The sequence below is a fragment of the Thioprofundum lithotrophicum genome, assembly GCF_055387065.1.
Map to the genome: position 1 here is coordinate 2543067 of NZ_AP042379.1, position 57671 is coordinate 2600737.

Here is a 57671-nt window from a genome sequence, read left to right on the forward strand (position 1 = left end):
GGAAGGGGCCGCCGCGGCCCTGCTGCGTTCGGGGCAGGTGCAGTGGGTGATCGTCGGCAGCGACCGGATCGCCGCCAACGGCGACGTGGCCAACAAGATCGGCACCTATTCGCTGGCCGTCCTCGCCCGTCACCATGGCGCGAAGTTCATGGTGGTCGCTCCCGGCAGCACGGTGGACATGCATACGCCCGACGGGGCCGCGATCCCCATCGAGACCCGGGCCCCGGACGAGGTGCTCGGCTGCGCCGGTCACCCCGTGGCCGCCGCCGGCGCGGGGGCCTGGAACCCGGTGTTCGACGTCACGCCGGCGGAACTGGTGGATGCCATCGTCACCGAACGGGGCGTGGTGGCGCAGCCCGATGCGGCAAAGATGCGGGCGCTGATGGAGGGCGCCGCCTGATCCCGCAACGGGGGCGATGCGGTTTTCCCGTGCAGATCGATATTTCCATGGCCAGAGACGAAAAACCGCCTCTGAGTCGCCCAATTTCGGGCCAAACGCCCTGAAACGCGCTCTCGCACGGCTTTTGCGGGCTGCAGTGGGAGGGGCCGATATGGTAGAATAGCCCTTTCAGGAAAGCTGACAGCCCAAAGAGCCCCGAACCTCCCTTCATGAGCGAATTCGCCCGAGAAATCCTCCCGATCAACATCGAGGAGGAAATGCGCCAGTCCTACCTGGACTACGCCATGAGCGTCATCGTCGGCCGCGCCCTGCCGGACGTGCGTGACGGTCTCAAGCCTGTTCACCGCCGCGTGCTCTACGCCATGCGTGAGCTGGGCAACGACTGGAACAAGCCCTACAAGAAGTCGGCCCGCGTGGTCGGCGACGTGATCGGCAAATACCATCCCCACGGCGACACCGCCGTCTACGACACCATCGTGCGCATGGCCCAGCCCTTCTCCCTGCGCTACATGCTGGTGGACGGGCAGGGCAACTTCGGTTCGGTGGACGGCGACGCGCCGGCGGCCATGCGCTACACCGAAGTGCGCATGGCGAAGATCGCCCATGAACTGCTGGCCGACATCGATCGCGAGACGGTCGACTTCGTGCCCAACTACGACGAGTCGGAACAGGAGCCGGAGGTGCTGCCGGCGCGGCTGCCCAACCTGCTGGTCAACGGTTCGGCGGGCATCGCCGTGGGCATGGCCACCAACATCCCGCCCCACAACCTCACCGAAATCGTCAACGCCTGCCTGGCCCTCATCGACAACCCTGCCATCACCATCCAGGAACTGATGGAGATCGTGCCGGGTCCCGATTTCCCCACCGCCGGCATCATCAACGGCGCCCGCGGTATCGCCGAGGCCTATGCCACCGGCCGGGGCCGGATCTACGTGCGCGCTCGCACCCACGTCGAGGAGGCCGACAACGGCAAGCAGGCCATCATCGTCACCGAACTGCCCTACCAGGTGAACAAGGCCCGCCTGCTCGAGCGCATCGCCGAGCTGGTCAAGGAAAAGAAGATCGAAGGTATTAGCGCCCTGCGCGACGAGTCCGACAAGGAAGGCATGCGCGTGGTCATCGAACTGCGCCGGGGCGAGAATCCGGACGTGCTGCTCAACAATCTCTACCAGCACACCCAGATGCAGAACGTGTTCGGCATCAACATGGTGGCGCTGGTGGAAGGCCAGCCACGCCTGCTCAATCTCAAGCAGATCCTCGAGGCCTTCATCCGCCACCGCCAGGAAGTGGTCACCCGCCGCACGGTCTTCGATCTGCGCAAGGCGCGGGAGAAGGCCCACGTGCGCGAGGGCCTGGCCATCGCCCTGGCCAACATCGATCCCATCATCGCCCTGATCAAGTCGGCCCGCAGCCCCGCCGAGGCCAAGGAGCAACTGGTAAACACCCCCTGGGAGCCGGGCGTGGTGATCCAGATGCTGGAGCGCACCGGCGCCGGGGCCTCGCGTCCCGAGGGCCTGCCTCCGCACGTGGGGCTGCACGACGGCAAGTACCACCTCTCCGAGACCCAGGCCCAGGCCATCCTCGACATGCGCCTGCACCGCCTCACCGGGCTGGAGCAGGACAAGATCCTCGCCGAGTACGAGGAGCTGCTCAAGCGCATCGAGGAACTGCTGGCCATCCTTGGCAGCCACGCGCGGCTGATGGAAGTGATCCGCGAGGAACTGACCGAACTGCGCGACCAGTACGGCGACGCGCGCCGCACCGAGATCGTCGCCAGCCACGAGGATCTCACCATCGAGGATCTGATCGACGAGGAAGACGTGGTGGTGACCCTCTCCCACGAGGGCTACGTCAAGGCCCAGCCGCTGGACACCTACCGGGCCCAGCGCCGCGGCGGCAAGGGCAAGTCGGCCACCTCGGTCAAGGAAGAGGACTTCATCGACAAGCTGTTCGTGGCCAACACCCACGACACCATTCTCTGCTTCTCCAGCCGCGGCAAGGTCTACTGGCTGAAGGTCTACCAGTTGCCCCAGGCCGGACGCAATGCGCGCGGGCGGCCCATCGTCAATCTCCTGCCGCTGGAGGAGGGCGAACGGATCAACGCCGTGCTGCCGATCCGCGAATACGCCGAGGACCGCTTCGTGTTCTTCGCCACCGCCAGCGGCACCGTCAAGAAGACCCCGCTCAAGGACTTCTCGCGCCCGCGCCTGTCCGGCATCATCGCCATCGAACTGCGCGAGGGCGATCAGCTCGTGGGCGTGGAGCTGACCGGCGGCGATCAGGACGTGCTGCTGTTCACCTCCGCGGGCAAGGCCATCCGCTTCAATGAAACCGACGTGCGTCCCATGGGCCGCACCGCCGTGGGCGTGCGCGGCGTGAAACTGGGCAAGGGCCAGAAGGTGATCTCGCTGATCATCGCAAGCCAGGGCGACGTACTCACCGCCACCGAGAACGGCTACGGCAAGCGTACCCCCATCGACGAATACCCGCGCCATGGCCGTGGCGGCCAGGGGGTCATCTCCATCCAGACCACCGAACGCAACGGCCCGGTGGTCGGCGCCGAACTGGTCCAGCCCGGCGACGAGGTGATGCTCATCACCACCTCCGGCACCCTGGTCCGCACCCCCGTCGACGACATCTCCGTCATGGGCCGCAACACCCAGGGCGTGCGCCTGATCAGCCTCGGCCAAGGCGAAAAACTCTCCGGCATCGAACGCATCGTCAACATGCAGGACGAGGATGCCGAGGGCGAATGAGACAGAAGTGTAATGAACGCAGAGCGCGCAGAGACGCAGAGGCCGCAGAGGAATTTGGTTTTGGTTAAAGCGAGTGGGAAGCAAATCGATTGTTATCCCGTATCGGAACAGGGTAACCCGTCTTCCCAACAATAGACTCCGCGCCCTCTGCGTCTCTGCGTACTCTGCGTTATTTGCAGCAGACTCGACCTGGGAGAAAAACAAGATGTCCCGTGTATACAATTTCAGTGCTGGCCCCGCCATGCTGCCGCAGGCAGTGCTCGAGCGGGCCCGGGAGGAAATGCTCGACTGGCGTGGCAGCGGCATGTCGGTGATGGAAATGAGCCATCGCGGCAAGCAGTTCATGTCCATTGCCGAGCAGGCCGAGGCGGATCTGCGCGAGCTGATGGGGATTGGTGAGGATTACGCGGTGCTGTTCCTGCAGGGCGGGGCCAGCACCCAGTTCGCGGCCGTGCCCCTGAACCTGGCCGGGGAGGGCGGCCAGGCCGACTACCTCAACACCGGCGCCTGGTCGAAGAAGGCCATCGCCGAGGGCAAGCGGTATGTCGCGGTCAACGTGGCCGGCAGCAGCGAGGCGGAAAACTTCACCACCGTGCCCCGCCAGGCCGATCTGCAGCTCGATCCGCAGGCGGCTTACGTCCACTACACGCCCAACGAGACCATCGGCGGCGTGGAGTTCCCCTACGTGCCCGAGACCGGCGGCGTGCCGCTGGTGGCCGACATGTCCTCCACCATCCTCTCCCGGCCCATCGACGTGGCGAAGTTCGGCGTCATCTACGCCGGGGCCCAGAAGAACGTCGGCCCCGCCGGCCTGACCCTGGTCATCGTGCGCAAGGACCTGCTCGGCCGGGCCCGCGAGGTCACGCCCACCCTGCTCAACTGGCAGGTGCAGGCCGACAACGGCTCCATGTACAACACCCCGCCCACCTACAGCTGGTACCTGGCGGGCCTGGTCTTCGACTGGCTCAAGCAGCAGGGTGGGCTCGAGGCCATGGCCGAAATCAACAAGCGCAAGGCCGGCAAGCTCTACGCCGCCATCGACAGCTCCGACTTCTACCACAACCCCGTCGATCCTGACTGCCGTTCCTGGATGAATGTCCCCTTCACCCTGGCCAACCCGGCACTCGACAGCCTCTTCCTCGAGGAAGCCGCCGCCCGGGGCCTCACCACCCTCAAGGGCCACCGCTCCGTCGGCGGCATGCGCGCCAGCATCTACAACGCCATGCCCGAGGAAGGGGTGGACGCCCTGATCGAATTCATGGCCGATTTCGAAAAGCGGCATGGTTGAGACGGGAGTGTAATGAACACGGAGGGCACGGAGAGCACGACGTTTTGGATGTTGGTGGTGTGAGGATAATTGCCAATAATCTTCACCAACCTCGAGCAAACCAATGGATCGTCAATACATCAAGCCCTTCTCCGTGTCCTCCGTGCCTCCGTGCTCTCCGTGTTATTTCCAGTCACCCTGAAGGACTGAACGATGTACAAGATTCTGACCCTCAACAACATCTCCGTCGCCGGCCTTGAGCGTCTGCCGCGGGATCACTACGAGATCGCCTCCGAGATCCAGCATCCGGACGCGATTCTCCTGCGTTCGTACAACATGCATGACATGGCCATCCCGCCCACCCTGAAGGCGGTGGGGCGGGCCGGGGCCGGGGTGAACAATATCCCGGTCGAGAAGATGTCGCAGCACGGCATCGCCGTCTTCAACGCGCCGGGGGCCAATGCCAATGCGGTGAAGGAGCTGGTGATCGCCGGCATGCTGATCGGCTGCCGGAACCTGTGCCCGGCCTGGGACTTTGCCCGCAATCTCCAGGGTACCGACGAGGAGATCCACAAGGCGGTGGAAGCCGGCAAGAAGAATTTCGCCGGCTTCGAGCTGCCGGGCCGCACGCTCGGCGTCATCGGGCTCGGGGCCATCGGCCGCTACGTGGCCAATGCGGCGCTGGACCTGGGCATGAAGGTCATCGGCTACGATCCGGGCATCACCGTGGAAGGCGCCTGGAAACTGTCCTCGGAAGTGGAGCAGGCCGACAACGTGGAGAGTCTGCTGTCCCGGGCCGACTTCGTCACCTTCCACGTGCCGCTGGTGGACGAGACCCGGAACATGATCAATGCCGAGCGGCTGAAGCACATGAAGGACGACGTGATCATCCTCAACTTCGCTCGCAACGGCATCGTGGACGACGCCGCGGTCAGCGAAGCCATCAAGGCCGGCAAGGTCTATGCCTATGTCTGCGATTTTCCCAGCAACCTGCTGAAGAACCACGAGCGGGTAGTGACCCTGCCACACCTGGGGGCATCGACGAAGGAAGCCGAGGAAAACTGCGCCATCATGGTGGCCGAAGAAGTGCGCGACTACCTGGAAAACGGCAACGTGCGCAACTCGGTCAACTTCCCCGAGGTGCGCATGGCCCGCAACGGCGGCCATCGCCTGGCCATCGTCAACCGCAACGTGCCCAACATGGTGGGCCAGATCTCCGCCGCCCTGGCCGAGGAGAACCTGAACATCCTCGACATGCTCAACAAGTCCCGCGGCGAGCTGGCCTACACGCTGATCGACATCAACGCGGCGCCCTCCGATGCCCTGGTGAACAAGCTGCAGGCCATCGACGGTGTCCTCGCCGTCCGGGCCCTGTAGAATCGCTGTAGGAGCGGCGCAAGCCGCGATACCATACGCGCAAACCCACGGACAATCGGTGTCCTCGATTCCATGACAGACGACCTCGACAGCCTGCGCCAGCAAATCGACCGCATCGACGAGCAGATCCAGGAACTGATCAGCGCGCGTGCGCGGGTGGCCGAGGCCGTGGCCCGGGCCAAGCAGGAAAGCGGCGATGCCGTCTACTACCGCGCCGAGCGCGAGGCCCAGGTCCTGCGCAAGGTCATGGAACGCAACCGGGGTCCGCTCAGCGACGAGGAGATGGCCCGGCTGTTTCGCGAGATCATGTCCGCCTGCCTGGCCCTCGAGCAGGTGATGACCATCGCCTTCCTCGGCCCCGAAGGCACCTTCACCCAGGCTGCGGCGCTCAAGCACTTCGGCCACTCGGTGCAGACCACCCCCCTGGCCACCATCGGCGAGGTCTTCCGCGAGGTGGAATCGGGCGCGGCCTCCTATGGGGTGGTGCCGGTGGAGAACTCCACCGAAGGCGTGGTCAACCACACCCTGGACGAGTTCATGCACTCCTCGCTGCGGATCTGCGGCGAGGTGACCCTGCGCATCCATCATCACCTGCTCGGCCATGGCCAAGAACTGGAAGGCATCCGCCGGGTCTATGCCCACCAGCAGGCCCTGGCCCAGTGCCGCAAGTGGCTCGACACCCACCTGCCGCGGGTGGAACTGGTGGACGTGAGCAGCAATGCCGAGGCGGCCCGGCGGGCGGCGGGCGAGGACGGCGTGGCGGCCATCGCCAGCGAGACGGCGGCGGAAATCTACGGCCTCGACATCCTGCAGCGCAACATCGAGGACGAGCCCGACAACACCACCCGCTTCCTGGTCATCGGCAAGCGCGAGACCCCGCCCTCGGGCGTGGACAAGACCTCCCTGCTCATCTACACCGACAACCGGCCCGGCGCGCTCTACGCCATCCTCGAACCCATCGCCCGCAACGGCCTGTCCATGAGCCGCATCGAGTCCCGCCCCTCCCGCCAGGGCATGTGGAACTACGTGTTCTTCATCGACATCGAAGGCCACGCCCAGGACGAGAACGTGGCCCGGGCCCTCGAGGAACTGCGCGCCACGGCCAGCATCGTCAAGCTGCTGGGTTCCTATCCCTGCGCGGTTCTGTAATCATTCGGCTTTCGTTCCCAATCAACCGGTAAGGATCGATCTCTCATGTCCCGGAAGCTGGTTCCCGTGATTCTCTCCGGCGGCAGCGGTTCGCGCCTGTGGCCCATGTCCCGCGCCCATTACCCCAAGCAGCTCCTGCCCCTGGTCACCGAGCAGACCCTGTTGCAGGACACCGTCTCGCGCCTCGACGGCCTAACGACGGCCGCGCCGGATCTGGCGGTCGCCGATCCGGTGGTGGTCTGCAACGAGGAGCACCGGTTCTTCGTGGCCGAGCAGCTCCAGGAACTGGGCCGCAGCCGCCGCCGGATCCTGCTCGAGCCGGTGGGCCGCAACACTGCCCCCGCCCTGACCCTGGCCGCCCTCACCGTCGCCGCCGAAGATCCAGACGCGGTGCTGCTGGTCATGCCGGCGGATCACGTGATCCGGGACATCGCCGCCTTCCACGCCGCGATCGCCGAGGGCGTGAACCTGGCCGCGCGGAATCAGCTCGTCACCTTCGGCATCACGCCGAATCGCCCCGAGACCGGCTACGGTTACATCCGCAAGGGCGAGCCCCTGAGCGATGCGGCGGCACGGCTTGTCGCCTTCGTGGAGAAACCCGATGCCGCCACCGCCGAGGGCTATCTCGCCGCCGGCGACTACCTCTGGAACAGCGGCATGTTCATGATGACCGCCGGCAACTGGCTTTCGGCCATTTCCGCCCTGCAGCCGGAAATGGCCGAATGCGTGCGGGCGGCCTGGCAGGCAGGTGAGGCCGATCGGGATTTCTACCGCATTCCCCGCGACGCCTTTGCCGCCTGTCCTGCCGATTCCATCGACTATGCGGTGATGGAGAAACTGGCCGGTCATCCCGTGGATGATCTCGGTGCAGCGGTCATTCCCCTGGCCGCCGGCTGGTCCGACGTCGGCGCCTGGTCTTCCCTGTGGGAAGTGGGTGAGAAGGATGCACAGGGCAACGTCACGCGCGGCGATGTCTTCACCCATGATTCGCGCAACTGCCTCATCTACAGCGAATCCGGGCACGTGGCCGCCATCGGCCTCGAAGGCGTGGTGGTGGTGGAAACCGCCGACGCCGTGCTGGTGGCCCACCAGGATCGTGCCCAGGAGGTGAAGCAGGCCGTGGAATGGCTGCAGGGCCAGGAACGGGACGAACACCTCTATCACCGCAAGGTCTACCGTCCCTGGGGCAATTACGAATGCATCGACGCCGGCGAGCGCTATCAGGTCAAGCGCATCACCGTGAAGCCGGGCGCGGCGCTCTCCCTGCAGATGCATCATCATCGCGCCGAACACTGGATCGTGGTGCGCGGCACGGCCCATGTGACCCGCGATGACGAAACCTTCCTGGTGACCGAGAACCAGTCCACCTACATCCCCATCGGCGTGAAACACCGGCTCGAGAACCGGGGCAGTATTCCCCTGGAGATCATCGAGGTCCAGTCCGGCAGCTATCTCGGCGAGGACGACATCGTGCGTTTCGAGGATGTCTACGGCCGCGAGGAGAATACCCCGTGACCACCTGCGATTTCCTCTCCCTGGCCACGCCCGGTGTCCAGCGTCTGCAGCCCTATCAGCCGGGCAAGCCGCTGGAGGAACTGGCCCGCGAGTACGGCATCACCGAGGCGGTGAAGCTGGCCTCCAACGAAAATCCCCTTGGTCCCCCGCCGAAGGCGCTGGCGGCCGTTGCCGCGCAGATGGCGGATCTGGGCCGCTATCCGGACGGCAACGGTTTCGCGCTGCGCCAGGCGCTGGCGGCGCGGCATGCGCTGCCCGCCGATCGGATCACCCTCGGCAACGGCTCCAACGACGTGCTGGAACTGATCGCCCGGGCCTTCGCCGGCCCGGCGCAGGAGATCGTCTTCTCCGAACACGCCTTCGCCGTCTATCCCATCGTCACCCGGGCCGTGGGTGCCAAAGCCGTCGTGGTGCCGGCCAGGGAGCATGGTCACGACCTTGCCGCCATGGCGGAGGCCATTGGCGAGGACACCCGGATCGTCTTCATCGCCAATCCCAACAACCCCACCGGCACCTGGCTGGGCGAAGCGGAACTGGCGGCATTCCTCGCCCGGGTGCCGCCCTCGGTGCTGGTGGTGCTCGACGAGGCCTATTTCGAATACGCCAGCGATCCGGCCATGGGCCTGGAAGACTATCCCGACGGCAGCCGCTGGCTGGATCGCCACCCCAATCTCATCGTCACCCGCACCTTCTCCAAGGCCCATGGCCTGGCCGGCTTGCGGGTAGGATATGCCCTGTCCCACCCCCAGGTGGCGGATCTGCTCAACCGCGTGCGCCAGCCCTTCAACGTCAACAGCCTGGCGCTGGCCGCCGCCGAGGCCGCCCTGGGCGATGCGCAGCACCTGCAGCGCAGCATCATGCTCAACGTGGCGGGTCTGGCGCAGTTGCAGGAAGGCTTCGAGCGGCTGGGCTTGGCCGCGCTGCCCACCGCCGGCAACTTCGTCTGCGTGAAGGTGGGGCAGGGGATGGCCGTCTACGAGGCCCTGCTGCGCGAGGGCGTGATCGTGCGCCCCGTGGACAACTACGGCCTGCCCGAATACCTCCGGGTGAGCGTGGGCACCGAGGAAGAGAACGCCCGCTTTCTCGCGGCGCTGGAGAAGGTGCTGGCGCGGTGAGCGGGACACGGATCGAACGCCTGGCCATCGTCGGCGTCGGCCTCATCGGCGGCTCCCTGGCCCTGGCCCTGCGCGAGGCCGGCGCGGTGGGCGAAATCGTCGGCTGCGGCCGCAATCCGGCGCATCTGGAAACGGCGCAACGCCTCGGCGTCATCGACCGGGGCGAGACCGATCCGGCCGCGGCGGTGCAGGGCGCCGACATGGTGGTGCTGGCCGTGCCGCTGGGCGCCATGCGCGAGGTGATGGAAGCCATCCGATCGGCCCTGGCCCCTGACGCGGTGGTCACCGACGTGGGCAGCGCCAAGACCTCGGTGATCCGCGCCGCCCGGGCCGTGTTCGACACGCTGCCTTCCGGCTTCGTCCCCGGCCACCCCATCGCCGGCACCGAGAAGAGCGGCGTGGAAGCGGCCTTCCCCGACCTGTTCCGCCAGCGGCGGGTGATTCTCACGCCGGTGCCCGAAAGCAGTGAGCCGGCCGTGGCCCGGGTGCGGGCCCTGTGGGAAGCCTGCGGCGCGCAGGTGGTGAGCATGGCGCCCGAACATCACGACGAGGTGCTGGCCGCCACCTCCCATCTGCCGCACATGCTGGCCTACGCCCTGGTGGACACCCTCGCGCGCCGCGACGACAGCCAGGAGATCTTCGACTTCGCCGCCGGCGGCTTCCGTGACTTCACCCGCATCGCCTCCAGCGACCCGCGCATGTGGCATGACATCTGCCTTGCCAACCACGACGCCCTGGTGACCATGCTCGAAGCCTTCAGCGACGACCTGCGCCTGCTCGCCGACGCCGTGCGCCGCGCCGACAGCCGCTTCCTCCTGGACACCTTCACCCGCGCCAAGGCCGCCCGCGACGCCTTTTGCGACGGGGTCGGCGACAGGGAATCGTGACGGGGGCTACCAGCATGAAAAATCCAACGCAAAGGCGCAAAGGTGCAAAGACCGCAAAGCTTGCGAATGAAAATCCGGGTTGGTTCAAGCATAACGGACTCGGCCGAACTGTTGCGCGAAATCCTAAACCCGGCAATCCGGCTGTAGGAGCGGCGCAAGCCGCGACAAAAACAGGGCCGAGGGACGAGTGGCGAGGGACGAGGTTTTCGAAGCCAGGCATAAGCGTTTTTCCTCGTCCCTCGTCCCTCGCCACTCGTCCCTGCATGATTCGCGGCTTGCGCCGCTCCTACGCGGTTGATCCGGCCTTTGTGTTAGCCCTCTTCCGTTCAGAATCAGGATTTCCACCATGCCCCAAAACCTGAAGTTCATCGTCAATCCCGGCGGCCGCCTGCACGGCGAACTCCGCGTGCCCGGTGACAAGTCCATCTCCCACCGCAGCATCATGCTCGGCGCCATCGCGGAGGGGGTGACGGAGGTCAGCGGTTTCCTCGAGGGCGAGGACAACCTGGCCACCCTCAATGCCTTCCGCGCCATGGGCGTTGGGATCGAAGGGCCGAAGAAGGGCCGGGTGACCATCCACGGCGTGGGCCTGCACGGCCTGAAGGCGCCCGCCGAATCCCTGTACCTGGGCAACTCCGGCACCTCCATGCGCCTGCTGGCCGGCCTGCTGGCGCCCCAGCCCTTCGACTGCGAACTCACCGGCGATGCCTCCCTCAGCCGCCGGCCCATGCGCCGGGTGACCGAACCGCTGGCGCAGATGGGTGCGCGCATCGAGACCACCGCCGAGGGCACACCGCCCCTGCGGATCCACGGCAATCCCGAACTGCACGGCATCGACTACGTGATGCCGGTGGCCAGCGCCCAGGTGAAGTCCTGCCTGCTCCTGGCCGGCCTCTACGCCCGCGGCAAGACCTGCGTGACCGAGCCGGCGCCGACCCGCGATCACACCGAACGCATGCTGGAAGGCTTCGGCTACCCGGTGCGGCGCGAGGGCAACCGGATCTGCGTGCAAAGCGGCGGCCGCCTGACGGCCGCGCCCATCGACGTGCCGGCCGACATCTCCTCGGCGGCCTTCTTCCTGGTCGGCGCCAGCATCGCGCCCGGATCCGATGTCCTGCTCGAACACGTGGGCATCAACCCGACCCGGATCGGGGTGATCAACATCCTGCGCCAGATGGGCGCGCTTCTTTCCATCGAGAACGAGCGCCGGGTGGGCGGCGAGCCGGTGGCCGATATCCGGGTACGGGGGGGCGACCTGCGGGGCATTCGCATCCCGGAAGCGCAGGTGCCCCTGGCCATCGACGAGTTCCCGGCCCTGTTCGTGGCCGCCGCCTGCGCCGAGGGCGAGACGGTGCTCACCGGCGCCCGCGAGCTGCGGGTCAAGGAGAGCGACCGCATCCAAGTGATGGCCGACGGCCTTCGGATCCTGGGCATCGACGCCCAACCCACCGACGACGGGATGATCATCCAGGGCGGGCAACTGGGCAGCGGCACGGTGGACAGCCACGGCGATCACCGCATCGCCATGAGTTTCGCCATGGCCGCCCTGCGGGCCAGCGGGCCCATCACCATCCGCGACTGCGCCAACGTCAACACCTCCTTTCCGGGTTTCGTGGCCCTGGCGCGCGGCGCCGGGCTCGACATCAGCGAGGTGTCGGAATGAGCGCCGCGGCCCCCGTGCTGGCCATCGACGGCCCCAGCGGCTCCGGCAAGGGCACCATTGCGGCCCTGGTGGCCGGCGAACTGGGATGGCATCTGCTCGATTCCGGTGCCCTGTACCGCCTGGTGGGCCTCGGCGCCCTCAACCATGGCATCGATTTCGACGATGCGGCGGCGCTGGCCGCCTATGCCCGTGATCTGGATGTGCGTTTTGACCTTGAGCCCGGCGCCACCGAGGCCCGGGTGCTGCTCGAAGGCGAGGAGGTGGGCAGCCGGATCCGCACCGAGGCGGTGGGCATGGCCGCTTCGAAGGTGGCCGCCATTCCCGCCGTGCGCGAGGCCCTCCTGCAGCGCCAGCGCGACTTCCGCCGCCCGCCGGGGCTGGTGGCCGACGGCCGCGACATGGGCACGGTGGTCTTCCCCGACGCCGAACTGAAGATTTTCCTCACCGCCAGCGTTGAAAAACGCGCCGAGAGACGCTATAAACAGTTGATACAAAAGGGAATCGATGCTAATCTCGCCGACCTCCTGACGGAGATCGCCGAGCGCGACGCCCGCGACACCTCCCGCGCCGTGGCCCCGCTGAAACCTGCCGAGGATGCGGTCATCCTGGATACCTCCGAGATGACCATCGAGCAGGTGCGCGACCGGGTGCTGGCCCTGTGCCGCGAGCGTTGCCGTCTGTCCCCGTGAAGGAGACTCTGAACAATTCATCCCTGAATTGTCAGAGATTCGGAAACCGAAAATGCGATTTTCGGTTTCCTCACAAACGCCATCACCTGCGGTGATGGCGTTTGGCGGCACATCCCTGTGCCGCAGGAAGCGCTGAATCATCAGCACTTCCTCATGAGAAACGGGCGGCCGCCTGCGTGCGGCCATTGTCATCAACCAACCTGCGGCGCAAGCCGCTAAACAACGTGGGTCGCAAGACCCAAGGCGAAAATCAACATGAGCGAAAGCTTTGCAGAGCTGTTTGAAGAGAGCATTGCCAAGACCCAGATGCGTCCTGGCGCCATCATTACCGGCACCGTGGTCAAGGTGGACGACGACTTCGTCACCGTCAATGCCGGTCTGAAATCCGAGGGGATCATCCCCATCTCCCAGTTTACCGACGAGAACGGCGAGATCAACGTCAAGGTTGGCGACGCCGTGGAAGTCGCCCTCGATACCGTCGAGGACGGTTTCGGGGAAACCCGCCTGTCCCGCGAGAAGGCCAAGCGGGCCGAGACCTGGAAGAAACTGGAAGCGGCCTTCGAAGCCGGCGAGAACGTCAAGGGCGTGATCACCGACAAGGTCAAGGGCGGCTTCACCGTGGAGCTGGGCGACATCCGCGCCTTCCTGCCCGGTTCCCTGGTCGACATCCGGCCGGTGCGCGACACCGCCTACCTGGAAGGCAAGGAACTCGAATTCAAGGTCATCAAGCTGGATCGCCGCCGCAACAACGTGGTCGTCTCCCGCCGTGCCGTGGTGGAAGAAGAGGGCGGTGCCGAGCGCGAAGCCATGCTGGCCAACATGCAGGAAGGCACCGTGCTCAAGGGTGTGGTCAAGAACCTCACCGATTACGGCGCCTTCGTGGATCTGGGCGGCATCGACGGCCTGCTGCACATCACCGACATGGCCTGGAAGCGGGTCAAGCACCCGAGCGAAATCGTCGAAGTCGGTGACGAAATCGAAGTCAAGGTGCTCAAGTTCGACCGTGAGCGCATGCGCGTCTCTCTCGGCCTCAAGCAGATGGGCGAGGATCCCTGGGTCGACATCTCCCGCCGCTATCCGGTCGGCACCCGTCTGTTCGGCAAGGTCACCAACATCGCCGACTACGGCTGCTTCGTGGAGCTGGAAGAGGGCGTGGAAGGCCTGGTGCACGTCTCCGAGATGGACTGGACCAACAAGAACATCCACCCGAGCAAGGTCGTGCAGCTCGGCGAGGAAGTGGAAGTCATGGTCCTCGATATCGACGAGGAGCGCCGCCGCATCTCCCTGGGCATGAAGCAGTGCAAGGCCAACCCCTGGGAGCACTTCGCCGCCACTCACAACAAGGGCGACAAGGTCACCGGCACCATCAAGTCGATCACCGACTTCGGCATCTTCATCGGCCTGGAAGGCGGCATCGACGGTCTGGTGCACCTGTCCGACATCTCCTGGAACGTGCCCGGCGAGGAAGCCGTGCGCAACTACCAGAAGGGCGAGGAGATCGAAGCCGTGGTCCTGTCCGTGGATCCCGAGCGCGAGCGCATCTCCCTGGGCATCAAGCAGCTGGAGAAGGATCCGGTCTCCAACTTCATCGCCGAACATGCCAAGGGCAGCATCGTCAAGGGCACCGTGCGGGAAGTGGATGCCAAGGGCGCCGTGATCGATCTGGGCGAAGGCGTGGAAGGCTACCTGCGCGCCTCCGAGCTGTCCCAGGATCGGGTCGAGGACGCCCGCACCGTGCTCAGCGTCGGCGACGAGGTGGAAGCCAAGTTCGTCGGCGTGGACCGCAAGAACCGCACCATCTCCCTGTCCATCAAGGCCAAGGACACCGATGCCGAACAGGCCGCCATCAGCGACTATAAGAGTGGCGCCGCGCCGGCGACGACCACGCTGGGCGATCTGCTCAAGGAAAAGATGGAAAGCGGGGAATAAGGTCCTCACAGCGTGAGCAACACGGAAGGAGTGACGATGACGAAGTCCGAACTGATCGATCGCCTGGCCCAGAAACAGGTGCAACTGGCCTACAAGGACGTGGAACTGGCCGTGAAGACCCTGCTGGATCACATGGGCAACACCCTGGCCAATGGCGAACGGATCGAGATCCGCGGTTTCGGCAGCTTCTCGCTGCACTATCGTCCCCCGCGCATCGGCCGCAACCCCAAGACCGGCGAATCGGTGCAACTGGCCGCCAAGTACGTGCCGCACTTCAAGCCGGGCAAGGCCATGCGCGAACGGGTCAACAACAGCATGGGCAAGGTGCCCATCAGCAACTGACCGTTTTCCGCAACGCCCTCCCGAAACGGCATGCCGCACACCACGGCATGCCGTTTTTTTTCGCCATCCCCCAAATCCGTAGGAGCGGCGCAAGCCGCGATATGTCGTAACCGTGCCCTTCAGTAGGAGCGGCGCCCCCGCCGCGATAGCGCTGCCCCGGAATCGTCCCGCACATCCGTCACAAATGCCTGTAAAATGATCCCGTCACCGCCAGGAGGCCACACCCCATGCGCCGAATCCTCATCCTGCTCGCATCGCTTGCCGTCGTCGTGCTGGGCATCCTGTTCGCCGTGCTCAACGCCGAGCCGGTGATCCTCAATTACTACTTCGGCCGCCAGGCCATGCCCCTTTCGCTGGTGCTGGTGCTGGCCATGTTGGTGGGTGCGCTGCTCGGCGTGCTGGCCTGCAGCGGGGTGCTGGTTCGCCAGCGACGCACCATTCACAAGCTGCGCCGCGCCGCGGAACTGGCCGAGAAGGAAGTGGAAAACCTGCGCGCGATTCCCATCCGGGACGAGCATTGATGAATCCCGAAATCCTGCTCTTTCTCCTGCTGCCATTGGCGGCCCTGTCCGGCTGGTGGCTCGGCCGCCGCCAGGGCCGGGCGCAGCGGGAGGAGGGCGGGGTGCTGCCCGGCCGCTATCTCAAGGGCCTCAACTACCTGCTCAACGAACAGCCCGACAAGGCCATCGATCTGTTCATCGAAATGCTCGACGTGGACAGCGACACGGTCGAAACCCACCTGGCCCTGGGCAGCCTGTTCCGGCGCCGCGGCGAAGTGGATCGCGCCATCCGCATCCACCAGAACCTCATCGCCCGGCCCACGCTCAGCAAGGAACAGCGCGCCCTGGCGCTGGCCGAACTGGGCCAGGACTACATGCGCGCCGGCCTGCTGGACCGCGCCGAGACCCTGTTTCAGGAACTGGTGGAAAGCAGTTCCCATCGCTACACGGCCCTGCGCCAGTTGCGCGACATCTACGAACAGGAAAAGGACTGGGACAAGGCCATCGACGTGATCCGCCGTCTCGAACAGATCACCGGCAAGGGCATGCGCGACATCGTGGCCCAGTATTACTGCGAGAAGGCCGAACAGGCCCACCGCCAGGGCGAGAACACCGAGGCCCGAAAACGGCTGCGGCGGGCGCTCGCCGAAGACCGGCAGTGCGTGCGGGCCAGCCTGCTGGAAGGGCGGATCGCCGCCGAGACCGGTGATTGGCGCGGCGCGGTGAAGGCCTATCTGCGGGTGGCCGAACAGGATCCGGACTACCTGCCGGAGGTCGTCGAGCCCCTCAGCCGGGCCTATCGTGAACTCGGCCGCATGGACGAAATGGTGAGTTTCCTGCGCCGCAACCTGGCCGAACATGGCGGCATCTCCCTCATGCTGGCCCTGGCCGAACGGATCCGCCAGGATCAGGGCGATGCCGTGGCCGCCGACTTCATCAAGGAATACCTCAAGGAACGCCCCTCGGTACGCGGCATGGATCGGCTCATCGAGCTGCACCTGGCCAGCACCCCCGACCCCATCCGCGAGAAGCTGCAGGTGCTCAAGGACGTGACCGATCAGCTCATTGCCAACAAGCCCGTGTACAAGTGCCAGCAATGCGGTTTCACCGGCCGCACCCTGCACTGGCACTGCCCCGGCTGCAAGAGCTGGAACACGGTCAAGCCCATTCACGGCGTGGAAGGAGAATGACGTGACCGAAAACCCCATCATCGTGGCCTTGGATTTCCCCGCCGCCGAGCCGGCCCTGTCCTTCGTGGATCGCCTCGCGCCCGGCAGCTGCCGCCTCAAGATCGGCAAGGAACTGTTCACCGTGGCCGGCCCCGACCTGGTCCGGCGCATCGTCGATCGGGGCTTCGACGTGTTCCTCGATCTCAAGTATCACGACATTCCCAACACCGTGGCTGCCGCCTGCCGCGCCGCCGCCGGCCTTGGCGTGTGGATGCTCAACGTCCACGCCCTCGGTGGCCGGCGCATGCTCGAGGCCGCTCGCGAGGCCGTCGAGGGCGCTGGCCATCGGCCCCGCCTCATCGCCGTCACCATCCTCACCAGCATGGGCCCCGACGACCTGGCCGAGATCGGCCTTGCCGGCGAGCCGGCCGAGCACGTCCGGCGTCTGGCCGCCCTGGCCGAGTCCGCCGGCCTCGACGGCGTGGTCTGCTCGCCCCGCGAAGTTGCCATGCTGCGCACCGAGCGGCGCAAGGATTTCCTCCTCGTCACCCCCGGCATCCGCCCCGCCGGCAGCGAAACTGGCGATCAGAAACGGATCATGACTCCCGCCGACGCCCTGCGCGCCGGCTCCACCCACCTCGTCATCGGCCGCCCCATCACCCAGGCCCCCGACCCCGTCGAAGCCCTGGCGGACATACGCGAACAGGTTCGGCAGGCCTGAGGGCGTGCGGATCCTCCTCACCCCGGCCCAGTCCCCCAAAGGGGGAGAGGGAGTGAGCGTGCAAGCCTCTGAAATCCAATCACAATATCGATCGAAGGGGCCCCTCACCAGCGGGACAGAGTGAGGGGAAAAACCGGCCTTGATGTAGTCCCCGTCCTACAAACATTTCCGCCTCTTCCTACAGCATTCTCCCTCGCACAGGCGCATCATGCGGAATGATCCCGCAATCCCGCTCAATCACAGAGTAAGGAGGCTCGCCATGAAAGGACTGTTGCAGACTGCATTTCTCGGCCTGGCCCTGCTCCTGGCCGTACCGGTACACGCCGATCCGGTCGACATCAATACCGCCGACGCCAAAACCCTCGCCGCCAACATCAAGGGCGTCGGCGCCAAGAAGGCCGAAGCCATCGTCGAATACCGCCGCAAGCACGGCCCCTTCAAGCGCCCCGAAGACCTTGCCCGCGTCAAGGGCATCGGCCCCAAACTGGTCGAAAACAACCGCGACGTCATACGCGTCGGCAAGAACCGCCGCTGAACCGCCGCATCACTGATCGGGACACCGGCCGGTTTGCCGGTTGCAGGTTGTATCGCGTGGCTGCGCACCGCCTGCCCGGCATTTCCGGCAACTTGGCCGTGTTGCAGGCCGAACGTACTCGGCCGGCCTGTGATAAAATTTCCCGCACCGGCCATCCTTCACGGCGAGCCCCGATTTGAACCGACTCACCCTGTTCGCACGGACCCTGCGCATTCACCAGTGGGTCAAGAATCTGCTCATTTTCATCCCCTTTCTGCTCGGCTGGCAGCAGGTGGGCTGGACGCCCGTGGGCGAGGTGTTGCTGGCCTTCGTGGCCTTCGGCCTGTGCGCCTCGGCCAGCTACGTGATCAACGATCTGCTGGATCGGGAGGCCGATCGCCGGCACCCGAGCAAGCGCCACCGGCCCATTGCCGCCGGCGCGGTGGCGCCCGGCACGGCGCTGCTGCTGGCGGCCCTGGCCCTGGCGGGGGGGCTGGGCCTGGCTGCCGCCGGCGGCCACAAGCTGCTGATGGTGGTGTCCGTCTATCTCCTCGTGACCGTGACCTACTCACTGTGGCTCAAGTCCATCGCCATGCTCGACGTGGTGACCCTGGGTCTGCTCTATACCCTGCGGATCATCGCCGGCATCATCGCCGCCGGCGTGGAGCTGTCCTACTGGATCCTGGTGTTTTCCATGTTCTTCTTCGTCAGCCTGGCCATGCTCAAGCGCTATTCGGAACTCTACAATCTGCGCCAGCGCGACGAGGAGACCGCGCAGGGGCGGGGCTACTGCGCCCAGGATCTGGAACTGATGGCCGCCCTCGGCGGCGCCTCGGGCTACATCGCCGTGCTGATCATGGTGCTCTACATCCACGACCCGGTGATTGCCGAGAAATACGCCCATCCCCAGTGGCTGTGGCTGGTGTTCCCGGCCCTGCTGTACTGGATCAGCCGCATGTGGCTCATCGCCCACCGCGGCCGCATGGACGAGGATCCGGTCCTCTACGCCATTCACGACCGCCCCAGCTATATCGTGGCCGTCGTCTGCGTGCTCGGTTTCGTGCTCTCGCTCTGATGACTGCAGTGACACGAAAAATGACGCGCCGGATGCCTTCTTCTGCACCCACCGGAACGAAAGGCTCCCTCTCCCCCGCCTTGCGGGGGAGAGGGACGGGGTGAGGGGGCAAACAGGCAGATGCCCACCCCCGATACCTACACCTCCTGGGGCCGCGTTCACCGTCCACGGCAGATCGTCTGTCCACTGCGCTGGCGCCACGAGCCGTTGCCACCCTGCGACGCCCCGAGCCGCCTGCCCCGGGGCCGCGGCCGCAGCTACGGCGACTGCTGTCTCAACGACGGCGGCGCCCTCCTGCCCACCACGGCGCTCGATCACTTCATCGCCTTCGATGCGGAGCAGGGGATCCTGCGCGCCGAGGCGGGCGTCACCCTGGACGCCATCCTGCGCCTCATCGTTCCTCGTGGCTGGTTCCTGCCCGTCACTCCCGGTACCCGCTTCGCCACCCTGGGCGGGGCCATCGCCAACGACGTGCACGGCAAGAACCATCACGCCGATGGCACCTTCGGCCGCCACGTCACGTGCCTGGAACTGCTGCGCTCCGACGGCAGCCGCATGGAATGCAGCCCGCAGCAGAACGCCGACTGGTTTGCCGCCACCGTCGGCGGCCTGGGGCTCACGGGCCTCGTCACCTGGGCCGAGATCCGCCTGCGGCGGATCGCCAGCAGCGAGATGGAGCAGCAGCAACTGCGCTTCGCGAACCTCGACGAATATCTTTCCATCGCCGTCGAGAGCGACGCCGAATGGACCTACACCGTGGCCTGGGTGGATTGCCTCTCCAGCGGGTCGAAGCTCGGGCGCGGCGTGCTGTTCCGGGGCCGGCACGCCGAATCGGGTCCGCTGGAGTTCCCCGAAGCCCCCCGCCGCCTCGCCGTGCCCGTGGATCTGCCTTTCTCCCTGGTCAACGGCGCCAGCCTGCGCCTTTTCAATGCGCTCTACTATCGCGGTCATCCCACCCGCACCCGCAGCCAGCGCATGCCTTTTCTGCCCTTCTTCTATCCGCTGGACGGCATCGCCAACTGGAACCGCCTCTACGGCCGCCGCGGCCTCTACCAGTTCCAGTGCGTGATCCCGCAAGGGCAGGAGACGGCCATGCACGAGATCCTCGCGCGTATCGCCCGCAGCGGCCAGGGCTCCATGCTCGCCGTGCTCAAGCGCTTCGGCGACCAGCCCTCGCCGGGCATGCTCTCCTTCCCCCGGCCCGGCCTCACCCTGGCGCTGGACTTCGCCAACCGCGGCGAGCCCACCAGGCGCCTGCTCGGCGAGCTGGAACAGGTGACGATGCAGGCCGGCGGCACCCTCTATCCGGCCAAGGACGCCCTCATGCGTCCCGAATCCTTCCACAAGGGCTATCCGCGCTGGCAGGAATTTTCGGCCTTTCGCGATCCGGCCTTTTCCTCCAGCCTCTGGCGGCGTGTCACGGGAGAGAGCGCATGACCGACAACATCCTGATCATCGGCGCCACCTCGGCCATCGCCGGCGCAATCGCCCGGGCCTATGCCCGGCGCGGCGCACGCCTGTTCCTCGCCGGGCGCGATGCCCGGCGCCTCGAGATCCTCGCCGACGATCTGCGCGTGCTGGGCGCGAAGGCCGTGGCCGTCCACGACATCGATCTGGCCGACTTCGCCGTCCACGCGGAACTGATCGAAAGCGCGTCCGCTTGGCTCGAACGCATCGATCTCACCCTGATCGCCCACGGCATCCTCGGCGATCAAAGGGCGGAGGAGGGTGACTTCGCGCAGGCCCGGCGCAACTTCGAGATCAACGCCCTGAGCCCCATCTCCCTGCTCACCCATCTGGTGCCCGTGTACCGTGCGCAGGGGCAGGGCACGCTGGCGGCCATTGCCTCGGTGGCCGGCGATCGCGGCCGCCAGTCCAACTTCGTCTACGGCGCGGCCAAGGGCGCCCTGGCCATCTACCTGCAGGGCCTGCGCAATCGCCTGTATCCCGACGGGGTGCACGTGCTCACCATCAAGCCGGGCTTCGTCGACACCCCCATGACCCGCGACTTTCCCAAGGGGCCCCTGTGGGTCGGCCCCGAGGTCATCGCCCGCGGCATCGTCCGCGCCGTGGCGCGCCGCCGCAACGTGGTCTATCTGCCCTGGTTCTGGCGCCCCATCATGGCGATCATCAAGGCCATTCCCGAGCCCCTTTTCAAACGCCTGAAACTGTAGGCGCGGCGCAAGCCGCGATTCCCGTATGCCCAAACCCGAAGACAATCCCAAAATCCTCCTCCCCGGCGCCGCCGGCCTCGTCGGCCAGAACCTGGTCATCGAGCTCAAGGCCCGTGGCTATCGGGACATCGTCGCCATCGACAAGTACCGCGAGAACCTCGATCTGCTGCGCCGCCTGCATCCCGACATCACCTGCATCGAGGCCGACGTCTCCGAACCCGGCCCCTGGCAGGACGCCTTCGCCGGCGGTGACGTGGTGGTCATGCTCCAGGCCCAGATCGGCTCCAAGCATTCGCAGGACTTCATTCGCAACAACATCGAGTCGGCGAAGCAGGTGATCGCCGCCATGCAGCAGCACCGCATCCCCCACATCGTGCACATCAGCTCCTCGGTGGTCGAATCGGTGGCGAAGGACGACTACACGGAAACCAAGAAGGCCCAGGAGCGGATCGTGCTGGAGAGCGGCATCCCCTACACCATGCTGCGGCCCACCCTCATGTTCGGCTGGTTCGACCGCAAGCACCTGGGCTGGCTGTCCCGCTTCATGCGCCGGGTGCCGGTGTTCCCCGTGCCGGGGCGGGGGCGGATCATCCGCCAACCGCTCTACGTGCGCGACTTCGTGCGCATGATCGCCTCGAGCATCGAGCACGGCCCCCACAACGCCATCTACAACATCACCGGCCAGGAGAAGATCTACTACGTGGACATCATCCGCACCATCCGCAAGGCGGTGCGGGCGAAGAGCGTGATCCTGCCCATCCCCTACAGCCTGTTCTGGCTGTTGCTCAAGACCTACGGCCTGTTTTCCGCCAATCCGCCGTTTACCACCGATCAGCTCAAGGCGCTGGTGGCGGCGGACGAGTTCGAGGTGATCGACTGGCCCGGGATCTTCGGCATCGAGGCCACGCCCTTCGCCCAGGCCATCGACGAAACCTTCAATCACCCCGAGTATTCCCGCCATGTGCCCCGCTTCTGAGCCACAACGTGTTGCCGTGCTCGGCGGCGGGCCCATGGGCCTGGCCTGTGCGCTGGATCTGCTGGATCGGGGGTATGCTGTCGATCTCTACGAGGCCGACGATCGCCTGGGCGGCATGTCCGCCCACTTCGACTTCGAGGGCCTGAGCATCGAGCGTTACTACCACTTCATCTGCAAGCCAGACCAGCCCATGTTCGACGAGCTGGAACGCCTCGGCATCGCCGATCGCCTGCGCTGGACGCCGACGAAGATGGGCTACTGGCACGAAGGGCGGCTCTATCCCTGGGGCAACCCCCTGGCGCTGTTGCGCTTCTCGCCCATCGGCCTGCTCACCCGCTTGCGCTACGGCCTGCACATGTTCCTCTCGGCCCGGCGCCGGCGCTGGGAGGATCTCGACGAGGTCAACGCCGTGGACTGGATCCGCCGCTGGAGCGGCGAAGAAGGGTGGAAGGTGCTCTGGGAGCGGCTGTTCCGCCTCAAGTTCCACGACTATACCGACAATCTCTCCGCGGCCTGGATCTGGTCGCGGATCCGCCGTGTCGGCAATTCCCGGCGCAGCCTCATGCAGGAAGAACTGGGCTACCTGGAAGGCGGCTCCGAGACGATGCTGAAGGCCTACCGAGCCGCCATCGAGGCGGCGGGCGGGCGCATCCACCTGCAGCGACCGGTCACGGGCATCGAACGGGACGGGAAGGGCGGTTTTCGCCTGGCGACACCGGCGGGGGAGGCCGTCGCCGACCGGGTGGTGAGCACCATTCCGCTGCCCTTCGTGCCGCGCATCGCCCACTGCCTGCCCGAGGCCGAGAAGGCCCGCTATGCCGGCATCAACAACATCGGCGTGGTCTGCCTCATCTACAAGCTGCGCCGCCCGGTCACGGAAAACTTCTGGCTCAACGTCGCCGATCCCGGCATGGCCATCCCTGGGATCATCGAATACTCCAACCTCACCGGCCAGAAACCGCACATCGTCTACGTGCCATACTACCTGCCCCGCGAGCACGAAAAGTTTCGCCAGAGCGACGACGCCTTCATCGAAGAGGCCACCGGCTACCTCAAGCGCATCAACCCGCAACTGACGGACGATGCCATCCTCGCCGTGCACGTCTCCCGCTACGGCCACGCCCAGCCCATCTGCGAGCCCGGCTTTGCGAAGAAGCTTCCCGACATTAGCACCGCCGTGCCGGGGCTCTATGTGGCCGACACCTCCCACTACTACCCGGAGGACCGCTCCATCTCCGAGAGCGTCCAGCTCGGCCGGCGCCTCGCCGCCATGGTGGATGAGGACCATCCCGCATGCTGAGCGCCGAGTTCCTGCGCTTCCTGTTGGTCGGCGGCTTCGCCGCCGGCGTCAACTTCCTCTCGCGGATCGGCTTCAGCCACTACCTCGACTACCGCTGGGCCGTGTTCTGGGCCTACCTCGTCGGCATGCTCACCGCCTACCTCCTGAGCCGCCTCGCCGTTTTCGAACCCAGCGGCAAACACCCTGCCCACGAAATGGCCTGGTTCACCTTCGTCAACATCCTGGCCCTGGCCCAGGTCTGGGGCATCAGCATCGGCCTGGCCGAATACGCCTTCCCCGCCCTCGGCTTCACCTGGCACCCCGAATCCACCGCCCACGCCATCGGCCTCGCCGTCCCCGCCGTCACCAGCTACCTCGGCCACAAGCACCTCACCTTCAGTAAAGTGGCGAGGGACGAGGGACGAGGGACGAGGGGAAACTGATTGCCTCTCCCCCAAAAATCCCAACCCTGTAGGAGCGGCGCAAGCCGCGATAACCTCCGTTTCAAGACACAAGCACCGGGTTGCTCAACACCCGTAGGAGCGGCGCCTCGCCGCGACAGTCATTCAGCTTCCACTGCAGAACGCTTTCATCCTGCCGGCCAATGCTCGCAAATCGGCCTTGCCAGATTATCCGGTAGCGTTCGGATACCGTCCTGCAATGCATTGCGGAAACCTTTCGGCATCTTGCGCACGGCTTCCAGTGCCAGCCAGACATCGCCGGGCCGTTCTTCAAGAAGCATTTCCAACAACTGTTGCGCCTGCTGCCGATCCTTCCCGGTCTTGGTAGCTTGCGAGGCCGGCCTGCGCGCAGCCACCACCAGTTTGTGCAGGGCATATCGTGCAGGTGCGGGAATATTGGCGAGAAAACCGGAACGAAAGGGAACGGCCACAATCTGCGTATCTTCAAGCAGAAACTCAAGATACCGCACCGGATAGGCATGGCATTTCAGATGTGGCAGGTAAACCGGCTGGCCGGTGGGGCGGCCCTGTATCGGGGTCAATACATCCACTTGCATGGATTGATTGCGGATCTTGTAACTGGTCGATGGCGATTTGCGATCCAGGGCCGGGATCGGAAAGAAACCCATGCCCGATTCCAGCAGCAATGTTTCCAGATCCGGGGCATCAGGCGAGAAGACGACCTCGATTCGTCGTGGACTGGCGATGTCGACATCCTGGGTCTGGTACAGCGCGTGTTCCCACTGCACGCCCAGCATGTTGCCCATCAGGGGAAACGCAATCGAGCCTACCAGCGTGCCGCCAGCCAGAAAGACCCCGCCCTGTGACAAGACTTCCAGCACCCGGCCCTCCGCAAAGCCCGGCACCATCAAGCCTCCCTTTGCCAGCAGCGACACGAGCGTTTCCCGGGCGGCAGCATCTTCCCGGGCCTGTGTCTGCAAATCCTTCTGATTTTGGATTTGGGCGAGGAGTTCGGGGGTTTCCGGCCCCAGGGAGAACTGACGGCGAGTGCTGCCTACCACCAGCTCCAGATACCAGTACCGTCGCCCCTTGATGACCTTGGGAGCAAAGGTGACACCACGCGGATTGGGCATGGCCGCAAGACAACGCTGAAGCAACTCGGCATAGAGTAACTGGAGGCTGGGATCGAGGCGTTTCATGGTTATAGGTAGTATATAAATAAACTGCCTATAATTCCATCTGATGACACGATAATAATGTGTCTATGTTCGATAACCATAAAAAATGCCCGGCCTCCATTCCGGAAACCGGGCATCGATATGGAGACCTCCGTGTCAACCCCCCACATCCTTGTTGACTGAAACTATAGCCAACCCGACTCACCAATGCTGTCGGACGATTCGGCAAATCCTGTAGGACGAATCCTACTGCTGTGGGAGCAGCGCAAGCCGCGACGGGATGCTTTTTCGCGACTTGCGTCGCTCCTACAACTATTTCCCGCACCGCAACGCCCGGCCACCCGGCCCTTTACGACTGATCCGCGGCCGCCCCGACTTGGTCACGATCACGGCGCGGCTGGCCTCGGCAAAGCGCGGATCGCAGAGCGTGAACGTCCCGTTGGTTCGAGTCCGGCCGTCGGGCCGATAGGTGAGATAGTGGCGGGAACCGAAAGCCCGGTAGGTCGCCCGGGTGCCGTTGTCCGGCGCCTGGCGAAAGGCCAGGATGCTCTCGGTCGGATCCCGTTGGCGGTTTCGGTTGGCATCGAGAAACACGATCCAGCTGTCGGTCCAGTCGGCCAGCCGATCGCAGGTCAGACCGTCCCGGCTGTGACAGATCACCACGTCCCGGTTGTGTCGAATGGCCTCGGACCGGGCCATCTGGAGCATCCCCAACAGCGTATTCGCACGCGTGACGATCCGGTTCTCCACCAGCACTGGCTGTAGCCACGTCATGCCATGGTGCAGGCCGATGAACACGACTGCCAGCGTCACCACCAGCTCGATCAGGGTAAAACCGCCAACCGCTTCGGGCGCGGAAAAAGAACGAATCGGAAGAGACTCCCCGGAACCGGCATCCTGCCGATCCCGGGAAGCCGAAGTGAAGACATCCATGTCAACCCCCCACATCCTTGTTGCAATGAACCATAGCGCAGGCCCCATGGCAGCGCTGTCAGCCATCACGGTCACATCATGTAGGAATATCCCGATATCACTGACGCACGACAACACGCATCAAATGATGTAAAATCATATGCATCCCATGTATGCCGGAGACCCTGATGCGAACCACCCTCAACATCGATGATCAGCTCCTCGCCGAAGCCCAACGCCTCACCGGGATCCGCGAGAAAACCGCCCTGGTGCGGGAGGGTCTCGAAGCCCTCATCGAACGGGAAAGCGCACGTCGTCTGGCCAAACTGGGTGGAACCGAGCCCAAATTGCGATCCGTACCGCGCCGCCGGTCCGAGCCTGCGTGATTCTCGTCGATACGTCGATCTGGATCGATCACTTCCGGCTGGGAGACGAACACCTTGTCGAGCTGCTGAAGGCGGGTCGTGTTCTGCAGCATCCCTTCATCGTCGGCGAGCTGGCCTGCGGCAATCTCCGGCAGCGTGCCGAGATCCTGAGTCTGCTCCAGGATCTGCCAAAAGCCCCCGTTGCCGATGACACGGAAGTGCTCGTCTTTATCGAGAAACACGCATTGATGGGGCGCGGGATCGGATACATCGACGTTCATCTTCTCGCGGCAACCGCCCTTGCCGACTTCGCGAGGCTGTGGACACGGGATCGGCGGCTTGCCGCCGTCGCCCGTGAGTTGGGGCTGCATCACGAAACGTCGCAATCCGAATAGAAAACGCCCGGCACCTCACGGCGACCGGGCGTTCGTTTGAGGAGACATCCCTGTCAACCCCCACGTCCTTGTTGGGCAATACGATACCGTAGCCGGTCTGCCGGATCTGTCAGTCATTACAGTCATATCACGTAGGAATATCCCGACATCCCGGAATTGGATTGTAGGCGCGGCGCAAGCCGCGATTCGCCCGGATTGGCATTGCCCCTGTGTCCGTAGGAGCGGCGCCCTCGCCGCGACAATCATCCTCCCCGGTTACCCGTTCCCTGCCACCCGCGCAATCCGCCCAATCGCCTCCTCCAGATTCTCCATGCTGGTCGCAAACGACAGCCGCACGAATCCCGGACTGCCGAAGGCCGACCCCGGCACCAGCGCCACGCCTACCTCCTCGATCAGGTACTCGGCCAACTGGACGTCGTCATCGATGCCGGGCAGCCTAGAGATCAACTCGCGCATGTCCGGAAAGGCGTAGAAGGCGCCCTCGGAGGGCAGGCAGGTCACGCCCTCGATGGCGTTGAGCAGTTCCAGCACCCGGTCGTGGCGGGCCCTGAAGGCCTCGAGCATGATCTGGATGCATTCCTGCCCGCCATTGAGCGCCGCGGTGGCCGCCGCCTGGGAGATGGACGCCGGATTGGACGTGCTCTGGGACTGGATCTTCTTCATCGCCGCGATCAGCGGCTGTGGCCCTGCCGCATACCCGATCCGCCAACCGGTCATGGAATAGGCCTTGGAGACGCCATTGAGCACGATGGTCCGCGAATACAGATCCGGGCAGGCATTGACGATGTTGGCGAACGGCTCGTCCGCCCAGTAGATGTGTTCATACATGTCGTCGCTGGCCACCAGCACCTGCGGGTGTGCCCGCAGCACCTCGCCCAGTGCCGCCAGCTCGGCGCGGCTGTAGACCATGCCCGTGGGGTTGGACGGGCTGTTGAGTACCAGCAGCCGGGTCCGTGACGTGATGGCCGCCTCGAGCTTTTCAGGCGTAATCTTGAACCGCTCCCCGATGCCGGTCTCCACGATCACCGGCTGACCGTCGGCCAGCAGCACCATGTCGGGGTAGGAGACCCAGTAGGGCGCCGGGATGATCACCTCGTCGCCGGGGTTCAGCAGCGCCTGGCACAGGTTGTAAAAGCTCTGCTTCCCCCCGCAGGAGACCAGAATCTGATCAGGGGTATAGTTCAGTCCGTTATCCCGACGGAACTTGTCCACGATGGCCTGCTTCAGTTCCGGCGTGCCGTCCACGGCAGTGTACTTGGTGAAACCGGCGCGGATGGCCTCGATGGCGGCGTCCTTGATGTGCTCCGGGGTGTCGAAATCGGGCTCGCCGGCGCCCAGGCCGATGATGTCCCGACCCTCGGCGCGCAGGGCGTTGGCGCGGGCGGTGATGGTCAGGGTGGGGGAGGGGCGGACCCGTTGAACCCGGTCGGAGAGGCGGATGTCCAAGCTGCTGTTCCTGTTGCGATGTGGGCGTAAAACCCTGATATCATACTCGATTCCCGCCAGTCACAGAATGCCATGACCCGACTTTTTCAACTCCAGGCCCCCTACGAGCCCGCTGGCGACCAGCCCGAGGCCATCCGCCACATCGTCGAGGGCCTGCGCGCCGGCGAGGCCGGCCTGACCCTGCTTGGCGTCACGGGCTCTGGCAAGACCTACACCATCGCCAACGTCATCCAGGAGCTCCAGCGCCCGACCCTGATCCTGGCCCACAACAAGACCCTTGCGGCCCAGCTCTACGGCGAGATGAAGGAGTTCTTTCCCGACAACGCCGTGGAATACTTCGTCTCCTACTACGACTACTACCAGCCGGAGGCCTACGTCCCCTCCACCGACACCTACATCGAGAAGGACGCCTCCATCAACGAGCACATCGAGCAGATGCGCCTGTCGGCCACCAAGGCCCTGCTCGAGCGGCGCGACACCATCACCGTGGCCACGGTCTCCGCCATCTACGGCCTCGGCGACCCCGGCGCCTACCTCAACATGGTCCTGCACCTGGATCGAGGCGACCGCATCGACCAGCGCAAGATCCTGCGCCGCCTGGCCGAGCTACAGTACACCCGCAACGACACCGAGCTTCAGCGGGGCACCTACCGGGTGCGCGGCGAGATCATCGACGTCTACCCGGCCGAGTCGGAGCGCGACGCCGTGCGCATCGAACTGTTCGACGACGAGATCGATCAGCTCAGCTACTTCGACCCCCTCACCGGCGAGGTGCTGCGCAAGGTGCCGCGCCTGACCATCTATCCCAAGACTCACTATGTCACGCCCCGGGAAACCATCCTCAAGGCCATCGATCAGATCAAGGCGGAACTGGCCGAACGCCTCGAACAGCTCCGCGCCGCCAACAAGCTGGTCGAGGCCCAGCGCCTGGAAGAGCGCACCCGTTTCGACATCGAGATGATGCAGGAAATGGGCTACTGCTCCGGCATCGAGAACTACTCCCGCTACCTCTCCGGCCGCGCCCCCGGCGAGCCGCCGCCTACCTTCCTCGATTACCTGCCCGACGACGCCCTGCTGGTGATCGACGAATCCCACGTCACCATCCCCCAGCTCGGCGCCATGTACCGCGGCGACCGGGCCCGCAAGGAGAACCTGGTCGAGTACGGCTTCCGCCTGCCCTCCGCCCTCGACAACCGGCCCCTCCGGTTCGAGGAATTCGAACGCCTGGCACCCCAGACCATCTACGTCTCCGCCACCCCCGGCCCCTACGAGGAGGCCCACTCCGGCGCCGTCATCGAACAGGTGGTCCGCCCCACCGGCCTCGTGGATCCGGAACTGGAAGTCCGCCCAGCCACCACCCAGGTGGACGACCTGCTCTCGGAGATCCGCAAGGTCACCGCCGCCGGCGAACGGGTGCTGGTGACCACCCTCACCAAGCGCATGGCCGAGGATCTCACCGACTACCTCACCGAGCACGACGTGCGGGTGCGCTACATGCACTCGGACATCGACACCGTCGAGCGCATCGAAATCATCCGCGACCTGCGCCTCGGCGAATTCGACGTCCTGGTCGGTATCAACCTCCTGCGCGAAGGCCTCGACATCCCCGAAGTTTCCCTCGTCGCCATCCTCGACGCCGACAAGGAAGGCTTCCTGCGCTCCGACCGCTCCCTGATCCAGACCATCGGCCGCGCCGCCCGCAACGCCCACGGCCGCGCCATCCTCTACGCCGACACCGTCACCGGCTCCATGCAGCGCGCCATCGACGAAACCGAACGCCGCCGCGCCAAACAGATCGCCTGGAACGAAGCCCACGGCATCACCCCCACCACCATCACCAAGGCCGTCGCCGACATCATGGAAGGCGCCTACGGCCCCGCTGCAAGTGGTCAAAAATTCGCCAAAGTCGCCGAGGAAACCCTCACCTACGCCACCCTCACCCCCGACGAACTGCAAAAGAAAATCCGCCAACTCGAACAACAAATGTTCGAACACGCCCAAAACCTCGAATTCGAAGCCGCCGCCCGCCTCCGCGACGAAATCCGCCACCTCGAAACCACCGCCCTCGGCCTCCCGGATCCCATCACTTAACCCCTCGCTACCCGTCCCCAGCTACCCGCCACCCGCTACCCCTTGCGTAGGGTGGGTCAAGCGCAGCGGACCCACCAAACCGCGGTAAATAAAATGACCCCACTTCGAGGGGGAGGCGACTTCTATCCTGTCAGTGGGGAAAAACAACTCTGCACTCACCACCACCAATATCACTTCGAATGTGACCAACATTACCAAATTTTCCAATAAAACCACTTGAACCTATAAAACGTATCAAATACGATAAAAGTGTGAGTTCGTTCACAAATCCGGCAACAATCAGAAAACACGCACAACCCACACGGAAGTATGATAAAAATTCCATCAAAACAATTCCTTACGATAAATCCCATCCAGACACTTTACAAAGTTAACAGCCTGTATTAGTGTTCAAGCTGTGAACGCAATGGAACTGCATCGTGTTGGACGAAGTTGCCTACAAACTCCTCCAGTTGATTCAGCAAACCCCCCAGCTGAGTCAACGGGACATGGCCGAAAACCTGGGCATCAGCCTCGGCAAGGCCAATACCAGCATCAAGCTCTTGCTGGAAAAGGGACTAATCAGAATCCATGAAGCAGTAAGACGTTCACCCACCATTCCCTATATCTATACCCTTACGCCGCTAGGTATTCGTGAACTGCCACGAATCGCCGCTCGGTTTCTGGTGGAAAAAGAGAACGAGATCAGGGAATTGCAGGAAGAAATCAGGGAACTTCGGAAAGTCAGCGCCAGAGCGCGAGACAAGGGGGGCAGAAAGTGAACAATACACAACGCAATTGGTATCTCGTCTATACCAAACCCCGCAACGAAACCCTGGCCCGTGATCACCTTGATCGTCAGGGTTATGAAACCTATTTGCCGTTGCTGTCCCGCACCAGCCGGCGCCGCGGCCGCTACCAGACCGTCATCGAACCCTGCTTCCCGCGCTACCTGTTCATCAACCTGAACACCGTTACCGACAACTGGTCCCCGATCCGCTCCACCATCGGCGTCTCAAAGATGGTTACCTTTGGCGGATTCCCGGCCCAGGTTCCCGGCGATTTGGTCACTCAATTGCGCGCCAACGAAGACGCACACGGCCTCCAGCGCTGGCCCGAGCCCGAAGATTTCGCCCCCGGTGCCAAGGTCACCATCATCGACGGCCCTTTCGCCGGTTACGAAGGCATTTTCCAGGCCCGGCGCAGCAACGAACGCGCCGCCATCCTGCTCGACATCGTCGGCAAGAACACCTTGGCCACTCTGGACATTCACAACCTCAAACCCGCAGGCACCTGAATAGTCCAGAAACAATACCAACAGCCCTTCTCCCCTCAAGGGAAGAGTGTTGGGGTGAGGGATAAACCAAAACTGCAAGGAGGCAGGAAGTAGACCGAAGCAGAAACCCTCCCCCTTGGGGGAGAGGGCTAGGGTGAGGGGAATCACTCACCAAAATCAAACGAAGCCATGGATCGGCTTCCACGCCCAACCTTCCATGCCCGCCAATTGGCCAGGCAGGGCGGTAGCGTGCCAAAACCCAATCCTTGCCGCGCCTCACATGGAAATGCCGGCAAAACCGTAGGATCGGCGCCCCCGCCGCGACAAAAGAACTCAACGAAGCCAAGGAACGGCTTCCACGCTCAACTCCCATGCCCGCCAATTGGCTAGGCAGGGCGGTAGCGTGTCAAAACCACTCCCTGCCGCGCAACACATGGAAATGCCGGCAAAATCGTAGGAGCGGCGCAAGCCGCGACAACCCACCCCGACCGGAGCAGCAGACAAACCCGCACCATGATCTGGCACACCGTTTGCAAATTAACTCGAAAAATCGCAAACAGGTGCCAAATCCATGACGCAAAACACCGCTCCCCGAATCATCAGGCTGGCTAACTTCCTGATTTTTGTGACCATATCAACAATCCAATTGACGGCTTGTGGTGGCGCCGCTCCAGAATCCGGCACCGGCAATACCTTGCCGACCATCATCAATGACGGTTATTTCATCGACTCAACTGTCCAGGGCCTAAGCTACACCGCCGGTTCCGCAAATGGCGTTACCGCTGAAGACGGTTACATGCAATATCAGGTCGGGAAAACCTTCACCGCCAAACTGGGCAAGGTCACGGTCGGCAGTACTCTCGGACGAGAAATCGTCACTCCGGTTGACCTGGTCAGTGGTAAACACACCGGGAATGCCACCGTCCAGAATATCAGCCGATTTTTGGTGTATCTGGACAATGACGCGAATCTTGTTAACGGCATCCAGATCAATGCCAACTTGCAGCAGGCTGCTAATGACTGGACTGTCCGATTCAACTCGAATTTTCTCAATGATATCGACCAGGATGTTACACCGGATGTACTAGCGTACAATGCCGCTAACCGTGCTCTCGTGGATGCAGCCACAATCCAGAAACACCTCAATGCCTCTATCGCCTGCGCCTATTCCGGCGCATATGAGGGCACTTACGAACAGAATGGTGGAAACACCAACAACGGTCAGTGGATATTCTTCCTTAAAAGCGACGGCACCATGCTGGCCTTGACCAAGGCCCCGGACCAGGTATATCGCCACACCGGCACAATTCTGTATGACGCGACTAATGCCCGAAACCTCAAACCCATCTATTTTGATCCACAAACCGGTGAGCCGGTACTGGATGACACCGGTAATCCCACATTTGACCTGACTCAAAATATCCCGGTGATCCGCTCGGATCATGCTAGTGAACTCCGCTTCATACAAACTGATTCTGTCAGTGGAACAGTTTCCTATGAAACCGAAATGACCTACACCGGGAACTTCGATGCAACCCATCGTTACGAATTCGATACCAGTTCTACATTCACGGGCATCGTTTTTTCCGGGACATGGGTTCGAACCTACAACATCAATGGTTCCAGTCCCAGCGACCAGGTTGGTGTCTTCTCTGGCTCCAAAATTGGTACCTATGTCGATGCAACCACATACAACCCGGCAAATTACACCTACTACCGTGGCATTATCGAAACCGACACAATGTTGGCTGAAATCTCCATCGCAATACAGAAGAATACCGGAAATGTGGTCGCAACAAGCTACGAGGCTACCGTCAGCGGCACAGGAGACCAGGCCCAAATCAACATAAATAACCAATCCTATACGGGGACCACAGCAAACATCACCACGGATTCAGACGGTGTTCTCCGTGAAGGCACAATCACCCTGAATGGCAACACCCTGAGCCTGACATCCACAAACCCCGCCGATCCCCTAGGCAGCACCATCATCACAGGTACATGGGGAACCGGCAATATCACCGCTTGCCAGGAGGCCATTATCCCGCGCCCCTGACGCACAGAGCGCGGCCAGAAAAGCGGATATGAGCCGGTTTAAGCCAGCAGAGCCGAAGAAACTTTGCACAATCAATGATATAGAGTGCGTTCACGCATCAGTGCAGCAGATTTATCTGGAAGATAGAAAATATTCAAAATCGAATACGACACGCCCTCTCGGGTACATGCCCGATATCCAAGTTACTCAAGTTTCTCGAATTCTGATTTGCCCTTGGTAGCGTCTCAAGCACAGCTGAGCCGCTACCAAGGACCAGTTTTGCCAATGCCAATGGCCTCGAATCGACCGACACTGGCAAACAGCACAACACCTGACGAAAAAACTCATCTCTGGCACCCAAAATGAATCAGGAACGTATTACACCCGATAACGAAAAATATATGCTCATTCCCCGAGAATACCTCATCACCGAACAACCCGATGATGAGATCAGCCTCATTGATATCGTCCACATATTCAGCCAGCACAAAAAAGTCTTCTATGCCACCTTCGTTATCGTCCTTCTTGTCGGCATTGCTTTGGCATTGACGCTCCCACAAAACTACGAATACCAAAGTACAATCGAGATTGGACGTACCGGATCTGGCGTCATTGAAAATCCCGAAACTGCCAAAAGTAAAATCGAAAACAGCTTCATACCCACCGTGCAGCATCAAATTGCAGAAAAGTGGGGTCCAGAAAAGGTGTTTGAGATCAAGGCATCGATCCCCAAGGATGCCAACGTGGTACTACTTAAATCCAAAGGCCAGCAAGAAGACGCCGATATCCACAAAGAGGCACAACAGGCGGTTCTCTCGTTGCTCAGGAAGAACCATTCCCCCATGTTTCAGAACTTCCGTAACCAGCTCCTGCGGAAACTGGAACTGGCCCAAATCGACCTCCAAAAATTGCAGGACGATAGCCGTTTCAACACCCAGGTGCAGTCATTCCGGAACCGAATCTCCGCCAAGCAGAATAAGCTTAAGGAGCTTCAGAACAAGATCGAACTCGTTGATCAAAAGATGGCAGGTCTGAACAGGCTTCGCAATATCAAACTGAAGGATTTGGAAAAAGCCAACATCCAACTTGCCGAATTCCGCAAAATCCAGCTCAACCTGTTCTCGGATAAATCCGGCGACAGCAGTCAGAAACTCCTCACCCAGTCGATGATTACCGGCGAAATCCAACGCCTCACAAAGCGCGTATCCGAACTGGAACAATATCTCCAAGTCACCGCCGAAGAACAAAAGAAAAGCCTCTTGAACCAGAAAACCGCAATCATCCGCTCCGTCGAACAACAAAAACGCGAACTGCAGAAACTCCACTCCGAATTCGAAGACTTCCAACTATCGCGCAAGGATCGGATCCAGAAAAAACAAATCGAAATCAAGTCCATCCAGGACAAACTACAGAATCTCGTCGAAACCCGCTTCTCCAGCCCAGTCCAACAATCCATCAAACCCGTTGGTTTGGGCAAGGGCTCGATCGTTGTTATCAGCACTTTTCTCGGCATCATGCTGGGAATGATGTTCGTATTCATTGCCCATTTCAGGCAAAGCCTGAGAAAATCAGATGCAAGATAACCCTTTGCTTGATCGTATAACCGATCCGGTAGAACTGATCGGCAACCAAAAACTATCGGGTCATTTTAAAGGCGTTAAAACCCTCAAGGCAGAAATCACTGCCTTGGAATCCCGAAAAGATATCGAGCCGTTCGTAAACGGCTTGAGAGCACTTGAAGAAAAATTACAGCACCTCAAGTCCATCCATATTGACGAAAAGAAGATCAAGGCAGTAACCATCGACCAACAAGCTTTGGTTGATCCAATGCCAAGCAAGCCGCAATACAAGATGATCGTCTCTGCGGGTGGTTTTCTGGCATTCATTTTGGCGTTATTGTCGGCATTCGTTGCCGAGTTTATGTTTCGTGTCAGAGAAACCCTTTCCGGTGATAATGCCTAAATGGATATGTTTTGCGTATTCCTGAGTAGATTGATTGTTTCAAGGACTGACATAAAAATATAGCAATCATTAGCCTTGGCTACGTCACTCCGCTGCTTATTCGTCATTGAATTGGAAATCTTCAAATTGCATTACAGTTTTTGTGAGGTTTATGGGGCAGTAATGAAGAAGCCAAAAATATGACACGTTCTGGATATGTGAACGCATTCTTGACTATAACGTATGTCATTGTGCTTTTGATCTACGACAAGCACTTTTACATCTGGTCTCAGGTTACTGTTCTGATGGGGGAAGGATGGCGATCAATTTTGGCGAATCCCCACGCGACTCGATATGTGCTCGTTTATCCTGCAATATTCTTATCAGAGTTATTGGGCGCTGAGGCAAACGAGGTCTTCTCCTGGTATGTGGTTTTTCTTGTTATTCTAACCGCGCGCATACTGGCAGTGACTACAGTCATGATTTCTGGCCATAAAGGTAAGGTGGCTGGTAACTGGTATTTCTTGTATCTGCTTGCATATGGTGCGGTGACGTTTTTCATGAATGGCAGGCTGGCTTTTGCCTTCTTGGGAATCTCCTTGATTATGTTTGCGCAGGTGCGCTACCTCATTGCTAATGTGCCACGCGTGGCAACCACTTCTTTTCTTTTTCTTCTGGGGTTATTTTTTACGTCTGTCAGTTCTGGTACGCTAGCTGTTGGTAACGGGATCATCGTTTTGTTTTTGCTTGCGCTTGGGATTTCCCGGTTTCCTCGGATACGTGTGAGAGACATGTGGCTCGGGATGATCGTAACCCTGTTTCTACTGTTTCTGGTAGGGCCGTTTTTGAAAATATTTATCAAAAAGAACTTGGGTTTTTATGGCGGCTCTGTTGTGAACATGTTGTCGCACGGATATGGGGCTATTCTTAAACTGTCGGGTGGAGATCTCGGCGTTATCATTGCTGTCATGATGACTGCAGGTTTTCTGCTATTGTCGGTGTTGCCGCTGGTGTTGAAACTGGTCGTCCAGCGCAGCCCTCTGATCGCTCCCTTGTGTATCAATGCCGCCGCCGTTTTTGTTGGCGTCTTTGGGTGGTCCGCCGCCGCAACAGCGCTCACTGGACTAATGCCGCTTATTTTTCTCGGTGTGAGACGATGCGCCATGGGTTTACTCTCAAGGCCCTTGCATTTTCAAACTGCCACAACCGGTAAGTCATGAGTATCAGGGATAAGCGCTGAGAAACACTGGCGTCGAATTCGGTGATTCAATCACCTGACCAACGTCAGCAAGATTGTGAAAAATTAAAGATGGGGTTGAGATAAACAACGACAAAACCGAGAGCAACAGGGACGCCGCCTGAACGCTGCGTACATCAGATTCGACTATCGTTCCACAAATTTATGCAATGATTGAGTCAAGTTAGTTGCAAGATTGGAAACACAAATTATTGTCTAACAGTATATGGATATCCATCGGTATTCTATGTGGGCGTTTTTTGGGTTTTATTCGTGAAGCAGTTTTGGCATCTAGGTTTGGAGCTACTGCGGATGCAGATGTCGCTGTTCTGTTGCTCACGATACCTGATTTTCTAGTTAATATTCTGGTGGGTGGTGGTTTGTCAGTTGCGCTGATACCAGAGTTTTCTCGGCTTGGGAGGGGAATGCGTAGTCAATGCTTGTTTGTGCAGAGTAGCTTGGTTATTGGTATTATGTTCACTGCACTAGCAGGACTATTAGTATATTTTTCTGATGCATTGGTGTCTTCTGTGGCGCCCGGTTTTCCATTGGCGGCCAGGGAGCAGGCTGCAGCGATGATGGATCTGGTTTTATGGGTTATCCCCTTGACGACACTGGCAGGTGTTTCAACTGCCTATCTGCAAGCAACCGGTCGTTTTGCTGTACCGGCAATGGGAACATTTATATTTAATACGACAGTCGTTGCTGGTTTGTTATTCTTTACAAATAGTGCATGGCAATTACAGTTGTTGGGGCTGTTTATCATATTGGGCGGAATGTTACGTTTAGGGAGTCAGTTCCTAGTTTTGCCCAGAATCGGTCTTGCTTGGAGATGTTTTCGTTGGCAGTTGCTGAAACACACGGTAATCAGCAGGTATTTTTATGCAGTCTTGGCCAGCGGATTGTTATTATCCTTACCGGTAATTGCCCGGGCAATCGCTTCTTTACATGGTGAAGGTGCGATTGCATTATTTAATTATGCTTCCCGACTGGTTGAGTTTCCATTATCAGTAACGGTAACAATATTGGCTGTCGGATTATTTCCGTTGTTATCGGACAGCTTTTCTCGCAATAGAGATGAGTCTTACGACATGATTACGACGAGTCTGAGTGCTGTTGTTGTTATTGCATTGGCCGTTTTGTTACCACTGGGCTGGTTTAGCGAAGATATATCCCGGCTTGTATTCGGCTGGGGGAAAATGGAAAATGAGCAGACGGAAATAATAGGCCGTCTATTGTTTATTGGCTTGTTTGCGCTACCAATACAGGGCCTGTCCAGTGTTATTGTGGCTATATTTAATGCCAAACGTGACACGAAGGCTATGGTGCCAATCAATCTGGTTGCTATTGTTCTTTTTGTGCCATTGAGTTGGAAGTTTGCAGATTTGTGGCAACTGGAAGGTCTGATGATTGCTGTGGTATCGATATACGTATTTGTACTATTTTTCCAGCTTGTTCTGTTGAAACGCAGGCATGGTATAAGTGTGAGTTCCCTGTTGTTAAATATAAATCTGATGCGTGCGGTATTGATTATGCTGGTGGTCGGAGAAGGTTGTCTTGTCCTTGCAGAATGGTTCAAGGGCAACGTATTTTTGAACGTGACGCTTGCTGCAATAGTGGTTGCGATTATGCTTGCCGTCGGTGCATTGAGCATGGGGCTGCATCGCCATCTAAAACGGGAATTTTGAAAGGGTCAGTGTGATGCTCAAACTAATGCTGATCTGCAACGACCCTGAAAAGGCAAAGCATGCCGTAGCGAGCGGTGTTGATAGAATATTTGTTGATCTGGAGATTAATGGCAAATGGGAAAGGCAGGGTCACCGTGACACCTTGATTAGTGGCCATTACATCGATGATATTGCAAAAGTAAGGGTTGCAATCCCGGATTCAGAGCTTCTTGTTAGACTGAATCCGCTTTATGAAAATACACCGGAAGAAATTGATAATGCGATTGATGCTGGGGCAGACATTCTAATGCTTCCGATGTTCAAGGAAGTAGAGCAAGTTTCTGAGTTTGTTGCCTATGTCGATGGTCGTGTCCGAGTAATTCCATTAGTGGAAACCGTTTCAGCAGTCAATCAATTTCAATCTATTGTGCAGTTGCCTGGGATTGATGAAATATATATCGGCTTTAATGATTTGCATATGGAAATGAATATGAAATTTATGTTTGAGCCATTGATAAATGGAATGATGGATAAAATGGCACAACAAGCACGGGATGCCGGTGTTGAGTTTGGGTTTGGCGGGATTGCAAGAATGAATGAAGGACTCTTGTCTGGCGCCATTGTTTTGTCAGAACATGTAAGGTTGGGTTCGAGCTCAGTTATTTTATCCAGGACTTTTCAACGCCCCGGTGAGTCTCTTAGTAAATTTAAGGCCAAGCGTGATTTTGCCGTTGCAATTGGCGAGTTGCGAGAAGAAGAAAAAAGATTGCGGCTACGTAATGCTTCGGAGACAGAAAAAGATCGTTTGCAATTTATTGAAAGTGTAATATCGGTTGTTCGCGATTTATCAGAAGTCTGATTTAACAGGCTGTTGAAAAAGCCCCCAATTTCGCCACAATGGCCCTGATTCTGTTGTTTTGGAGCATTCCTTGATGCGCGGACCCGACACACATCAAGAAACGCTGTTCAGTGCAGTCATTCCAGAGGAGCGCGTCCCGGCGGACCACCCGCTGCGGCCCATCCGGGAGATGGTGGACAAGGCACTGGAGCGGCTGGACGACGATTTTGCGGCCTTGTACGCCGAACACGGTCGGCCCTAGATTCCGCCGGAGAAACTGCTTCGAGCCCAGCTGCTGATGGCCCTGTACACCATCCGCAGCGACCGGCAACTAGTGGAGCAAATCGACTACAACCTGCTGTTTCGGTGGTTCGTGGGCTTCTCGATGGATGACGAGGTCTGGAACCACTCCACTTTCAGCAAGAACCGGGACCGGCTTCTGGAAGGGGACATTGCCCGCCGCTTTTTTGCCGAAGTGCGAGCCCAGGCCGAAGCGGCGGGCCTGCTGTCGAAAGAGCATTTCAGCGTGGACGGCACACTGCTGGAAGCGCTGGCCTCGCACAAGAGCTATCGCCCGAAGGACGAATCGGAGCCGCCGGGTGGTGGGGGCGGAGGCCGCAATCCCACGGTGGATTTCCGGGGCGAGAAGCGCTCACGCGACACGCATGAATCGAAGACCGACCCGGCCGCGCTGCTGTTCAAGAAAAGCGCGGGGACGGCGGCGAAGTTGTCGTACATGGGCCATGCCATGATGGAAAACCGGCATGGCCTGGTCGTGGAAGGCGAGGTGACCCAGGCGACGGGCACGGCCGAACGGGAAGCCGCCGTCGAACTTGTGGATGCGCTCGGTGTGGAAGGTCGAGCCACGCTGGGCGCGGACAAGAACTACGACACGCAGGACTTCGTGGCGCAGATGCGAGAGCGGAATATCACGCCCCACGTGGCCCAGAATGACACCCGGCGTGCGTCGGCGATTGACGGACGCACGACCCGCCACCCGGGTTATCAGCAAAGCCAGAAAATCCGCAAGCGGATTGAAGAGGTCTTTGGCTGGTTGAAGACCGTGGGTGGTTTGCGCAAGAGCCGGTTTGTGGGCAAGGAGAAGCTGGAGTTTCAATTCATGCTGACTCTGGCGGCCTACAACCTGGTTCGGATGCGCAATCTGGGGGTGGTGTCATGCTGATGCGTGTCATCCAGAGGGCTGATGTGCCTGAAACACGGATTTTGGGCAGAAAATCACCCGAATCCAGCCAAAATACGCAGTTGTCTGCTGAATACGGCGGGTGCAGGTTTTCTGGGTGGATAGAGTTGGCCGTATTCGATCGGGATTTTTCAACAGCCTGTTAAAATATTCTTGCGTTATAAACAGAAAAATTGAAGTGAATTATCGATATTCTTGTTTCGCGACGAACTGCATGCTTAGTACGGGAAGTTTCTGATCATGTGTGGAATTTTCGGCTACTTTAGCCGTGATGGCAGTCAGCTTTCGCGAGAACGGATAGAGGCTATGGGGCAAATCCTGGTCCATCGTGGACCAGATGACGTGGGTATCCATTTCGACCAGGGTTGCGCCCTGGGAAATCGTCGCCTTTCTATTCTCGATATCGCCGGAGGTCACCAGCCCTTCGTTTCTGCCGATGGTCAAGTGGTAGTCGTACAGAATGGTGAAATCTTCAACCACGTCGAGTTGGCTGAGGAGCTTGCCGCCAGCGGCTACCCCTGCACCACCCACTGCGATACAGAGGTATTGTTGCGACTCTACGAACGCGACGGCATCGAGATGCTAAGCCGCCTCAACGGCATGTTTGCGATTGCCATATTCGACCGTCGCGAACGGGCGCTCTACCTCGCTCGCGATCGTATTGGTGTCAAGCCGCTTTACATGCATAACGATGGCACCCGGTTGCTGTTTGCCTCAGAAATCAAGTCATTGTTGCGTGCCGGTATCAAACGGCGTATGTCCAACGTAGCTCTGCACCACTTCCTTACGTACAACTATGTGCCCCAGCCGCTTACCATATTTGAAGATGTGGTTCACCTATCGCCTGGCCACTGGTTGCGTATCGATGCCAATGGGGTAACCACAAACCGCTGGTGGAGCCTTGCGAATCAACAGTTTGAGTACCATAGCGAGGAAGAGTGGATCGAGCAGTTCAACACCCTACTGGACGATGCCGTTCGTCTGCGCTTGCGCTCTGATGTTCCCTTTGGCGCCTTTCTCTCCGGGGGAGTAGATTCCAGCAGCGTAGTGGGAGTAATGAGCCACCATCTCGAAGACCCGGTGCGCACCTATGCAATTGGCTTTCACGAGCCACGTTTTGACGAGTCACCCTTTGCCGCGGCGGCGGCCGAACGCTTTGGCGCCCATCATACCCTGCGGAAGGTCAAGGCTAACATGCTCGATCTCTGGCCGCTTGCCATATGGCACTGTGACCAGCCTCATGGCGATATCTCCTTTCTACCTACCTGGCACGTTGCCCAACTAGCTGCCGAAGAGGTGAAGGTGGTGCTTACCGGCGACGGCGCCGATGAGCTGTTTGCTGGATACGATAAATACAAGCATTTCTTTACCGGCAACGGAGCCGACGTAGCAGATGATGCTACTTTCCAGCGTGCCTACTACAGAAATCTTAGCTTGTTTGACGATGACGATAAAGCCAGCCTCTACACTGCAGATTTCGCTGCTGGTGTTGCTGCTTATGATAGTTTCGATGTGGTCGCACCCTTGTTCGATGAGGCAAAGGGTATGGATCGAATTAACCAGGCTCTCTATATCGATATGCAGTTGCTCCTTTCCGGTAACAACCTGGTGAAACCAGATCGCATGGGCATGGCAGTGTCGTTGGAGGCTCGTACACCCTTCCTCGACTGGCGAATGATGGAACTCGCCTTCCGCATACCCGGTGATCTGAAGCTGCGAAACGGCGAGACCAAGTACCTTTACAAGAAGGCAGTTCGCGATCTTATCGGTGACGATCTTGCTTATCGAAAAAAGCAGATGTTCACCGTGCCGGTAGGTGAGTGGTTTCGCGGTGCTCTTGTTTCCTTTGTTGAAGCGGTACTGTTTGATGAAAGAACCCTGAACCGTGGTATATTTCGACCCGATGCTGTGCGTGCCATTTACAATGCTCACCAGGTTGGTATGGCTAATTATACCCGTGAGATTCGAGCCCTGATTGCGGTGGAACTATGGGCACGCATCTTTTTGGATGATGAAGGGACTGAGGCACCTGACTACCAAGCACTGGGGTTGGGCAGGGTACTGCCCACGTTGCCGAGCTGATAAACCGAATGCAACCGAGTTGAGAGATTGCTAATGCGAGTGATAGCCAAACTGGACGTCAAGCCACCCTATGTGGTCAAACCCGTCCATTTCGAGGGATTACGCAAGATGGGACTGCCTGCAGAACTCGCGCAGAAGTACTACGCACAGGGTGCGGATGAGATCTTCTACATCGACATCGTCGCCTCCCCCCCTCTGTCAGGATAGAAGTCGCCTCCCCGATGTGGGACTCTAATAGACCTTGAGGGGGCGGAACGAGGAGCAACCATGCGCTATACACCCGAACGCAAAGAGGCGGTACTGAGGAAGATGCTGCCGCCGCACAACCGCAGCATCCCGGTGCTGGCCGAGGAAGAAGGCATCTCCGAGGCCACCCTGTACAACTGGCGCAAAGCCGCCCGGGCCGAGGGCCGCCTGCTGCCTGATGGCGACCAGAGCCCCGAAGGCTGGAGCGCGGCGGACAAGTTCGCCGCCGTAGTGAAGACGGCTGCCCTGAACGAAACCGAATTGTCCGCCTGGTGCCGGGAACGGGGCCTGTACCCGGAACAGGTGCAGGCCTGGCGCCGGGCCTGCGAGCAGGCCAACGACTGGGACCGGCAGCAGGCCGAGCGCCTCCGGGCTGAACGCAAGGCCGACCGGGAACGGCTCAAGGCCCTGGAGCGGGAGCTGAAGAAGAAGGAAAAGGCCCTGGCCGAGACCGCCGCCCTGCTGGTGTTGTCAGAAAAAGCCGAGGCGATTTGGGGGGAAGGCGAGGACGCATGATCAGCACCCCGAATCGCCGCAGAGCCCTCGAGCTGGTCGAACAAGCCATGGCTCAGGGCGCCCGGCAGGAAAAGGCCTGTGAAATCCTGGGCATCTGCGCCCGCACCTATCAGCGCTGGACCCGGGAAGGCGGTATCGAGTCCGACCGCCGGCCTGAGGCCGCCCGCCCGGTGCCGGCCAACCGTCTGAGCGAGGCCGAGCGAGCGAAGATAGTGGCCCTGTGCAACCGACCGGAATTCGCCAGCCTGCCCCCGTCGCAGATAGTGCCCCTGCTGGCGGATGCGGGCGAATACATGGCCTCGGAATCGACCTTCTACCGGGTACTGGACGAAGCCGGACAGCTTCACCGCCGGGGCCGGGCCCAGGCCCCAAAGCGGCCGTCGAAACCGAAGAGCTACCGCGCCACGGCGCCGAACCAGGTGTGGAGCTGGGACATCACCTACCTGGCCAGTGCCGTACGCGGCGCCTTCTACCGGCTCTACCTGGTGATGGACATCTACAGTCGCAAGGTCGTGGGCTGGGAAGTGCATGGGCAGGAATTGGCCGATTTGGCGGCCGGGCTCGTCCGCCGGGCCTGTCTGGCCGAGGGGATCGCCCGCCCGGGGCTGGTGCTGCATGCGGACAACGGGGCGCCGATGAAGGGCGCCACCCTGATGGCGACCCTGCAACAGTTGGGCGTGGTGCCCTCGTTCAGCCGACCCTCGGTGAGCAACGACAACCCGTACTCGGAGAGCCTGTTCCGGACCCTGAAGTACACCCCGGCCTGGCCCGGCAAGCCCTTCGAGAGCCTGGAGGCCGCGCGGGAATGGGTCCATGAATTTGTTTCCTGGTACAACGGGACTCATCGTCACAGTGCCCTGAAGCTCGTTATGCCGAACGAGCGGCATGAGGGGCGGGACAAAGCCATCCTCGCCCAACGCAAGGCGGTGTACGAAGCCGCCCGACAGCGGCATCCGGCACGCTGGAGTGGCGCCACCCGTAACTGGGAGCCGGTCGGGGAGGTGTGGCTGAATCCCGACCGGCCCCAGGCAGAAGACGGGCCGGAAAACGAGAGAATCGCAGCTTGAAAATTGCGACAACTATCTTGACAAACACCGTGTGTGAGGAAGATTGTTTGGGTTGTGCTGAAAATTGGATTTGAATCTATTCGGTATTGACATATCTGACTCAATGAGCAAGGCAACAAAGCTATGCAATGCGCATGAGAAGCTGGAAGCGGATTCAATAGAACCATCTCGACGCATAAAATTCGGGAAAATAGCATCATCAGCGTGAATTTAATTGCTATACCCTGTTGAAATATTGATCGCCGATACGAATATGTGCTGTTAGCGTCAATTGATTAGAGGTTCCTTAAGGAAAACGATTGTCATCTCATTGGGATTAACGAAAGAATATCAATGGTCGCCATGCAAATTAGTGATAAACAAAAAGAATTAATTCGCAACACTGTTATTATTACCGGTGTGCCGCGGTCTGGAACAACCCTGTTGGGTAATATTATAGGCTCTCTTGCGGGACTGGAGTATCATTTTGAGCCACCCACCTTTTATATGATTACCTCACTGTATGCTGCTGGCCAACTTCCGTTGAAAGTCGCGAGTAATTTGTTGTCGATATATTTTTGTGAAGATCTGCTGTTGGAATCGGTGCATGGTCGCGGGGTAAATATGCGACCTTTTGATGATAGCTTGATATTGAATCGTATAAGTTGGGCAGAATTGAATCGTCGCTGGCAACAGGTGGGTAACCGTCATGATGCCCTGGTATGGATAGGGCGTGAACATAGCCGACTCGCAGTCAAAATGCCTAACGTCATGGATGCTGTCGATTTGTTCTGTCATGCCATGCCTTCGTCACACCTTGTTTTGGTGATACGTGACGGTCATGATGTTGTACGCTCGATTTTGCGCAAGGGTTGGGTGACTGACGAAGGTCTGCAATATGATCTTTGGCCATATCGCAAGACTGAACAGAATGTGCCCATTCCTTACTGGGTGCCTTTGGATATGGAGTCACGTTGGCCAACAATGAGTCCGGAAAGCCGGGCTTGTCTCATGTGGAGCGTGCATGCTGAAACAGCAAAAAAAGTAGTTAAATCTGGAAAGTTTCCCGATGAGCGTCTCACCATTGTTCGATATGAGGAATTATTGCGTAAACCAGTAGAGACTATAGGTGAAGTTGCACTGAAGCTTGGTCACGACCAGACGTCATACACAAGGCGCAGTATAGAAGATGTGCGTTCACCGGCCTCAATACTAAACGGTGTTAATACTGATTTTTATTTGGCGACAGATAGCGATATTCTGGAAAACTTTATCCAGGTCAATTCCGCATGGGGATATAGCTCAAAATGAAATTGAATCCGATTTGAATCTATGTTGAGGGTTGATTTGTCGTGAAACGCCTCCATGAGTTAATGGATATGTCAGATCGCGTGGTATTGATTACCGGCGGTGCTGGGCATATTGGGCAGGCAATGGCCTTCACTCTCGCTGAGCTGGGGGCCAGCCTGTTGTTATTGGATATTGACGATGCCAGGTTAAAAAAATGTGCATCGAGAATTACTGATGAATACGGCGTTACGGTAAACTATTTAACTATTGATCTTGAGGACAATTCGCAGGTAGCGTCCGTTCCAGAGCATGTAAAAGCACTGTACGGCCGATTAGATGTATTGATAAATAACGCGGCGTTTGTAGGTGTGTCGAATCTAGATGGCTGGAGCGTGGAGTTCTGTGACCAGAGCTTAAATACTTGGCGTAGAGCCTTTGAAGTTAACCTGACCAGTGTTTTTTCGCTTGTCCAGGGTTGCCGTGATATGCTTGAAGCCACTGGCAACGGTGTGATTATTAATGTTGCCTCAATTTACGGCGAATATGGACCAGATCTGAGGTTGTATGCAGGAACTTCTATGAATAATCCTGCAGCTTATGCTGTAAGTAAAGGAGGATTGATTCAATTTACCCGATGGTTATCTACCGTTCTTGCGCCAAAGATTAGGGTTAATGCAATAAGTCCGGGAGGTGTTTTCCGTAATCAGCCAGAAACTTTCGTTAGTCGTTATATTGACAAGACACCATTAAGGCGGATGGCCTCAGAGGACGACTTCAAAGGAGTCGTTGCGTTCTTGGCAAGCGAAATGTCAAGTTATGTGACAGGGCAGAACATCCTGGTAGATGGCGGGTGGAGTGTCTGGTAGTGTAAATGAGCTATGCTTGATTCTGATGTACGGCGGGATTGAAGAAGGCGGCGTACCCTGCTGAAATCGGTTTTGCAGAACTGATGAACAGCAGAGGAGGTACGCCACCATGAGCAAAGATAACGTAGTTGCCTTTCAGTCGCCAGAGGGGTTTGAGGACCCGCTAACGGAGCTACTGCGCACCGGCGCCAAGCGATTGATTCAGCAGGCGATCGAGGCGGAGCTGGCCGAGTTGCTGGCACAGTATGAAGGACAGGTGGACGAACAGGGCCGGCGGGCGGTGGTACGCAACGGATACCTGCCGGAGCGGGAGATTCTCACTGGCGTGGGACCAGTGGCGGTGAAGGTGCCGAAGGTGCGCAGCCGGACGGATGAGCCGGTGGTGTTCCGCTCCTCGCTGGTGCCGCCCTATGTGCGCAAGGCCCGGCGGGTTGAAGCGGCCCTGCCGTGGCTGTACCTGAAGGGCATTGCCACGGGGCAGATGCAGGAGGCGCTGGAAGTGCTGGTCGGCGCCGAGGCAAAGGGCCTGTCGGCCTCGGTCATCAGCCGGCTGAAGCGGGAATGGGAGGCGGAATACGCAGAGTGGTGCCGCCGGGACCTGAGCCGGGAACGTTGGGTCTACTGGTGGGTGGACGGCATTTACAGCGGTCTGCGCGCCGAGCGCCAGAAGCTGTGCGCACTGGTGGTCATCGGGGTGAACGAACGGGGTGAGAAGCACTTCCTGGCCATCGAGGACGGCGTGCGGGAATCGACCCAGAGCTGGCGGGAAGTCCTGCTGGAGCTGAAGGGGCGCGGTCTCACCGTTCCCCCGAAACTGGCAACCGGTGACGGTGCTCTGGGCTTCTGGTCGGCGTTGGACGAGGTGTACCCCGAGACCCGGCATCAGCGCTGCTGGGTGCACAAAACAGCGAACGTGCTGAACTACCTGCCCAAGGCGGTGCAATCCAAGGCCAGGCAGGCCCTTCAGGAAATCTGGATGGCGGAAGACCGGGCATCGGCGCAGAAGGCCTTCGACCACTTCGTGCGGACATACCAGGAGAAATACCCGAAGGCGGTCACCTGCCTTGAGAAGGACCGGGAGGCCCTGCTGGCCTTCTACGATTTCCCGGCCGAGCACTGGGTGCACATCCGGACGACGAACCCGATCGAGTCGACCTTTGCCACGATACGACACCGGACAGACCGGGCCAAGGGATGCGTGAGCCGGAACACCATGCTGGCCATGATTTACAAGCTGGGGATGAGCGCCGAGAAACGCTGGCGCCGGATCCGTGGATTCAACTACCTGGCCAAGGTCATTGAGGGAGTGAAGTTCAGAGACGGAATTGAAGTAAACGATGACGAAACCGAAACCAACAGGGACGCCGCCTGATCAGGCCGTACACCAGATTTGACTATAGCTCAATCTGACATAATGTCATTTCTAATTGGTAGTGAAGAAAATGAATACAAAAGTTTTTTGGTGTAAAAACTGTCTCAATATGTCTACGCGACCGCGCATTGAGTTTGATGAAAGGGGTTGGTGTAATGCTTGCGTGTGGATGGAAGAGAAAAAGCGTATGGACTGGTCACGGCGCAAGCAGGAATTGTTTGATTTGCTGGAGAAATACCGCTCTCGCAGCGGGGGTTATGATTGTCTTGTGCCCGTAAGTGGTGGTAAGGATGGTTCTTATGTTGCTTATCAATTGAAGCACGTTTATGGTATGAACCCGCTAACCGTTACGGTGCGTCCAGCGTTGTCACTGGAATTGGGGGAGCGTAATTTAAGGAATTTCATTGATTCTGGATACAACCACCTGCATATTTCTCCGAACAGTAAAGTGATGCGTCGGTTCAATAAGTATGGCTTTGTCGAAAAAGGCTTTCCCTATTATGGCTGGTTGACAGCTATTTTGACATCGATAATTAGAACAGCTCTGAATTACGATATTCCTCTCATTTTTTATGGCGAAGATGGTGAGGTGGAATATGGTGGTTCAACTGAAACACGTGATCGTGCTCTGTTTGATATTGAATATATGAAGAGCATCTATCTCGAAGGAGGCTATGACAAGGTTATCAGTATGTTGGATGATGTTCCTGAGTCAGATCTCTATTTTTGGCGTTTTCCATCCAAACAGGAGATGAAGGGCAAGGAGATATATTTGACTCATTGGTCATATTATGAGCCTTGGGATTCCTATCGAAATTACCTTGTTGCAAAGGAGCATTGCGGGCTTGAAGAAAAAGACGAAGGTAATCATGGAACATTTACTAATTTTGCCCAAAATGATCAGGCTCTTTACTCTCTGCATACCTATATGATGTACCTTAAATTTGGCTTTGGTCGAGCCACCCAGGATGCTGGCATAGAAATTCGCCGTGGCGCAATGACTCGTGAGCAGGCAGTACATCTTGTCAGGCTGTATGACGGGCACTATCCGGAAGAGTTTGTCGATCTCTATCTAGATTATTATGATATGACAATGGAGTCCTTCAATGCAGTTATTGACCGTTGGGCCAACAAAGATCTGTTTGAAAAGGTTAACGGCCGTTGGAAAGCAAAATTTGAAGTGAAGTAGGTGGCCGTTACATGTTGGCAATTATTGACATCGGTATCGGTAATTTGCGTTCTGTTGTGAATGCTTTTCGTTATGTTGGCGCTGACCCTACCGTGGTGACTGATCCGAGGTTGCTGGATTGCGCGAGCAAGATTGTGTTACCCGGGGTTGGCTCATTTAAATACGCAATGGAGACTCTTCACTCTACCGGTTTTGGGCTTGCAATCACGCGAAATGTCAAAGAGCGCAAGGTTCCCATGTTAGGGATATGTTTAGGTATGCAGTTATTAGCAAACTATAGCACGGAAGACGGTGCAACAAATGGGTTGGGGTTAATAGACTGTATTGTTGAAAGGTTTTCCTTAAATCAACTGAAGACTGGGTTGAAAGTGCCTCATGTGGGTTTTGATAGCGTTGAAATTTCCGAAGGCTCATTGCTCTTTTCTGGATTTCCCCGGACGGCAGATTTTTATTTTACCCATAGTTACCGTATGCAGAGTGCCGAACATGATGCAGTTGCTGGGATTTGCCGGTATGGCGAAGCATTTGTGGCTGCCGTTGAAAAAGATAATATTTTTGGAACGCAGTTTCATCCAGAGAAAAGCCAGTCAAACGGGCTAAAACTGTTCCGGAACTTTGTTGAACAAATCTGATGGTTAAAAAACGCCTTATCTTTACATTGTTGTACGATAAAGGGGCATTTATGTTAAGCCGGAATTTTCGTTTGCAACGTGTTGGCGACGTAAACTGGTTGAAAAAAAATTATAATTTTAGTCATATTGCTGAATCTATCGATGAATTGGTTATCCTGGACGTAACTCGAGACGCGAGGGATCCAGATAAATTTTGTGCTGATGTCGAACGTGTAGTAGAAGGCTGTTTTATGCCTTTGGCACTTGGTGGAGGTGTTGCTTCCCTTGGATATGTGCGTCAACTGATGGAGGCCGGTGCTGATAAGATTATTGTGAATACTGTATTGTATAAAGACCCTGAGTTTGTGCGCGATTTGGTGCGGCATTATGGTAGTCAATGTGTTATTGCCTCTATTGACTATAAAAGAGCGGATGATGATTATGTTGTCTATACTAACAATGGTAGAGATGTTGTCGAATCATCCTTGGAATCAGTGCTGAAAATGGTACTCCAATTGGGGGTCGGGGAGATTTATCTGAACTCTATTGATCAGGACGGGGCAGGGCAAGGATATTGTATGGATGTGCTGTCCCGTCTTGGGGGAGAGATAACTGTTCCAATTATTATGGCTGGTGGGGCTGGTAACTTCCGTCATCTGCTCGTGGGGATCGAGCACTCTTCTGTTGATGCTGTGGCCACGGCCAATCTGTTTAATTTTATTGGGGACGGCCTGCCAAGGGCGCGTAATGAGCTGCTTAGTGCGGGTATTTCTTTGGCGCGTTGGTAAATACTAACCCGGCAAAAAGACACCCGATATTAAGTCAGTGCATAACGCATGTGAGACTCGTGAAAGTATCGTTTGATTGAATCGCTGCTTTTCTGCAATGAGCGCAATACCGAACGAGCACGGGAAACCAATGCTTCTTTGGTTGCCTCCACGCTGCGACCCAAACGGTGGTTTTTGACGTGATTCCGAACCAGCTCATTGTTCTGGTCTACTGATCTTGGACACCCCGAGGAGTGCTAAACTCCCACGACAATTGAGGTGTTCAAAGACATGGCGAGAAAGACCTATACGACGGAGTTCAAACGGGAAGCCGCGGCGATGGTGCTGGACCAGGGCTGTGGCATCCGACAAACCTGTGAAGCCATGGGGGTTGGCGCGACGGCCCTGCGGCGGTGGGTGAAGCAGCTGCGGGACGAACGGGCAGGCATCACGCCGCCGACCAGCCTGGCGCTGACGGCGGAGCAGCAGGAAATCCAACGGCTGCAAAAGGAACTGCGGCGACTGGAAAGGGCGAATGACATCCTAAAAAAAGCCACCGCGCTCTTGATGTCGGACACGCTGAAAAACGGCGTGTAATCACCGGCCTCAAAGAGCGCTATCCGGTGGAAGAACTGTGTGCCGTACTGGAGCTGCCGCGCAGCAGCTACTATGCGGCACAGAAGCGGGCAGGCCGTGTGGATGCCGAGCGGGGCCGACTGCGGGCGCGAGTCGGTGTTTGTCAAGTGTAGTAGTTCAGACTTGACCTGACAGTCGCCCCCCGAAAAACCGGTAACTGTCAGATCAAGTCTGAACTACTACAGCTGAAGATTTTCTATCTGCCACCCTATTCACCCGAGTTGAATCCGGATGAGCTGGTTTGGAATCACGTCAAAAACCACCGTTTGGGTCGCAGCGTGGAGGCAACCAAAGAAGCATTGGTTTCCCGTGCTCGTTCGGTATTGCCTAGAGTTTAGAGTTTCGGAGTGACGACGCCCCAGAAAAAGCGGCAAAAATGACTTGACAAAATGGCAGCCCTGCAGCTGCCGCGCCTTGCATTCCTCTTGAGCGCAAGAGGAATGCAAGGCGCGGCCTTCAGAAGAAAAGTCCCCACTTCTGGAGGCCGCTATGGACAAGGGATATGGCCGTATCCCCCGCCCACTGTGTGATTGGATAACATTTTTGAGCTCCGCGCTACCCCCAAGGTCGGTGCGGACCTTTCTGGAGCTGCTGATAGGCGCCATGCTGACGCCGGCAGGCTTTGTCACCGAGGCCTACCTGCTGCTGGGCATGCGCAATCACTGGACCAGTTACTACAAGTGGCTCCAGGCGGGGAGGTGGTCGTGGCTGGGTCTGGCCCGGCAATTTGTCCGCCTGGTATGGGACGTGGCGTCGCCGGAGGTGGTGTATCTGGCCATTGACGACACGCTGACGCTGCGGGCCTCGAAGAAGGCCCCGGGCAGCCAAATCCATCACCAGCACGGGAACAAGCCGAATCTGGCGCGCTATGTGCGAGGCCAGTGCTGGGTGAGCCTGGCCTGGGTGCTCAGGAAAGGAACACGCAGCGTGGCGGTGCCGCTGCTGTTGCGGCTGGTGCCGGGGTCGGGGAACAGCGGCAAGCTGGTGGCGGCCAGGGTATTGATTCGGGCCGTTTGCGGGTGGCTTGGGGAGATGCCGGTTCGGGTACTGGTGGATAGCTGGTACATGCGCCGGAGCTTCATCGAGGCCATGCTGTCGAGGGGGTTCCACGTCATTGGCCAGGTACACATCGATACGCGGTTGTATGCCGAGCCGCCGCAACGGCGTCCGGGACAGCCGGGACGCCCTCGCAAGTACGGCGAGAAGTACACCCCGGAGCGGGTCGCCCAGCTTGAGCGTACCGAGACGACACTGCATCTGCATGGCAGGGAACAGGCGATGCGGTATCGAAGCCGGGTGGTCCTGGCGCGCTTTCTGGGTGGTTTGCCGGTCCGGGTGGTGTGGTGTGAGTATGCGGACGGCAAGGGGCAGTGGAAGAAGCCCCGCCTGTTGCTGAGTACCGATACGAGCCTGTCCCCCGAGCAGGTGATCGAGGACTATGGACGGCGCTGGTCAATCGAATCGATGTTTCACCAGCTCAAGCAGGCCTGGGGGCTGAAGGAGGCCTGGCAGCAAAGCCGTCAGACTCTCCATCGGTGGGTGCAGCTGATCCAGGTGGGGTATGGGCTCATCCAGTTGCTGGGCTATCTGGATGACGCCGCTGTGCGGCAACTGTGTCAGCACTCGCCGTGGCGCAAGGACCATCCGGTCACGGCCGGCCGGCTCCGCAAGGGACTGCTGCAGGTTTTTCAGCAGGTACCGGTTCGCCTCTGGTGGAACCGCAAAAGCAAAAAATTCGAGCCGCCAGATTGGCGGGGAGGCCAGCCTGATGAGCAAAACGCCGAAATTTCCTTGCCGTAGCGGTTCTTGGGCAGCAACCAACCCAAACTGGCAGCACGTTGCGTGCAGGCCAGGGGGATGGTTTCGCTCTAAACTCTAGGGTATTGCGCTCATTGCAGAAAAGCAGCGATTCAATCAAACGATTCTTTCACGAGTCTCACATGCGTTATGTACTGGCTTAATGTCGGGTGTCTTTTTGCCTGGTTAGTATCTGCTCATGAATAACAGAAAGTTGCTCTTTGTAACCTATGGTGGTGGGCATGCAGACATTGTTGCACGTCTTGTAAGAAAGATTGAACTTTATGCTAGTCTGGAATATTCCATTCTAGCTTTAACGACTGCTGGTTCTATATTTGACCGGTATGGTATTGCCTACAAACGCTGCAGCGATTATTTTCCGATCAGGGGTTATGAGTCTGCCAAGGGCATTGGTAAGAAGTTATCAGCCGATATCTGGTACCCATCTTCTGGTATACCTTATGACGATTCCTGCGCATACCTTGGCGTGTCAATGGTTGACTTGATCAACATGGTGGGCGAGCAAAAGGCATGGAAGTTATATGAAGAATCAGGTCGTAAAGTTTTTTTTCCTACCGGGTTTATCAATCATGTATTGGATGTGGAGAGACCGGATCTCGTAATCACGACTTGCTATACTCGTATGGAAAAGGCTGCGGTTGTTGTTGCAAGGCGCCATAATATAACAAGTATATTGATTGAGGATCTGTTGGGCTATTCACTGCTTGGCGAGCGTTCACTGGATAGCAGTGAGCTGGTGGTGAAGCCAGATGCGCTACCTGATCATGTTATAGTCTTAAACGACTACGTGCGCCAGCGTTTCTTGCAGGCGGGGCTGGATACAGAGCGGGTACATGCATTAGGTCAACCTGTTTTTTCAGAATGGGTGGAGCAATATGAATCTGTTATGCCGGTCGATGATTTAGTCAGGTTGTCTGAAGCTGGCAGGCCTGTCATTACCTATGTGTCACCGGCACGTCGTGATGTGCTATATGAGCAATCGATGCATATGGTGCAATTAGCTGTTAAGAATCCCGATTGGATCGTCTGTATTAAATTGCACCCATCTGTAAGTGTCGGAGAATTTGAGAGCAGAATTGACAGCTTGCCAGAGAACGTTTGTCTGTTGCAAGGTGAAGATATCCTTTCAGTAGTAAAAATTTCTGATGTGGTGTTAATCTTTCGATCAACCGTAGGCTTGCTATGTATTTTTTGTGGGGTTCCATTAATAGTTATGGATAAGTCAGGCGAACCAGAGATTATTCCTTATCTGTCTTATGGTGGTGCGAGGCTTGTCAACCGATATGAGGAATTGGAGCGGACAGTCGTTGAGGCTCTGAAACAACGTGACGATGAAAAACTTTCACGACGGGCATCCTCGCCTGTATTCGAGAATCCACCCAATGCAGCCGAAAATATACTCTCGTTTTTTGCTTCTTCCCCGCCGCGTTGTGACATTAACGGTAATTGGATAAACGAATAGCATGCGTATCCTAGTGGCAGGCACAGGTTCTATTGGTCTTAGGCATATCCGTAATATCAGGAATATTGATCCAGATTCTGAATTTGTCTTTCTCCGTGCGGATGCAAGGCGGGATGCACTGTCGTCAGAATATGAAGCCACCATCGTGTCATCCTTTCAGCAGGCTCTATCCATGAGTGTGGATTGTGTTGTTATTGCAACGCCATCAGCCCTCCATGCAACATTGATTGTTGATGCGATTAAAGCCAATATTCCTATGTACATCGAGAAGCCGGTTGTTGTGAGTCGGCAGGAATTGACGAAAGTGAAAGTGGCGCTAAGCTCTCATAACTATCGAGCGGCAACGATGGTGGGCTGTAACTTACGTTTTTTGCGCTCCATGCAAAAATTACGTGGTATGTTATCGAGTGGTGATATTGGCGACGTAGTTAGGGCGTGTATGCAAGCCGGACAATGGTTACCTGATTGGCGCCCGAATCAGGATTATCGCAATAGCTATAGTTCCGATCCTCGGCAGGGTGGAGGTGTTGTACTTGATCTGGTGCACGAGCTTGACGCCGCACGTTGGCTGCTGGGCGATTTTGATTCGGTTCGGTCATTAACAGAAAAGTATGCGCCATTAAATATTGAAACCGAATCTGTGGCAGCAATTATTCTTGGGTCCTCCAAAAGAGGACAGGTGATCTCCATTGGTCTGGATTATATTGCCCGCCCTCCGATCAGACGCTATGAATTTATTGGTTCAAAAGGTACCCTGCATTGGGACTTGCTTTCATGTTCAATGTGGATTGATACCCCTTCCGGTCGAGAATATGTTACCCGTAACCCGGATGATTTTGACGTTGCGCAGACTTATAGAGATGCAATGTCTGAGTTTTTGCATGCGGTAGTTGAGGGAAATCAGACTTCACAGGATATTGCTGAAGGTTTAAAAAGCGCGGAATTGGCCGTTCTCGCCAAGGAGTCCTAATGACTACGATTGCAACAATCTGTGCCAGGGGCGGTTCCGTTGGGGTGCCGGGCAAGAATATCAAGCCGTTATTGGGTAAACCTCTGATTTGCTATACCATCGAGCAAGCTCTTGCGGTTCCAGAAATTGATAAGGTCTTCGTCTCTACCGACTCAGAGGCAATTGCTGAAGTGGCGAGCCAAGCTGGGGCTGAGGTCCCATTTTTACGCCCTGCTGAATTGGCTACGAGTAATGCTCCAAAACTGGCGGTTATACGACATTTGGTCGATTGGGTCGATGCTCATGTTGAACCGGTGACTCGAATAATCGATCTTGATCCTACTTCACCTCTGCGTGATATCTCCGATATCGAGACCTGTATGTCGATGCTGGACGATCAGACAGACGTGGTGATCACTGCCTACGAGGCAGATAAGAATCCCTACTTCAACATGGTCGAGGCCAGGCCAGATGGGAATATCCGGCTTGTCAAGTCACCCCCTTGCGGAGTAGCGGCGCGTCAGGAGGCGCCCAAAGTCTATGCGATGAACGCATCCATTTATTGCTGGCACCGTCATACCCTGTCCAAGGGATTGTGGGAAGGTCGGACTCGCCTGCATGTGATGCCCCGCGAGCGGTCGGTGGATATCGACAGCCCCCTGGATTTCCATATTGTCGAATTTTTGTTGAAACAACGCTACGGACAGCTCTGATTATGATGGCCAAGCGCTTGTTCGATATTATTGTGGCTGGGATCCTGCTTGTCTTTTCACTTCCTGTCATGGCCGTCATTGCAATAGCCATCAAATTCGATAGCACCGGTCCGGTATTCTTCCGCCAGGCTAGGGTGGGGCGAGAAGGGCATACATTTGAAATGCTTAAGTTTCGCACTATGGTACCCGATGCCGAAGAATTAGGTGGTTTTAGCACAGCACGTGACGACCCTCGCATAACTCGTTGCGGCCGCTTTCTTCGAAGGACTAGCCTGGACGAACTGCCCCAGCTAATTAATGTACTTTTTGGAGACATGAGTCTGGTCGGTCCACGCCCTGATGTTCCCTCCCAAAGGGAAAATTATACTGAGGAAGAGTGGCAGACCCGCCATCGGGTTCGTCCCGGAATCACTGGGCTTGCTCAAGCTTCTGTTCGCTCGGAGGCCAAGCCGGGAGAACGTAAAACCCTTGACTTGGAATATGTGAACAAGGCTTCCTTTTGGCTCGATCTTAAGATCCTGATCTGGACAGTGCGGCAAGTTGTTAGTAAAGGCAGCTTCTGATGAGTAATAACTTATCCTGCATGAACCCCTGCTACATCATCGCCGAAGCTGGTGTAAACCATAACGGTTCGGAGGAGCTGGCCTTCAGGCTAGTGGATGCCGCGGTCGATGCCGGGGCTGATGCGGTGAAATTCCAAACCTTCAAGACGGAAAAGTTGGTCACCCAAAGGGCGAGGAAAGCGGCCTATCAGCAGGTGCAGACGGGGGCGGGCGATCAGTTCGCAATGCTCAAGGCGTTAGAACTCTCTGATGCGGCCTACCAGCGTCTGGCTGACTACTGTGCTGATAAAAAAATCGAGTTCCTTTCTACGCCCTTCGATGAAGAGTCGGCTGAATTCCTGATCGGTCTGGGCTGCCGTCGACTGAAGATCCCTTCCGGCGAGTTGACCAATCTACCCTTTTTGCGCTTTCTCGCCGCTAAAGGACTGCCGATGATTCTCTCAACGGGTATGGCGGACCTTGATGAGGTGGCCGAGGCGGTGGCGCTAATCGCTGCTGTGCGCGAGGAACATGGATTTGCCGAGCCACTCGCCGAAGTGCTCACTTTGCTCCATTGTACTTCCAACTATCCGAGCCCCCTGGCTGATGTGAATTTACGCGCCATGCAGACTCTGGCCGATACTTTCCGCGTGCCAGTGGGCTATTCAGACCACACCGCTGGTATTATGGTTGCTCCCATCGCTCGGGCCCTGGGGGCGACTGTGTTCGAGAAGCACTTCACTCTTGACCGCAGCCTGCCAGGACCAGACCACGCCGCTTCGCTGGAGCCGGGCGAGCTTGTACGAATGGTACAGGCAATCCGTGACACCGATACCCTCCTTGGCAGCCCCGAAAAAGCCCCCACTGGCCCCGAGCTGGAAGTCCGCATTGCCGCACGCCGCAGCGTCACCCTGGCGCTCGATGTGGCTGCCGGGGTCACGTTGACCCGTGAGATGCTTACTCTTATGCGACCGGGTGATGGCCTCCCGCCAGCCAAACTCGAGGAGGTGATCGGTCGCACCTTATGTCACCCCATGCAAGCGGGCGAAACCTTGCACGAAGAGGATCTCGCGTGAGATGCGCCGT

Annotated in this window: 53 protein-coding genes and 2 pseudogenes (2 of these 55 cut by a window edge); 52 read left to right on the forward strand and 3 right to left on the reverse strand. The window is 58.8% G+C overall.

The features are described 5' to 3' along the window. The 22 genes from mtnA to ACZ5BH_RS12245 all read left to right on the forward strand — a co-directional run. Positions 1 to 400, forward strand: the final stretch of a protein-coding gene (mtnA, locus tag ACZ5BH_RS12140) for an S-methyl-5-thioribose-1-phosphate isomerase (protein ID WP_464889525.1). Its footprint begins 653 nt before the window's first position; the window shows 400 of its 1053 coding nt (coding positions 654-1053); its start codon lies beyond the left edge, outside the window; it ends in the stop codon at positions 398 to 400. Between the two features lie 209 nt (positions 401 to 609). Continuing rightward, a complete protein-coding gene (gene gyrA / locus ACZ5BH_RS12145; RefSeq protein WP_464889526.1) occupies positions 610 to 3156 on the forward strand; it encodes a DNA gyrase subunit A in 2547 nt (848 codons plus the stop codon). A gap of 205 nt (positions 3157 to 3361) precedes the next feature. Then, positions 3362 to 4444, forward strand: coding sequence for a 3-phosphoserine/phosphohydroxythreonine transaminase (serC, locus tag ACZ5BH_RS12150; RefSeq protein WP_464889527.1), 1083 nt, complete (start codon positions 3362 to 3364; stop codon positions 4442 to 4444). 192 nt (positions 4445 to 4636) lie between these two features. Further along, positions 4637 to 5800, forward strand: coding sequence for a phosphoglycerate dehydrogenase (locus ACZ5BH_RS12155; RefSeq protein WP_464889528.1), 1164 nt, complete (start codon positions 4637 to 4639; stop codon positions 5798 to 5800). Between the two features lie 72 nt (positions 5801 to 5872). Beyond that, a complete protein-coding gene (gene pheA / locus ACZ5BH_RS12160) occupies positions 5873 to 6949 on the forward strand; it encodes a prephenate dehydratase (protein WP_464889529.1) in 1077 nt (358 codons plus the stop codon). Positions 6950 to 6994: 45 nt separating this feature from the next. Beyond that, positions 6995 to 8464, forward strand: a complete 1470-nt coding sequence (locus tag ACZ5BH_RS12165; protein WP_464889530.1) for a mannose-1-phosphate guanylyltransferase/mannose-6-phosphate isomerase — start codon at positions 6995 to 6997, stop codon at positions 8462 to 8464. Then, positions 8461 to 9579, forward strand: a complete 1119-nt coding sequence (hisC, locus tag ACZ5BH_RS12170; RefSeq protein WP_464889531.1) for a histidinol-phosphate transaminase — start codon at positions 8461 to 8463, stop codon at positions 9577 to 9579. Before ACZ5BH_RS12165 ends, hisC begins: the two co-directional genes overlap by 4 nt. Then, entirely contained in the window at positions 9576 to 10466 is an 891-nt protein-coding gene (locus ACZ5BH_RS12175; protein ID WP_464889532.1) for a prephenate dehydrogenase, read from the forward strand. Before hisC ends, ACZ5BH_RS12175 begins: the two co-directional genes overlap by 4 nt. 346 nt (positions 10467 to 10812) lie before the next feature. Continuing rightward, the gene (gene aroA, locus ACZ5BH_RS12180; RefSeq protein ID WP_464889533.1) at positions 10813 to 12129 is read left to right on the forward strand and encodes a 3-phosphoshikimate 1-carboxyvinyltransferase; all 1317 of its coding nucleotides are present in this window, start codon (positions 10813 to 10815) and stop codon (positions 12127 to 12129) included. Continuing rightward, positions 12126 to 12818 carry a (d)CMP kinase gene (cmk, locus tag ACZ5BH_RS12185; RefSeq protein WP_464889534.1) on the forward strand — a complete coding sequence of 231 codons (693 nt, stop codon included), beginning with the start codon at positions 12126 to 12128 and terminating at the stop codon, positions 12816 to 12818. Before aroA ends, cmk begins: the two co-directional genes overlap by 4 nt. A gap of 255 nt (positions 12819 to 13073) precedes the next feature. Continuing rightward, complete coding sequence (gene rpsA / locus ACZ5BH_RS12190) at positions 13074 to 14747, forward strand: 30S ribosomal protein S1 (protein WP_464889535.1); 1674 nt, start codon at positions 13074 to 13076, stop codon at positions 14745 to 14747. Between the two features lie 36 nt (positions 14748 to 14783). After that, the gene (locus ACZ5BH_RS12195; RefSeq protein ID WP_464889536.1) at positions 14784 to 15089 is read left to right on the forward strand and encodes an integration host factor subunit beta; all 306 of its coding nucleotides are present in this window, start codon (positions 14784 to 14786) and stop codon (positions 15087 to 15089) included. Positions 15090 to 15316: 227 nt separating this feature from the next. Next, positions 15317 to 15610 (forward strand): LapA family protein, encoded by a 294-nt coding sequence (locus ACZ5BH_RS12200; RefSeq protein WP_464889537.1) that lies wholly within the window; start codon positions 15317 to 15319, stop codon positions 15608 to 15610. Further along, positions 15610 to 16779, forward strand: a complete 1170-nt coding sequence (lapB, locus tag ACZ5BH_RS12205; RefSeq protein ID WP_464889538.1) for a lipopolysaccharide assembly protein LapB — start codon at positions 15610 to 15612, stop codon at positions 16777 to 16779. The genes ACZ5BH_RS12200 and lapB overlap by 1 nt, the downstream gene beginning before the upstream one ends. Position 16780: 1 nt before the next feature. Beyond that, positions 16781 to 17479, forward strand: a complete 699-nt coding sequence (gene pyrF, locus ACZ5BH_RS12210; protein WP_464889539.1) for an orotidine-5'-phosphate decarboxylase — start codon at positions 16781 to 16783, stop codon at positions 17477 to 17479. A gap of 259 nt (positions 17480 to 17738) precedes the next feature. Beyond that, positions 17739 to 18014 (forward strand): ComEA family DNA-binding protein, encoded by a 276-nt coding sequence (locus tag ACZ5BH_RS12215; RefSeq protein ID WP_464889540.1) that lies wholly within the window; start codon positions 17739 to 17741, stop codon positions 18012 to 18014. A 175-nt stretch (positions 18015 to 18189) separates the two neighbouring features. Next, positions 18190 to 19068, forward strand: a complete 879-nt coding sequence (locus ACZ5BH_RS12220) for a UbiA family prenyltransferase (protein WP_464889541.1) — start codon at positions 18190 to 18192, stop codon at positions 19066 to 19068. A gap of 120 nt (positions 19069 to 19188) precedes the next feature. Next, complete coding sequence (locus tag ACZ5BH_RS12225) at positions 19189 to 20505, forward strand: FAD-binding oxidoreductase (RefSeq protein WP_464889542.1); 1317 nt, start codon at positions 19189 to 19191, stop codon at positions 20503 to 20505. Beyond that, positions 20502 to 21242 carry an SDR family oxidoreductase gene (locus tag ACZ5BH_RS12230; protein ID WP_464889543.1) on the forward strand — a complete coding sequence of 247 codons (741 nt, stop codon included), beginning with the start codon at positions 20502 to 20504 and terminating at the stop codon, positions 21240 to 21242. Before ACZ5BH_RS12225 ends, ACZ5BH_RS12230 begins: the two co-directional genes overlap by 4 nt. 25 nt (positions 21243 to 21267) lie before the next feature. Further along, a complete protein-coding gene (locus tag ACZ5BH_RS12235; protein WP_464889544.1) occupies positions 21268 to 22218 on the forward strand; it encodes an NAD-dependent epimerase/dehydratase family protein in 951 nt (316 codons plus the stop codon). Beyond that, positions 22202 to 23518 carry an NAD(P)/FAD-dependent oxidoreductase gene (locus tag ACZ5BH_RS12240; RefSeq protein ID WP_464889545.1) on the forward strand — a complete coding sequence of 439 codons (1317 nt, stop codon included), beginning with the start codon at positions 22202 to 22204 and terminating at the stop codon, positions 23516 to 23518. The genes ACZ5BH_RS12235 and ACZ5BH_RS12240 overlap by 17 nt, the downstream gene beginning before the upstream one ends. Beyond that, a complete protein-coding gene (locus ACZ5BH_RS12245; RefSeq protein WP_464889546.1) occupies positions 23512 to 23940 on the forward strand; it encodes a GtrA family protein in 429 nt (142 codons plus the stop codon). Before ACZ5BH_RS12240 ends, ACZ5BH_RS12245 begins: the two co-directional genes overlap by 7 nt. Positions 23941 to 24086: 146 nt before the next feature. Here the strand turns inward: ACZ5BH_RS12245 and ACZ5BH_RS12250 are convergent, their stop codons facing one another. Then, positions 24087 to 25118, reverse strand: a complete 1032-nt coding sequence (locus ACZ5BH_RS12250) for a GSU2403 family nucleotidyltransferase fold protein (RefSeq protein ID WP_464889547.1) — start codon at positions 25116 to 25118, stop codon at positions 24087 to 24089. Between the two features lie 291 nt (positions 25119 to 25409). Then, a complete protein-coding gene (locus tag ACZ5BH_RS12255) occupies positions 25410 to 26030 on the reverse strand; it encodes a GspH/FimT family pseudopilin (protein WP_464889548.1) in 621 nt (206 codons plus the stop codon). A 167-nt stretch (positions 26031 to 26197) separates the two neighbouring features. On the opposite strand from ACZ5BH_RS12255, the gene ACZ5BH_RS12260 reads away from it, so the two are divergent. Both ACZ5BH_RS12260 and ACZ5BH_RS12265 read left to right on the forward strand, forming a co-directional pair. After that, a complete protein-coding gene (locus tag ACZ5BH_RS12260) occupies positions 26198 to 26395 on the forward strand; it encodes a type II toxin-antitoxin system VapB family antitoxin (protein ID WP_464889549.1) in 198 nt (65 codons plus the stop codon). Next, positions 26392 to 26769 carry a type II toxin-antitoxin system VapC family toxin gene (locus ACZ5BH_RS12265; RefSeq protein WP_464889550.1) on the forward strand — a complete coding sequence of 126 codons (378 nt, stop codon included), beginning with the start codon at positions 26392 to 26394 and terminating at the stop codon, positions 26767 to 26769. Before ACZ5BH_RS12260 ends, ACZ5BH_RS12265 begins: the two co-directional genes overlap by 4 nt. Positions 26770 to 27024: 255 nt before the next feature. Here the strand turns inward: ACZ5BH_RS12265 and ACZ5BH_RS12270 are convergent, their stop codons facing one another. Continuing rightward, positions 27025 to 28215 carry a pyridoxal phosphate-dependent aminotransferase gene (locus ACZ5BH_RS12270; protein ID WP_464889551.1) on the reverse strand — a complete coding sequence of 397 codons (1191 nt, stop codon included), beginning with the start codon at positions 28213 to 28215 and terminating at the stop codon, positions 27025 to 27027. Positions 28216 to 28287: 72 nt separating this feature from the next. Between ACZ5BH_RS12270 and uvrB the strand changes: the two genes are divergently transcribed. From uvrB to neuC, 28 genes and pseudogenes are all read left to right on the forward strand, one after another. Beyond that, positions 28288 to 30306: an excinuclease ABC subunit UvrB gene (uvrB, locus tag ACZ5BH_RS12275; RefSeq protein WP_464889552.1), complete on the forward strand. Its 2019-nt coding sequence runs from the start codon at positions 28288 to 28290 to the stop codon at positions 30304 to 30306. 419 nt (positions 30307 to 30725) lie between these two features. Further along, the gene (locus ACZ5BH_RS12280; protein ID WP_464889553.1) at positions 30726 to 31067 is read left to right on the forward strand and encodes a MarR family EPS-associated transcriptional regulator; all 342 of its coding nucleotides are present in this window, start codon (positions 30726 to 30728) and stop codon (positions 31065 to 31067) included. Beyond that, entirely contained in the window at positions 31064 to 31582 is a 519-nt protein-coding gene (gene rfaH, locus ACZ5BH_RS12285; protein ID WP_464889554.1) for a transcription/translation regulatory transformer protein RfaH, read from the forward strand. Before ACZ5BH_RS12280 ends, rfaH begins: the two co-directional genes overlap by 4 nt. A 550-nt stretch (positions 31583 to 32132) precedes the next feature. Beyond that, complete coding sequence (locus ACZ5BH_RS12290) at positions 32133 to 33617, forward strand: hypothetical protein (RefSeq protein ID WP_464889555.1); 1485 nt, start codon at positions 32133 to 32135, stop codon at positions 33615 to 33617. Between the two features lie 380 nt (positions 33618 to 33997). Next, positions 33998 to 35179, forward strand: coding sequence for a GumC domain-containing protein (locus ACZ5BH_RS12295; RefSeq protein ID WP_464889556.1), 1182 nt, complete (start codon positions 33998 to 34000; stop codon positions 35177 to 35179). Further along, entirely contained in the window at positions 35169 to 35558 is a 390-nt protein-coding gene (locus ACZ5BH_RS12300; protein WP_464889557.1) for a hypothetical protein, read from the forward strand. The genes ACZ5BH_RS12295 and ACZ5BH_RS12300 overlap by 11 nt, the downstream gene beginning before the upstream one ends. 197 nt (positions 35559 to 35755) lie before the next feature. Continuing rightward, a complete protein-coding gene (locus ACZ5BH_RS12305) occupies positions 35756 to 36757 on the forward strand; it encodes a hypothetical protein (protein WP_464889558.1) in 1002 nt (333 codons plus the stop codon). 205 nt (positions 36758 to 36962) lie between these two features. Continuing rightward, complete coding sequence (gene murJ / locus ACZ5BH_RS12310) at positions 36963 to 38462, forward strand: murein biosynthesis integral membrane protein MurJ (RefSeq protein WP_464889559.1); 1500 nt, start codon at positions 36963 to 36965, stop codon at positions 38460 to 38462. Positions 38463 to 38475: 13 nt separating this feature from the next. Next, complete coding sequence (locus ACZ5BH_RS12315; RefSeq protein ID WP_464889560.1) at positions 38476 to 39300, forward strand: aldolase/citrate lyase family protein; 825 nt, start codon at positions 38476 to 38478, stop codon at positions 39298 to 39300. Positions 39301 to 39373: 73 nt separating this feature from the next. Next, positions 39374 to 40462 (forward strand): annotated as a pseudogene (locus ACZ5BH_RS12320) (IS5 family transposase). Positions 40463 to 40720: 258 nt separating this feature from the next. Beyond that, positions 40721 to 42562, forward strand: a complete 1842-nt coding sequence (gene asnB, locus ACZ5BH_RS12325; protein WP_464889561.1) for an asparagine synthase (glutamine-hydrolyzing) — start codon at positions 40721 to 40723, stop codon at positions 42560 to 42562. Positions 42563 to 42595: 33 nt separating this feature from the next. Beyond that, positions 42596 to 42769, forward strand: coding sequence for a HisA/HisF-related TIM barrel protein (locus ACZ5BH_RS12330; protein ID WP_464889562.1), 174 nt, complete (start codon positions 42596 to 42598; stop codon positions 42767 to 42769). Between the two features lie 60 nt (positions 42770 to 42829). Further along, a protein-coding gene (locus ACZ5BH_RS12335; protein WP_464889563.1) for an IS3 family transposase occupies positions 42830 to 44391 on the forward strand; the annotation gives its coding sequence in 2 pieces (ribosomal slippage) (positions 42830 to 43292 and positions 43292 to 44391; 1563 coding nt in all). A gap of 333 nt (positions 44392 to 44724) precedes the next feature. Further along, on the forward strand, positions 44725 to 45681 hold the full coding sequence (locus ACZ5BH_RS12340; protein ID WP_464889564.1) for a sulfotransferase: 957 nt from the start codon (positions 44725 to 44727) through the stop codon (positions 45679 to 45681). Positions 45682 to 45722: 41 nt separating this feature from the next. After that, positions 45723 to 46526, forward strand: a complete 804-nt coding sequence (locus ACZ5BH_RS12345) for an SDR family oxidoreductase (RefSeq protein WP_464889565.1) — start codon at positions 45723 to 45725, stop codon at positions 46524 to 46526. Between the two features lie 109 nt (positions 46527 to 46635). After that, on the forward strand, positions 46636 to 47898 hold the full coding sequence (locus ACZ5BH_RS12350; protein ID WP_464889566.1) for an IS256 family transposase: 1263 nt from the start codon (positions 46636 to 46638) through the stop codon (positions 47896 to 47898). A gap of 70 nt (positions 47899 to 47968) precedes the next feature. Further along, complete coding sequence (locus tag ACZ5BH_RS12355; protein WP_464889567.1) at positions 47969 to 49087, forward strand: N-acetyl sugar amidotransferase; 1119 nt, start codon at positions 47969 to 47971, stop codon at positions 49085 to 49087. 11 nt (positions 49088 to 49098) lie between these two features. After that, complete coding sequence (gene hisH / locus ACZ5BH_RS12360) at positions 49099 to 49719, forward strand: imidazole glycerol phosphate synthase subunit HisH (protein ID WP_464889568.1); 621 nt, start codon at positions 49099 to 49101, stop codon at positions 49717 to 49719. Continuing rightward, complete coding sequence (locus ACZ5BH_RS12365) at positions 49719 to 50486, forward strand: HisA/HisF-related TIM barrel protein (protein ID WP_464889569.1); 768 nt, start codon at positions 49719 to 49721, stop codon at positions 50484 to 50486. The genes hisH and ACZ5BH_RS12365 overlap by 1 nt, the downstream gene beginning before the upstream one ends. 270 nt (positions 50487 to 50756) lie before the next feature. Further along, complete coding sequence (locus tag ACZ5BH_RS12370) at positions 50757 to 51062, forward strand: transposase (protein WP_464889570.1); 306 nt, start codon at positions 50757 to 50759, stop codon at positions 51060 to 51062. Between the two features lie 221 nt (positions 51063 to 51283). Beyond that, positions 51284 to 51362, forward strand: a pseudogene (locus ACZ5BH_RS12375) (transposase); the annotation flags it as partial. Positions 51363 to 51590: 228 nt separating this feature from the next. Beyond that, positions 51591 to 52901 (forward strand): IS701 family transposase, encoded by a 1311-nt coding sequence (locus ACZ5BH_RS12380; protein WP_464889571.1) that lies wholly within the window; start codon positions 51591 to 51593, stop codon positions 52899 to 52901. Between the two features lie 196 nt (positions 52902 to 53097). Continuing rightward, complete coding sequence (locus tag ACZ5BH_RS12385; RefSeq protein WP_464889572.1) at positions 53098 to 54381, forward strand: glycosyltransferase family protein; 1284 nt, start codon at positions 53098 to 53100, stop codon at positions 54379 to 54381. Between the two features lies 1 nt (position 54382). Beyond that, on the forward strand, positions 54383 to 55351 hold the full coding sequence (locus ACZ5BH_RS12390) for a Gfo/Idh/MocA family protein (protein WP_464889573.1): 969 nt from the start codon (positions 54383 to 54385) through the stop codon (positions 55349 to 55351). Continuing rightward, entirely contained in the window at positions 55351 to 56043 is a 693-nt protein-coding gene (locus ACZ5BH_RS12395) for an acylneuraminate cytidylyltransferase family protein (RefSeq protein WP_464889574.1), read from the forward strand. The genes ACZ5BH_RS12390 and ACZ5BH_RS12395 overlap by 1 nt, the downstream gene beginning before the upstream one ends. 2 nt (positions 56044 to 56045) lie before the next feature. Further along, positions 56046 to 56606 (forward strand): sugar transferase, encoded by a 561-nt coding sequence (locus tag ACZ5BH_RS12400; RefSeq protein WP_464889575.1) that lies wholly within the window; start codon positions 56046 to 56048, stop codon positions 56604 to 56606. Further along, the gene (gene neuB, locus ACZ5BH_RS12405; protein WP_464889576.1) at positions 56606 to 57661 is read left to right on the forward strand and encodes an N-acetylneuraminate synthase; all 1056 of its coding nucleotides are present in this window, start codon (positions 56606 to 56608) and stop codon (positions 57659 to 57661) included. The genes ACZ5BH_RS12400 and neuB overlap by 1 nt, the downstream gene beginning before the upstream one ends. A 1-nt stretch (position 57662) precedes the next feature. Continuing rightward, positions 57663 to 57671, forward strand: the 5' portion of a protein-coding gene (gene neuC, locus ACZ5BH_RS12410) for a UDP-N-acetylglucosamine 2-epimerase (protein WP_464889577.1). It continues 1119 nt past the right edge of the window; the window shows 9 of its 1128 coding nt (coding positions 1-9); its start codon is at positions 57663 to 57665; the stop codon falls past the right edge of the window.

What these genes read in the sequence shown, in the direction of transcription:
- ACZ5BH_RS12400 (WP_464889575.1), top strand. Translation starts at nt 56,046, where the DNA reads ATGATGGCCAAGCGCTTGTTCGATATTATTGTGGCTGGGATCCTGCTT.
- serC (WP_464889527.1), top strand. Translation starts at nt 3,362, where the DNA reads ATGTCCCGTGTATACAATTTCAGTGCTGGCCCCGCCATGCTGCCGCAG.
- ACZ5BH_RS12350 (WP_464889566.1), top strand. Translation starts at nt 46,636, where the DNA reads ATGAGCAAAGATAACGTAGTTGCCTTTCAGTCGCCAGAGGGGTTTGAG.
- lapB (WP_464889538.1), top strand. Translation starts at nt 15,610, where the DNA reads ATGAATCCCGAAATCCTGCTCTTTCTCCTGCTGCCATTGGCGGCCCTG.
- ACZ5BH_RS12200 (WP_464889537.1), top strand. Translation starts at nt 15,317, where the DNA reads ATGCGCCGAATCCTCATCCTGCTCGCATCGCTTGCCGTCGTCGTGCTG.
- ACZ5BH_RS12250 (WP_464889547.1), bottom strand. Translation starts at nt 25,118, where the DNA reads ATGAAACGCCTCGATCCCAGCCTCCAGTTACTCTATGCCGAGTTGCTT.
- ACZ5BH_RS12370 (WP_464889570.1), top strand. Translation starts at nt 50,757, where the DNA reads ATGGCGAGAAAGACCTATACGACGGAGTTCAAACGGGAAGCCGCGGCG.
- ACZ5BH_RS12155 (WP_464889528.1), top strand. Translation starts at nt 4,637, where the DNA reads ATGTACAAGATTCTGACCCTCAACAACATCTCCGTCGCCGGCCTTGAG.
- ACZ5BH_RS12215 (WP_464889540.1), top strand. Translation starts at nt 17,739, where the DNA reads ATGAAAGGACTGTTGCAGACTGCATTTCTCGGCCTGGCCCTGCTCCTG.
- ACZ5BH_RS12385 (WP_464889572.1), top strand. Translation starts at nt 53,098, where the DNA reads ATGAATAACAGAAAGTTGCTCTTTGTAACCTATGGTGGTGGGCATGCA.
- hisH (WP_464889568.1), top strand. Translation starts at nt 49,099, where the DNA reads ATGTTGGCAATTATTGACATCGGTATCGGTAATTTGCGTTCTGTTGTG.
- ACZ5BH_RS12230 (WP_464889543.1), top strand. Translation starts at nt 20,502, where the DNA reads ATGACCGACAACATCCTGATCATCGGCGCCACCTCGGCCATCGCCGGC.
- cmk (WP_464889534.1), top strand. Translation starts at nt 12,126, where the DNA reads ATGAGCGCCGCGGCCCCCGTGCTGGCCATCGACGGCCCCAGCGGCTCC.
- ACZ5BH_RS12330 (WP_464889562.1), top strand. Translation starts at nt 42,596, where the DNA reads ATGCGAGTGATAGCCAAACTGGACGTCAAGCCACCCTATGTGGTCAAA.
- ACZ5BH_RS12290 (WP_464889555.1), top strand. Translation starts at nt 32,133, where the DNA reads ATGACGCAAAACACCGCTCCCCGAATCATCAGGCTGGCTAACTTCCTG.
- ACZ5BH_RS12365 (WP_464889569.1), top strand. Translation starts at nt 49,719, where the DNA reads ATGGTTAAAAAACGCCTTATCTTTACATTGTTGTACGATAAAGGGGCA.
- ACZ5BH_RS12315 (WP_464889560.1), top strand. Translation starts at nt 38,476, where the DNA reads ATGCTCAAACTAATGCTGATCTGCAACGACCCTGAAAAGGCAAAGCAT.
- aroA (WP_464889533.1), top strand. Translation starts at nt 10,813, where the DNA reads ATGCCCCAAAACCTGAAGTTCATCGTCAATCCCGGCGGCCGCCTGCAC.
- asnB (WP_464889561.1), top strand. Translation starts at nt 40,721, where the DNA reads ATGTGTGGAATTTTCGGCTACTTTAGCCGTGATGGCAGTCAGCTTTCG.
- pheA (WP_464889529.1), top strand. Translation starts at nt 5,873, where the DNA reads ATGACAGACGACCTCGACAGCCTGCGCCAGCAAATCGACCGCATCGAC.
- ACZ5BH_RS12240 (WP_464889545.1), top strand. Translation starts at nt 22,202, where the DNA reads ATGTGCCCCGCTTCTGAGCCACAACGTGTTGCCGTGCTCGGCGGCGGG.
- neuB (WP_464889576.1), top strand. Translation starts at nt 56,606, where the DNA reads ATGAGTAATAACTTATCCTGCATGAACCCCTGCTACATCATCGCCGAA.
- uvrB (WP_464889552.1), top strand. Translation starts at nt 28,288, where the DNA reads ATGACCCGACTTTTTCAACTCCAGGCCCCCTACGAGCCCGCTGGCGAC.
- ACZ5BH_RS12195 (WP_464889536.1), top strand. Translation starts at nt 14,784, where the DNA reads ATGACGAAGTCCGAACTGATCGATCGCCTGGCCCAGAAACAGGTGCAA.
- ACZ5BH_RS12300 (WP_464889557.1), top strand. Translation starts at nt 35,169, where the DNA reads ATGCAAGATAACCCTTTGCTTGATCGTATAACCGATCCGGTAGAACTG.
- ACZ5BH_RS12355 (WP_464889567.1), top strand. Translation starts at nt 47,969, where the DNA reads ATGAATACAAAAGTTTTTTGGTGTAAAAACTGTCTCAATATGTCTACG.
- ACZ5BH_RS12255 (WP_464889548.1), bottom strand. Translation starts at nt 26,030, where the DNA reads ATGGATGTCTTCACTTCGGCTTCCCGGGATCGGCAGGATGCCGGTTCC.
- ACZ5BH_RS12380 (WP_464889571.1), top strand. Translation starts at nt 51,591, where the DNA reads ATGGACAAGGGATATGGCCGTATCCCCCGCCCACTGTGTGATTGGATA.
- ACZ5BH_RS12295 (WP_464889556.1), top strand. Translation starts at nt 33,998, where the DNA reads ATGCTCATTCCCCGAGAATACCTCATCACCGAACAACCCGATGATGAG.
- ACZ5BH_RS12390 (WP_464889573.1), top strand. Translation starts at nt 54,383, where the DNA reads ATGCGTATCCTAGTGGCAGGCACAGGTTCTATTGGTCTTAGGCATATC.
- rpsA (WP_464889535.1), top strand. Translation starts at nt 13,074, where the DNA reads ATGAGCGAAAGCTTTGCAGAGCTGTTTGAAGAGAGCATTGCCAAGACC.
- ACZ5BH_RS12340 (WP_464889564.1), top strand. Translation starts at nt 44,725, where the DNA reads ATGGTCGCCATGCAAATTAGTGATAAACAAAAAGAATTAATTCGCAAC.
- gyrA (WP_464889526.1), top strand. Translation starts at nt 610, where the DNA reads ATGAGCGAATTCGCCCGAGAAATCCTCCCGATCAACATCGAGGAGGAA.
- ACZ5BH_RS12165 (WP_464889530.1), top strand. Translation starts at nt 6,995, where the DNA reads ATGTCCCGGAAGCTGGTTCCCGTGATTCTCTCCGGCGGCAGCGGTTCG.
- ACZ5BH_RS12245 (WP_464889546.1), top strand. Translation starts at nt 23,512, where the DNA reads ATGCTGAGCGCCGAGTTCCTGCGCTTCCTGTTGGTCGGCGGCTTCGCC.
- ACZ5BH_RS12395 (WP_464889574.1), top strand. Translation starts at nt 55,351, where the DNA reads ATGACTACGATTGCAACAATCTGTGCCAGGGGCGGTTCCGTTGGGGTG.
- ACZ5BH_RS12225 (WP_464889542.1), top strand. Translation starts at nt 19,189, where the DNA reads ATGCCCACCCCCGATACCTACACCTCCTGGGGCCGCGTTCACCGTCCA.
- ACZ5BH_RS12260 (WP_464889549.1), top strand. Translation starts at nt 26,198, where the DNA reads ATGCGAACCACCCTCAACATCGATGATCAGCTCCTCGCCGAAGCCCAA.
- ACZ5BH_RS12235 (WP_464889544.1), top strand. Translation starts at nt 21,268, where the DNA reads ATGCCCAAACCCGAAGACAATCCCAAAATCCTCCTCCCCGGCGCCGCC.